Below are 55,544 nucleotides of genomic sequence, written 5' to 3' on the forward strand. Positions count from 1 at the left end.
GGCTTCTTGACCTCGGCCGCCACGACCGCAAAGCCCTTGCCCGCCTCGCCCGCCCGCGCCGCCTCGATACTGGCGTTGAGCGCCAGCATATGGGTCTGGTTCGCGATCAGCCCGATGCTGTTCACGATATCGGACAGGCCATCAACGGTATTGCGCAATTCCGTCCGAAGTTGATGCGCGGCCGAATTGTCGGTCGCGATCTTGAGGATGCGGTCGACCGATCCGTCGGCATGAAATACCGGATTGTAGGTCGCCTGCAACCAGACGGGTCGGCCGCCCTTGCCCACGCGCCGATATTCACCCGCGTCATATTCGCCCCGCCCCAGCTTGCGCCAGAACGCGGCATAGTCCGGCGTATCGCCATGGCCGGGCTCGCAGAAGATGCGATGATGCTGCCCCTGTATCTCCCCCAGCGCATAGCCCATGGTCGCCAGGAACCGGTCATTGGCCCACAGCACGATGCCGGACGGGTCGAACTCGATCACCGCCTGGGACCGGCAAATGGCATCCCATGCGGCTTCGGGACTATGCGTTGCCTGACCCATCAAACGGAAACTCCTTCACCGCCGCGCTACACCGCATAAGGTGACCAAGCCGTTAAGATTGCTGTCCCCGCGCCCCGGACATGGAAAAGGCCGGCCTCCTGCTGGAGCCCGGCCTTTCCACCCCCGTATTTAGTCCTTGGGCGTCAGGCGACCTTTGCCTGCGTTTCCTCGACCTCGTCCGGATCGCGCAGCACATAACCGCGGCCCCAGACCGTCTCGATATAATTGTCGCCGCCGCACGCCAGCGCCAGCTTCTTGCGCAGCTTGCAGATGAAGACGTCGATGATCTTGAGCTCCGGCTCGTCCATCCCGCCATAGAGATGATTGAGGAACATTTCCTTGGTCAGCGTCGTGCCCTTGCGCAGCGACAGCAGTTCCAGCATCGCATATTCCTTGCCGGTCAGGTGGACGCGATTGCCGTCCACTTCCACCGTCTTGGCGTCCAGATTGACCGACAGCTTGCCGGTGCGGATGACCGACTGGCTATGCCCCTTGGACCGGCGCACGACCGCGTGGATACGCGCGATCAGTTCCTCGCGGTGGAAGGGCTTGGTCACATAATCGTCCGCGCCAAAGCCGAAGGATCGCACCTTGCTGTCCATCTCGCTGATGCCCGACAGGATCAGCACCGGGGTCTGCACTTTCGCCGCGCGCAATTTCTTGAGCACGTCATACCCATGCATGTCCGGCAGGTTCAGGTCCAGGCAAATGATGTCGTAATCATAGAGCTTGCCGAGGTCCAAACCCTCTTCGCCCAGATCCGTGGTATAGACGTTGAAGCCTTCGGTCGTGAGCATCAGCTCGATCGCCTTGGCGGTGGTCGGTTCGTCCTCAATCAGCAGCACGCGCATATGAATGCCCCTTTGCGTCGCAGTCCCGTTCACCCCACCAGAACGGCTTCCGCTTCAAATCATTAACCAAAAAACTTCTGAAGGACAAAGGTTAATTTTTAGCTAACCGGCAGAAATGCGCGAGTCGTGGCAGAACGAATCTGTTTACAAAGGGTTGAGCGCGGCGCGACCCACGCAAAGTCAAGATAGATTCACCTTCGAAACGACAATGCGGAGGCCTCTTGCGCCTAAAGATATGCCATCCCTGCGAAAAAAATTTACGAAGGTTGACGGTGATCCTTAACAGCCATGGTGGCTAGCAATGAAGTCGATGAGCGCGTCCACCCTGGCCGGGCGAAGCCTTGAAGGCGGCGTCACCAGATGCAGCCCGACCGGCGGCGCGCGCCAGTCGACCAATATCTCCTCAAGGTCCCCCTTGGCCAATGCCTCACCCACGATGAAGTCAGGCAAGCGCGCGATGCCGATGCCCTCCTTCAACGCCGGCAACATCGCCTCCCCGCTATTGACCGTCAGCCGCCCGCGCACCTGCACCGCGACGACCTGCTGCCCCGGCCCCGAAAAACGCCAGACGTCGGACAGCGTGACATTGGAATAGCAGATACAGTCATGCGTCCCCAAGTCGCTCGGATGCGCCGGCCGCCCCCGCGCGTCCAGATAGGCGGGCGAAGCGATGACATGCAGGTTGACGTCCGCCAGCCGCCGCGCGCGCAGCGAACTGTCGGGCATGTCAGCGATGCGGATCGTGGCATCCAGCCCCATCTCCACAATGTCGATCTTCGCGTCCGACAGATGCAGGTCGATATCGACCAGCGGATGCATTTTCGTGAACTGCGCCACCAAAGGCGCGATGCGCAGCAGGCCGAAGGTCATCGGCGCGCCCAGCCGCACCACGCCCGACAATTCCGCCGTCTCGTCCCGCGCCGCCTCTTCGGCCGCCTGCCCCTCCGCCAAGATGCGTTGCGCATGGTCGGCCAGCCGTTTCCCGCTCTCGGTCAGCGCCAGCCGGCGGCTGGTGCGGTTGAACAGGCTGGTGTCCAGATGCTCCTCCAGCCGCGTCACCGCCTTGGACACCGTCGCCTTGGACACGCTCAGTGCCTTGGCCGCATCGGTGAAGCTGCGATGCTCGACCACGGCGGCGAACATGGCCCAGGCCTCAAAATCGGGAAGGCGCATTGGAAACAATCCGTTTCAAAGCTGTTCGTTCAGGAAACGATCCTGATGGCTATATTGGCGGAAAGCAAGCCGGAAGCTCCGGCTCCCGAAACGAAAGGCATCTGCCATGACCACGACCACTGCGAGCCGTATCGAACGCCGCCCCTTCGCGTCGCTGGGCCATGCCGACCATGGCTGGCTCAATGCGCGCCATCATTTTTCCTTCGCCGACTATTATGACGATGAACGGATGCACTGGGGTGCGATCCGCGTGTGGAATGATGATGAGATCGGCGCGCGCTCGGGCTTTCCGCCCCACCCGCACAGCGACATGGAAATCATCACCTATGTCCGCACCGGCGCGATCACGCATCAGGACAGCCTGGGCAACAAGGGCCGCACCGCGGCGGGCGATGTTCAGGTGATGTCCGCCGGCACCGGCATTCGTCACGCCGAATATAATCTGGAGGATGAAACCACCACCCTGTTCCAGATCTGGATCATGCCGCGCAGCCGCGGCGGCCAGCCTAGCTGGGGCGCCAAGCCCTTCCCCAAGGGCGACCGCGCGGGCAAGCTGGTCGTGCTGGCGAGCGGCGATGATGCCGATGCAGAAGCATTGCGCATCCGCGCCGACGCCCGCCTGCTGGGCGGCACGATACAGGCCGGCACCAGCGTCACCTATGACAGCGCGCCCGGCCGCCACCTCTATCTCGTCCCCGCCACCGGACGGATCGAGATTGACGGGCAGGCGTTCGAAGCGCGCGACGGCGCTGCCATCATCAGTGGCGGCGCCATCACCATCACCGCGCTGGAGGACGCTGAAATCGTGCTGGTCGACAGCATCTAGAAAGTCTTTGGCCCGTTCTTTCCCCTCCCCCTCATGAACGGGCCGGGCCGCCTGCGCCTTCCTCCCTCCCGCGCAGGCGGCCATCCTTCACGCAAAGCATTTCAGGCAAGGAGACATGACGATGGCAAAGGTTCTGGTTCTCTATTATTCATCCTATGGCCATATCGAAACCATGGCGAAGGCCGTGGCCGAGGGCGCTGCGTCCGCCGGCGCACAGGTCGACATCAAGCGCGTGCCCGAAACCGCGCCGCTCGAAGTCGCGAAAAACGCGCATTTCAAGCTGGATCAGGACGCGCCGATCGCCACGGTCAACGAACTGGCCGATTATGACGCGATCATCGTGGGCACCGGCACCCGCTTTGGCCGTATATCCAGCCAGATGGCGGCCTTCCTCGACCAGGCCGGCGGCCTGTGGGCGCGCGGCGCGCTCAATGGCAAGGTTGGCGGTGCGTTCACTTCGACAGCCAGCCAGCATGGCGGCCAGGAAGTCACGCTCTTCTCGATCATCACCAACCTCATGCATTTCGGCATGACCATCGTCGGCCTCGACTATGGCTTCCAGGGCCAGATGGGCGTCGACAAGGTGCGCGGCGGGTCGCCCTATGGCGCGACCACGCTGGCCGACAGCGACGGCAGCCGCCAACCCAGCGAAGAGGAACTGGACGGCGCGCGCTATCAGGGCCGTCGGATCGCCGAAACCGCGATCAAATTGCACGGCTGACCGCCCGCCGCGGTTTTTCGCGACCGCATTGCCTTGGCATGACGCGAAAAAAGGGGCTGGCGCATTTTGGATGCGCCAGCCCCTTTTCCGTGCGCAGGGCCGGCCCACATGCCCCCTCATACATATCTCTTTCAAAATAGGATTTCGTCTGATCTACACTGGTTGATGAGACCGTTTTTCACCGCCCGCACATGCTTGCCGGTGCCACGGGGGCCGTGCTTTGCAGGGCAAAGCTGTCGCGCTCAGCTGTCGCCTGGTGGTCGCCTATGGGTCGCTTCGTGGTCGCCTTCCGGTCGCTTCCGGCCCGATAACAGTGTGAACTTCGCCTTGCCGTCCGATGCGCCTATTGGACGAAAAATATCGCCGCCGCATGTCACATCGCGCGCCGCCATCTCGTCATGATTGCACACCCCAAGCGAAAGGACTGCATCATGACTGCCAAGCTCGATCCCTTCATCGCCGCGCCCCAGCAGATGAAGGCCTGGTATGCCGCCAGCACCGCGATCGCCGATGCGTTGGACCCCGCGCTGGTCGAACTGGTCAAGATCCGCGCGTCGCAGATCAACCAGTGCGCCAACTGCCTCAACATGCACAGCGCCGACGCCCGCGCGCAGGGCGAAAGCGAACAGCGGCTCTTTCTCCTTTCGGCCTGGCGCGATGCGCCCTGCTATACCGATCGGGAACGCGCCGCTCTGGGCTGGACCGAAGCGATGACTCGTCTGTCCGAAGGGCCGGAGCTTGCGGCGGCCTATGATGCCCTCAAATGGGAGTTCAGCGAAGAGGAACAGGTGCAATTGACGCTGATGATCAACGTCATCACCGGATGGAACCGGCTGGCCGTCGGCTTTGGCATGTGGATTGAAACCGCCGCGACAAAGGCGCGCGACGCCGCGCAATTGAAGGCGGCGGCCTGATGGCGTCGGGGACGCAGACGGACGCGGCGGCGCGCTTTGCTCCGCTGCGTCCCCGCCTTGCCCGCATCGCCTATCGCATGCTTGGCTCCGTGGCGGACGCCGAGGATGTGGTGCAGGACGCCTTCCTGCGATGGATGGGCGCGGATCATGACGCCGTGCGCGAACCCGAAGCCTTTCTTCGCCGCATCGTCACGCGCCTGTGCCTCGACCATCTCAAATCCGCGCGGGTGCGGCGCGAAACCTATATCGGCCCTTGGCTTCCTGAACCGCTGGTGGAGGACGGGGACGAAGGAAGCGATGATATCACCTTGCCGCTGATGCTGGCGCTGGAGCGGCTGTCTCCGCTGGAGCGCGCCGCCTTCCTGCTGCACGATGTGTTTGGCCTGGGTTTTGACGAAATCGCCACCACCATCGGCCGCGACGCCGCCGCCTGCCGGCAACTCGCAGCCCGGGCGCGCGCCCATGTCCGCGACGCGCGGCCCCGCTACCGCATGGAGCAGGCACGCGGGCTGGAGATCGCCAGCGCCTTCTTCGCCGCCTCGCGCAGCGGCGACACGCGCGCGCTCGGCGCAATGCTGGCGCAGGATGTCAGCCTGCACAGCGACGGCGGCGGCAAGCGCCCCGCCACCGTCCGTCCCGCGCTTGGCTTTTCGCAGGTCATGCAGGTGCACAAGGCGCTGGGCGTACTGTTCGGCAAATATGGGTCGACATTGCTGCGCACCTGCCGGATCAACGGCCTGCCCGGCTTCGTCACGCGAGAGGCCGATGGCGAGATCCAGACCACCGCGCTGGCGATCGAGAATGGGCGGATCAGCGCCATCTATGTGATGCGCAACCCCGACAAGCTGCGCCATCTGCACTGACCGCTAGAGGAAGACGCGCCGCAGCGACGTCAGCCGCAGCAGCTGCCACACGAGATAGGGAGCGACCAGCGCCAGGACGAACAGCCAGACTTTGGGAAAGGACAGGCCGGCATAATGAATGATCGCGCCATGGAGGTACATGATGACCAGCGACGCGCGACCGATATGCTGGAGCGGCCAGGCAAAGCGCGCGACCCGCGCCGACAGGCGGAACAGCAGCAGCGATGTCGCCACCCCCGCGCCGATCGACAGCAGCGGCCAGCCATAATCGGCGACCTTCATGTTGAGCGTGGGCACCAGGCCCGAAAGCCCCGCCCCCGCCAGCAGGCCCAATGGCAGGATCAGCCCATTGCGCCAGCGGACATGCGGCCACGCCGCGCCGATCCAGAGCAACAGGACGGCCATCGGCACGGTCAGCAGGCCGAGCGGCGAAGCATCGAACAGCCAGCCGAGCCCATAGGCCAGCAGCGCCAGCGGCGCGATCAGCAGCGCCCAGCGCCGGTCCAGCGGATCGGGCCAGCGGTTGAGCGCCATATTGAACGCGATCCGCGCGACCATCAGGCACGGCACGAACCAGAAGATGATGAACGGCCCGCCAAGCCATGTTCCGCCCAGCAATATGGGGCCGACATCCTGCGGCCAGTGGCGATAGATTGGCGCATTGCCCTTCATCGGCTCGATGATCTGGTCGGCGATCAGCAACATTATCAGGAAGGCGGCATAGGGCCGCATCTGGCCGGTGATCTGCCGCCGGGTGAAGCTGCCGATCGGGCGCGGCCGCGACAACAGGCCCGACAGCAGGAAGAAAAGCGGCATGTGGAAACTGTAGAGCGCGTCACGCACCGGCCCGCGCGTCCAGACATGCCCCGCCACCACCGCGATGATGCCGATGCCGCGCGCCACATCGACCCAGTCCAGCCGAAATTGCGCGGTCGCCGCGTCATGCCCCCTGTTTTCCATCGCCCGCCCGCCCTATAGGATGGCGCGCGCGCGTCAATCCGCCGCCCCTTGTTCCCGTTAGGATGATACCCCTTGCCTTTGTTGACCGACCATGTCCTGTTCCTTGATGGCGAGGCGCTGATCCTCGACAAGCCCGCCGGCCTGCCGGTCGATGCGCCGCGCGACGGGTCGATAAGCCTGGAAAATCATCTCGCCTCCCTCACCTTTGGATTTCAGCGCTGGCCGCTGCCCGTCCACCGGCTGGACCGCGACACCAGCGGCTGCCTGCTGCTCGCCCGCAATCCCAAGGCGCACAAGCGGTTTGCCGCCGCCTTTGAAGCGGGCACGGTGACGAAACGCTATATCGCCGTGCTGGATGGCATCCCGGCGGAGGCCGAGGGGACGATCGCCCTGTCGCTCAAGAAGGTCAGCACCCCGGCGCAGGGCTGGCGGATGATCGCGGCCAAGGCGGGCAAGCCCGCCGTCACCCACTGGCGCAAGCTGGCTGAGCGCGACGGACGCGCTTTGGTGGCCTTCACGCCCGAAACCGGCCGCACCCACCAGATCCGCGTCCATGCCCAGCACGGCCTTGGCTTTGGCATCATGGGCGATCCTGTCTATGGCAAGGGCGACGGGCCGATGCTGCTCCACAGTCGGTTCCTAAGCGTCCCGCGCGGCGACAAGCCTGCGGCCGAGGCGACCGCGCCGCTGCCCCAGACCTTCGCCGTCGCTGGCTTTGGCCCGGAATATCTGGACGATGCCGGACTTTGACATACCCGAAGAGGCGCTGGAGGAGCGTTTCATCACCGGCGGGGGACCGGGCGGGCAGAATGTGAACAAGGTCGCGACGGCGGTGCAATTGCGCGTCAATCTGTTCCGCCTCGGCCTTCCCCCCCATGCCTATCGCAAGATCAAGGAACTGGCGGGATCGCGCCTGACCGCCGCCAACGAAATCCTGATCCAGGCCAACCGCTTCCGCACCCAGGAAGCCAACCGCCAGGACGCCCGCGACCGGCTCGCCGACCTGATCGCCCGCGCCCATGAACGCGACGCCCGGCGCATCGCCACCAAACCCGGCAAAGCCGCCAAGGCCCGCCGCGTCGACGCCAAAAAGGCGCGCAGTTCCGTCAAACAGGGGCGCGGCAAGATACGCATGGACTGACGGGCCGTTAACCATTGTGGGTCATGATCGGCTACAAAGGGGGATCGCCATGACCGCGTGGGCCGGCATCGTTAAAGGCCATCAATCGAGCAAGCAGCATGCTGCGCAAGCGACGCTGCGATGGTTTGTTCTCGGCGCGTCGGCCTGGCTTATTGCCGGCATGGGTACGGCGCTTGTCGGCGACGGCCTGCGGTTCGAACATTATGTCTTCCTGACCCAGGATGCGCCCGTCGCGGCGGTCTTGATTGCCTTTCTGGCGTTACTGCGATGGCAGACTGGCAAGCCCGGACTGCCTCCGGCGATGAGGCACTGGCAAATCTGCCTGATCATCGCCGCAATCATGGCCATCGCCTGGACGGGCCATTACTCGATCATGTCCGGCTATGCCCTGTCGCGCGACGAGGCGCTGGGCCGCATGACCGCCGCGGCCCTTGCCAAGGGGCAACTTGCGATGCCCGTCCCGCCGGAATGGCGCGCTTATGCCGGCGCCATGTCGCCCGACTTCCTGAATCCCATGGGTGGCGATCGCTACTGGCTGTCCCTCTACCTGCCCGGATCGGCCGCGATCGAGGCGCTAATTTCAAAATGTGCAGATCCCGCCCTCACCCAGCCGCTGCTGCTGGGGCTTGGCCTGCTCATGTTGTGGGACGTCTCGCGCATCCTCTTTCCCGACCGGCCTGACGCCCGCGCAGTCGTCATGCTGCTCGCTTTTTCGTCCAGCCAGCTTCTGTTCACGGCGATGACCGCCTACGCCATGACCGCGCATTTCGCGCTGAATATGGTTTGGCTCGCGCTTTTTCTTCGCGACAGGCCCACGACACACGCCGCTGCGCTACTGGTCGGCTTCGTTGCCCTGTCGCTTCACAAGGTGCAATTTCACATTCTTTTCGCCGGTCCGATATTGGCGACCCTGCTTTGGCGTCGGCGATGGGTGTTGGGCGCTGTCTATGCTGGCGGCTACGCCTTTTTCCTGCTCGTCTGGATGAAACTCTATCCGTTGCTGCTTATCGATCGTCTTGATCTCGACATCGCGACCAGCGCGGCCAGAGGCGTCTCTCTGTCGCCGCGATTGGCCAGCCTTCAACCCCTACTCTACGTCACACGATTCTTCGCCTGGAATAATGCGCTTCTGCTTCCGCTCGCGCTGATCGGGGCCAGGTACATTGTTCACGCATTCCGCCAGGACGCACAGGACCGGCGGATACTTCTGTTCATGGGCTTGGCAGGCGGATGCGCGGTCGGTTTGCTGCTGACGGTGCATCAAGGGCTGGGTTGGGGCTATCGCTATCTGCATGGCTATATCGGCGCATTTTGCCTGCTTGCGGGACTGGGCTGGACCAGGCTGTACCCATCGCCGGCCAGTTTGCGGCCGATCTGGCTGGCCGTCCTGGTGTCGGTGATCATCATCGCAGTGCAGGGCGTCATGATCGCGCGCTTTGTTGCCCCCTATGCGCGGATTGAAGCCCATGCCGCGGCTCTGCCCGTCGATATCCTGCTGGTCGACATAAGAGGCGGCGCCTTCGCGCAGGATATTGTTCGCGTTAGTCCCGGCATGGTGCGCCGCCCGATACTGCTCGATCTATTCAGGCTCGACAAAAGGCAGCTGAACTCGCTTTGCCGTAATTATCGCATAGGCCTTATCGACCGGGCTGATTTCCGCCGTGCTGGCATGATGGCGGATGAGAGCCGGCCAGATGCGCGCCATATCGCCAGGATGCGCGCGCATCTGGATGATATCCGATGCGTGAAACAGACCGCCGCCTCTAGAAGCCGCGACGGAGCGTCCCTATAGAAGCTACATGTACGACTTCGCACCGACTGCCGCCGCCGACAAAACCACCTTGTATGCCGACCTCGTCTCTGCCGCAGACGCGCTGACACGGGACGAGCCGGACAGCGTGGCCAACATGGCCAATATATCTGCTCTGCTCTGGCAATTTCTGCCTGACCTCAATTGGGCCGGCTTTTATCGCCTTGTAGGGCATAAACTGGTCCTCGGCCCGTTTCAGGGCAAGCCGGCCTGCATCCGCATTCCACTGGGACGCGGCGTGTGTGGGACGGCGGCTGCGACGCGCGAAACCCAACTGGTGGAGGATGTGCATGCCTTTCCCGGCCATATCGCCTGCGACGCGGCCAGCGCGTCGGAAATCGTCGTGCCGGTCATCCACGACGGCAGACTGGTGGGCGTCATCGACCTCGACAGCCCGGTCGCCGCGCGCTTCGATGCGGATGATGCGGCGGGGCTGGAAGGTCTGGCTGCCCTGATCGCTGCCCGCATCGCCTAACCTCCCCTACCTGCCCCGTTTCAGGACAGCGGCCACGGCGGTCTCACGTGGATTGCCGCGGATCATCATGCTAAATGACGCGTTAGGATTTTCGCGGCGCTCGCCTGTGCCCGCTCAAGACTATCGGGAGACCTGTCCATGCGGATGTTGAAACTCGCCTTGATCGGCACGGCTCTGGCAACGGCCGGAGCGGTAGCGCCCGCATGGGCGAATGGTCGTGGCGGAGCGCAGGTCGTGCGCCCAAGCGTCGTTCACAGCAACATGCATCGCTGGGGTCCGCGCCAACAGGGGCGCTGGTATGCGGGATGGCGCGCGCCGGGTGGGTGGAATGGCTATCAGCGCCCGGTGCGCGGCTTCATCCTGCCGCGCTACTGGATCAGCCCGAATTACTATATCGCCAATTACCCGACCTATGGGCTGCCGGCCCCCGCGCCCGGCTATGGCTGGTCGCGCTATTATGACGATGCAGTCATGACCGATCGCTACGGTCGCGTCTATGATTACCGCTCTGACATCGACTGGGACCGCTATGAGGGCGGCTATGGCGACTATGCCGATGATCGCCGCGACAATGGCGTGGGCGGCGCAGCGATCGGCGCAGTCGTTGGCGGTGTTGCGGGCAACCGCATCGCCGGACGCGGCAATCGGACTGCCGGCACGCTGATCGGCGCGGGCGTCGGCGCGGTCGCCGGCATGGCGATCGACAAGGCGGAGGATGACGGGCGGGACGGCCCACCGCCGCCACGCCCTGGCGTCAGCTATGACGATGGCTATGGCTATGCCGACGATGCCGTGACCAGTTCCAACGAATATGAAGGGCGCTGGACCGGCACCTGGACGACCGATGACGGACGGACGGTTTCGGGCACCTATGACGGCCGGTTCGAAGGGGATGTACGCGGCGCGGGCGTCGATTATCCGCCGCCGCCTTATGACGGCGCGCCGCATTGGGGCGGCGCACCCATGGCTGGCGGCTATGTATCGGGCGGCTATTATTATCCCGCTCCGATCGTGACGACGGTAACGGTTCAGCCGGCGACGACGACCACCACGACGACGACCTATGTGACGGAAACCGTCGCGCCGCGAAAAGCAGTCCGGCGCAGTCGGCGGGCCTGCCGCTGCAAATAGCCGCAGCATCTTGCGCGCGCCGAAGAGTTCGTGGCAAGGGGTCGCATCAAATAGCAATCAGGATGACCATGCTCCGGCCGCCATCATGCGGACGAGGCGCGACCTGGTTTTCGGGAGAGGATGACAAGGGCGTTTTCCATTGAACGGACCCTGGACATGCCGCCCGCCCTGCCCGCTCTTCATCCGCCGGCCCGCCCGCATAATCTCGCTGAGGATGGCTATGCCATTTCGATCGGCTGCGCCTTCATCGCCATGGGGCTTATGCTGCTGAAACAGGCCGGTCTGGTGACGGGCGGCATGGCGGGCATTGCCCTTTTGATTTCCTACCTGATCCCCTGGTCGCCCGCGACCCTTTTCATCCTGGTCAACATCCCGTTCTTTCTGTTTGGCGGCAGGGCGATGGGCCTGGCCTTCGGGCTCAAGACATTGTTCGCCAACGTCGCCATCATGGTGCTGGGCCTAACGATGCCCGCCGCGCTGCAAGTCGCCAGGGTCAGTCCGGTCTTTGCCGCCCTGTTCGGCGGATCGATCATCGGCTTTGGCATATTGGCGATCGCCCGACATGGGGCGGGCGTGGGCGGCATTGGGGTGGTCGCCTTGATCCTGCAAAAATCACGCGGGTGGAACGCCGGTCGCACGCAGATGGGCTGCGATGTGCTGATCCTGCTCGCGTCGCTGCCGATCCTGAGCGTCGACAGCTTTGGCCTGTCCGTTCTATCGGCCGCCGCGATCAATGCCGTGCTGATCGTCAACCATCGTCCAGGGCGCTATATCGGCCATTAACCAGCGCAAAGCGGATCACCGGACCGATCGCGCGCGCGCAGGGCGCTGGCCGCGTCATTGGCGATGCGGGGGAAGCTTACGCCCTCCAAAGACCCTCGGCCTTCGCACAGGTCAGCGCATGCCAGGTCGACCACGCCGGGCAATGACGCCTGGTCGCCATCATATTGCGCGACAATGATGCAGCGGTCCCCGCCCTTGAAACTGAGGATCAGCTTGTCGCCTGCCCGTCGCGCCGTTCCACGTCCCCGACAGGCAGGTTCCTCGCCAAAGATCGCCTCCAGACCGAAATGCAGATCGCCATTGCGCGCAGGGATGACGCACAGCGCGTCGCGGCCAGCCTCGTGGCTCCGTTGAAACAGGCCGACAGGCGATATTTTGGCGGGGTCTGCAATGGCGCCACTGGCGATCGCTGCTTGCTCCAGCCGCGATGCAGCGCCGCCTGGCGCGACGGGTGATGACGCCTGCTCGGCCGGCGGGCGCTGACAAGCGAACAGCAATAGGAAAAGCGTCAGGCTACTCCGCCGCATCGACCGAACTGAGACCTTCGGACCCGACACGGCGGAAGAAGCAGGATCGTGCGCCTGTATGGCATGTCGGCCCGGCCGGAATGGCCTTCACCCAGACGGCATCCTGATCGCAATCGATGCGGATATCGCGCACCTCCAGCATGTTTCCCGACGTCTCGCCCTTTTTCCAGAGCGCCTGTCGGCTGCGCGACCAGAAATGCGCAAGCCCCGTCTCCACCGTCATCGCCAAAGCCTGCGCGTTCATATGCGCGACCATCAGGACCTCGCCTGTGGCGGCATCCGTCACGACGGCGGTGATCAGACCATCACGGTCATATTTGGGATTGAGGGTCAGGCCCGTATCACGCGCATCGGTCATCGCCGCCCTATAGGCGGGAACAGACCGAAAGCGAAGCCAAAAGGCTGAATATCGGAAGCCAAATGGGGCGATCGACGGGATCCGAACCCGCGACCTCCGGTACCACAAACCGGCGCTCTAACCAACTGAGCTACGATCGCCACAGGGGCCTGCGGCCCCGAGAGACAGGGCACATATGCGGCCCGCCCCTGCCCGTCAAGCCGACATTTCGTTGAGCGAGGAATTCATCGCTCCGTTGCCGCGGCCAGCTGCGCCCGTAAATTTGCGAGCGCCGTTTCAGACAACCTTGGTCGCTCCCTTGCCGGTTTCCCCTTGCGCAATCTTGCCCGGTCTTTCTCCGGCGGATCGACCAGCCGCACCCGCACGGCGGCATGACCCAAGGTGCGAATACCCAGTTCCTCAGCCGCACCGCGCGACAGGTCGATGATCCGCCCCCGGCCGGCGAACGGGCCGCGATCATTGACCCGCACCAAAATGGCGCGCCCCGTGTCAAGCGACGTCACTTCCACATAGCTGGGCAGCGGCAAGGTCACATGGGCCCCGGTGATCCACTTCGCGCGGAAGCGTTCGCCATTGGCGGTGCGGTTCCCCGATTCCGATCCATACCAGCTGGCGTATCCGAGCATGTCATAATGCGGGTCCGCAGCGGGAACATAGGTAACGCCCCGCACCGTGTAGGGGCGGCCAATGCGCACCGGATGATCGCTGACCGGGCGGAAATTGCCACCGCCACATGCTGCCAGCGCCAAGGCAGGAGCGGTCCACGCCATCCTTGTCCAAACCGTCATGGCGGCCTCCGTACAGCGTACGATCCATCGCGTCGAGGTGTCGGACAAGGAAAAGGGGCAAAGGCAGATGCCTTCACCCCTTCGCTTTCGGCTTTCTGGGCAGGATGGCAGGCATGTCCCGCCGATCCGCCACTCTCTCCTAATGCGTTTCCGACCGCGACGCCGGCAAAGTCAGCCAGAGCGGGCGTCCGTGCGAAGCGGACGCCCTAGCCCTTAGTTGACCGAATCCTTCAGGCCCTTGCCGGCCTTGAACTTCGGCTGAGCCGAAGCCTTGATGGTCATGGTTTCGCCGGTGCGGGGATTGCGGCCGGTCGACGCCTTGCGCTGCGAAACGGAGAAGGTGCCGAAACCGACGAGGCGAACTTCGTCGCCCTTCTTCAGCGCACCGGTGATCGCGTCGAACACGCCTTCGACCGCCTTGGTCGCGTCATTCTTGCTGAGGCCGCTGCTTTCGGCAACCGTGCTGATCAGATCCTGCTTGTTCATGCCTTGGGAACCCCCTTGTGCTGTTGGTTAGTTAGGAATCGCGGCGTAGGCGGGGCAATAAGGCGCGGATTCCGGCCCCTGTCAAAGGGAAAGCGACGAAGGCCCCGGCTTTGCTCCAAAATTACGGCCTGTCCCGCAATATGGAGCAAAATCTAGGAGTTCCGCCCTTTGTTTCACTTGAGTGACTTTCAGTGCCTCAGGCTGGGATCGCTATCACGCCCTGCCAGATTCGACGGCTGGGCAGCCAGGTCGTCCTCTTCTGTCCAGGTGATCGCATCGGGCATGGAAACCAATGCCCGCGCCAGAACCTCATCGACGTGAGAGACGGGAATGATCTCCAGTCCCTCCCGGATATTGGCAGGAATTTCCGCTAGGTCCTTCTCATTTTCCTGGGGGATCAGCACCGTCTTTATCCCGCCGCGCAGCGCCGCGAGCAGCTTTTCCTTGAGGCCCCCGATCGGCAATACCCGGCCGCGCAACGTCACTTCGCCCGTCATCGCCACATCCTTTTGAACCGGGATGCCGGTCAGCGTCGACACGATTGTCGTCACCATACCGATGCCGGCCGAAGGTCCATCCTTGGGCACGGCGCCTTCGGGCAAGTGGATGTGAATATCCTTGCGATTGAACACGCTCGGCTTGATGCCATAGCCCGGTGAGCGCGCCTTCACATAGGAAAAGGCCGCCTGAACCGATTCGTTCATCACCTCGCCCAGCTTCCCCGTCGTCTTGATCTGGCCCTTGCCAGGGACCGTCACCGCTTCGATCGTCAGCAGTTCGCCACCGACTTCGGTCCAGGCAAGGCCCGTGACCGCACCAATCTGGTTTTCCTCTTCACCAACGCCATGGCGGAATTTCCGCACCCCGGCGAAGTTAGCCAGATTGTCGGGCGTGATGACGATCTTGTCATATTCGCCCTCCAATATCTTGCGCAGCGCCTTGCGCGCCAGACGCGCCATTTCGCGCTCCAGCGTGCGGACACCGGCCTCGCGGGTATAATAGCGGATAAGATCGCGAACCGCCGGTTCGGTCACGACGACCTCGCCGTCCTTCAGCCCGTGGGCGTCGATCTGCTTTGGCAGCAGGTGGCGCTCGGCGATCTCGACCTTCTCATCCTCGGTATAGCCTTCCAGCCGGATGATCTCCATGCGATCGAGCAGCGGCTGGGGCAGGTTCAGCGAGTTTGCGGTCGTGACGAACATGACGTCGGACAGGTCGACGTCGATTTCCAGATAATGGTCCTGGAACTTGCTATTCTGTTCCGGGTCCAGCACTTCCAGCAGCGCCGAGGCCGGATCGCCTCGGAAATCCTGACCCAGCTTGTCGATCTCATCAAGCAGGAACAGCGGGTTCATCGTGCCCGCCTTCTTGAGGTTCGACACGATCTTGCCGGGTAGCGAGCCGATATAGGTGCGGCGGTGGCCACGAATTTCCGCTTCGTCGCGCACGCCACCCAGCGACTGGCGCACAAATTCGCGCCCCGTCGCCTTGGCGATCGAGCGACCAAGCGACGTCTTGCCGACGCCGGGCGGGCCGACAAGGCACAGGATCGGCCCCTTAAGCTTATTGGTGCGCGCTTGGACCGCGAGATATTCGATGATCCGGTCCTTGACCTTTTCCAGCGCGAAATGATCCTCGTCGAGAATATCCTGCGCTTTTTTGAGGTCGGTCTTTACCTTGCCCTTCTTGCCCCAGGGCAGGCCCAGCAGCACGTCGAGATAATTGCGCACCACCGTGGCTTCGGCCGACATGGGCTGCATCGCCTTGAGCTTCTTGAGCTCTGCCGTCGCCTTGGAGCGCGCTTCCTTGCTCAGCTTGGTCTTGGCGATCTTTTCGGTAAGTTCGGCGAGTTCGTCGCCCTCCTCGCCCTCGCCATTGCCCAGCTCGCGCTGGATCGCCTTCAACTGCTCATTGAGATAATATTCGCGCTGGGTCTTCTCCATCTGGCGCTTCACGCGGCCGCGAATCTTCTTTTCGACCTGCAACACGCCCAGTTCGCCCTCCATGAAGGCGAAGACCATTTCCAGACGCTTGACCGGGTCGGCTTCCACCAGCAGCGATTGCTTGTCCGACACCTTGACATTGATATTGGCGGCAACGGCATCGGCCAGCCGGCCTGCATCGTCAATCTCACGCAATTGCACTGGCGTTTCGGCCGGCAGCTTCTTGTTGAGCTTGGCGTAATTCTCGAACTGCTCGGCCACGGACCGCATCAAGGCGGCGGCTTCAGGGCCTTCGGCGGCCAGTTCCTCGACGGGCGCGATCTCCGCGGCCAGATAATTATCCTTGGTTTCCATCGCGGACAGTTGCGCGCGGCGCTTACCCTCCACCAGAACGCGCACGGTGCCATCGGGCAGTTTCAGCAATTGCAAAACGACTGCGACGACGCCGGTGTCATAGAGTGACTCGCGGCCGGGGTCATCCTCCGCAGGGTCCAGCTGCGAAACCAGGAAAATCTCCTTGTCGCCTTCCATCGCGGCCTCGAGCGCCGCGACGCTCTTGTCACGGCCAACGAAGAGCGGGACGATCATCTGCGGAAATACGACGATGTCGCGCAGCGGCAGAAGAGGATAATGCGTAGTCATTCAATCTCCGGGGCCGAAACACGACCCATCAAAACGGTCCATCGCCTTTATGGGGATGCCCGGCACGTCAATCAATCGACACTGTCATAACAATGCAGCCATGAACCAGAGGTGATCACCCTTCCAAACGCCCGGTCAGAATGGCAGCTTGAAGCCGGGGGGCAGCGGCAGGCCAGCCGTCATCTTGCCCATTTCGGTATTGCTGACTTCATCCGCCTTCTTGCGTGCGTCGTTGAAGGCCGCCGTGATCAGGTCTTCCAACATCTGCTTTTCCGACGGCGCGAGCAGGCTGTCGTCGATCGAAACGCCTAAGATGCGCCCCTTAGCCGACGCGCGCACCTTGACCAGGCCGCCGCCAGCGGCGCCTTCCACTTCCAGCTTGTCCAGATTGTCCTGCGCGCGCTGCAATTCTTCCTGGACGCGGCTTGCCATGCCCAGAATTTCGTTCAGATCCTTCATGCTTCAGCACTCCATCGTTCGAGCCGTTCGTCCAGCTCGGCATCGGGGAAGGCGGCCATCGCCGCCTTGACCACCGGGGTTTCCAAAATCCGGGCGCGCGAATCCGCCGCCTGTCGCTGCTCCTGTTCCAGCAGGGTCGGCTCGGCCGGCCCGTCGCCCGCCGCCACCTGCCACACTGTTCCCGTTACCTCCCGCAAAGCCGGCAGCAGGCGCGGAAGGAAGTCTGCCGGCAGCTGCGGCGTCGGGCGATAGTCGAACTGCGGCGGCGCATAGCGGATGACGCCCACGCAATCATGCAGTTCCTGCGCCAACTGCCCCTTCCCGCGCTGCCAGAAAGCTTCGATCAGTTCGACGAAAGTGGCGGGCAGACGCGCGGATGTCGGCGCCGGTGAGGGACCGCCGGCGCCCTTAGCATCAACACCCGCTGCTGACGGTGCCCCGCCTTCGCGCAACAGCCGCGCAAGTTCGCCGGGATCGGGCATTGTAGCGGCATGCATGACCCGCAGCAGCGCCATCTCGCAGCTTTCGATCGGTAGGACTGCATTGGCGACCTCGTCATGCCCCTTGAGCAGCAGCTGCCACAGGCGATGGAGCGGGGCGAAGCCCAATTGCGCGGCCCAGTCCGCCAGCATTTCCCGCTCCTCGGCGGACTGGCCGGGGCTGGCAATGTCACGACCGGCCTTCATCAGCGTCACTGCATGCACCAGTTCCATCAGCCCGCGCATCAGCGCCAGCGGCTCGACGCCCAGGGCATATTGCTCCCGCACGGCGGCGAGCAAATTGGCCGTTTCCCCTTCCAGCAGCAGCGCCAGCAGACGACGTACTGACCCGCGATCGGACAATCCCAGCATTTCGCGAACCTGCGCTGCGGTCACGAGCGAAGGCCCGTCGTCCATTTCCGCATGCGCGATCGCCTGATCAAGGATGGACAATCCGTCACGCGCCGAGCCTTCGGCCGCCTGGGCGATCAGCGCCAAAGCCTCGGGTTCGGCAGCGACGCTTTCAGCCTCCACGACATGCGCGAAATGACCGGCCAGCAATTCGGCGGGAATGCGGCGCAGGTCGAAGCGCTGGCACCGGGAAAGGACCGTGACCGGCACCTTGTTCACTTCCGTGGTCGCGAACAGGAATTTCACATGCGCCGGCGGCTCCTCCAACGTCTTCAACAGCGCGTTGAAGGCGTTTTTGGACAGCATGTGCACTTCGTCGATGATGTAGATTTTGTAACGCGCCGACACGGCGGCGTAACGCACCGCTTCGATGATCTCGCGCACATCGTCGACGCCGGTATGGCTGGCCGCGTCCATTTCGACGACGTCGATATGGCGGCCTTCCGCGATCGCCTTGCACGGTTCACACTGGCCGCAGGGGTCGATCGTGGGACCGCCCTGTCCGTCCGGTCCGACGCAGTTGAGCGCCTTGGCAATCAGGCGCGCAGTCGACGTCTTGCCAACCCCGCGAACACCGGTCATCAGGAACGCGTGCGCAAGCCGTCCGCGCCGGATCGCATTGCCCAGCGTCTGGACCATCGCGTCCTGGCCGATCAGTTCGCTAAAGCTGCGCGGTCGATATTTGCGCGCCAGAACGCGGTAGGGCTGGAGTGAATCGGACATGCCATGGTCCTACCCGTTCAGGCAGGGATTGTCGAAGCGAGATGCTGGAGGGTGGGAGCCGGGACGACCCGCGGCGGAATCACTGTGGCTGCTTCCGTCAGGACCTGACCAGGTTCGCGACGGCCTCGTCCGCCCGACTCCCGATCGCGCATATGACCGTTCGCCGATCGGATGGCAAGGCCTTAGCGGGGTCGAGCACCGCCTTTTCGATCGCTCAGCGCTTCTCGCCGCCTTCATCGAAGAAATGCTGGATCACGTCGCGCGCGAGCCGCACCGGCCGCAAGGTCGACGCATCGACGCAGCACCAGCTGGACCGAACCTCCGCCAGCACCTCTTCCCCGCGCCGGATGACCGTTTCGTAGAAAGCCCTCGCGCCCTGGACTTTCTCCAGAAGCACGGTGGCGATCACTTCATCATCAAGGAAGGTCGGCTTGCGGTACGTAATTTCGTGCTTAAGGGCGACCCACAGATGTTCTGCGACAGCCTCGGCAGGGGCAAGCGCGCGCCAATGATCCAGCACGGCATTCTGCACCCATTTCAGATAGCTGGCATTATTGACATGACCCATGAAATCAATGTCGTCCGGGTCGATGCCGACGGGATAGCTGTGGGGAATCGCGTTACTCACAAGAATGTCAATACCATCTCCGCAGGGCGGCAGATAGGGGGCACTTCAGAAAAGAAATTCCGGAGCGTGTGGCATGCAAGCGACTCCTAGCCATGTGGATTACCTGGTTGCATTGTCCATGTCGCAACGCAGCAAAAATCGCGGAAATTGATTGACACGCCCACCACAATAATCATGCTGTGCCGCATCCGTAACAATGACGGTGATCAGCATGGCTATGAGCAAGGAAGTGGCAGCCCAAGTGGCGGCTCAGTTGACACAGGCATGGGCTATCCGATCCGGCGTAAAGAAGCCGGACCCGACAAAACCGATCGAAGATCAGGTAATTACCATCTACAACCGATTGTTTGTTGCAGTGCAGCAATTGGACCGGTGATCAGCCCGTTCTGAAGGCGACATCTGATCGCGGCGTGCGTGCGACTCGTGATGGGAGATTAACGAGAAAAGGCCGGCGTACCCCCGGCCTTTCCCCGAGTGATCAGAACCGCCAGCCGACGCTTGCAACGACCTGATGACGATCCGTGTCGACATCGAAATCAGCGCTGGTCGCGCCATTCATATAGTCGATGTTCGCATCGGTGTAGTTGGAATAGCGATATTCCAGCTTGGCAAAGGTATTGGTGTTGATCGCGCGTTCGACGCCCGCGCCGATGCGCCAGCCGTCCAGCTTGAAGGAGCGATCGGTGGTTTCATTGGTGTTGCCCGCCAGCACATTCAGCTTGCTGTTGGTATAGCCACCTTTCACGTAAACCAGCGTCGCTGGGTTGGCGAGGATACCGGCACGCGCGCCGATATACAGGTCGCGGCCCTGGCTTACACGGCCGAAGCCGAACTGATCGGTCAGGTCATAACGGTCGCTCTTCGCGGTCGAATCCGTCCATTCGCCTTCCACGCCAACGACGGCGCTACCCAGGTTGACGTCATAGCCCGCGCCGATGCCGTAGAGCAGTCCGTCGATCGACTGGTCATCGCGGCCATTATTATTGTCGACATCGCTGCCGGCGCCGACATGGTCATAACCCAGGATCGCTTCCACACGCGGACCCGTGAAGGTCGGTCCGACATCCTGCGCCAATGCCGGGGTGGTGACGCCAACGCCTGCCAGAAGAGTTGCGACCATCAACTTGCGCATAACAGATACTCCATTCGTCTTTCTTCTCCCCTGCTGGGGATGAGACGCAGAAGCCATGCGACCGGCAAGAGTTTCATGAACGGGAGATAAACGCCTGAATCTGTGGCATTATTGCCACGAAAATGCTTCAGCTTGACGCGGACATGTGCGTTTGCGACGGTAAGCTGTCGATCTGTTCAGCATTCGACGACGTTGACCGCCAGTCCGCCCAGCGACGTTTCCTTATAGCGGCTCGCCATATCCTCCCCGGTCTGGCGCATGGTTTCGATCACGGCGTCCAGGCTGACGATATGCCGCCCATCGCCCTGCAACGCCAGATAGGCCGCGTTGATCGCCTTGACCGCGCCCATCGTATTGCGTTCGATGCAGGGGATCTGGACCAGGCCGCCAATAGGGTCGCAGGTCAGGCCTAGATTATGTTCCATGCCGATTTCAGCGGCATTTTCGATCTGGCTGTTGGTGCCGCCCAATACTGCAGCCAAGCCGGCAGCCGCCATCGAACAGGCGACCCCTACCTCCCCCTGGCATCCCATTTCAGCCGCAGAGATGGACGCGCGCTTTTTGTAGAGGAACCCGATCGCCGCGGCGGTGAGAAGGAAGCGCCGCTCCCCGTCGCGATCTGCGCCGGGGACAAAGCGGCGATAATAATGCAGCACCGCCGGAATGACGCCGGCCGCACCGTTGGTAGGCGCGGTGACGACCCGGCCCCCTGCCGCATTTTCCTCGTTCACCGCCAGAGCGAACAGGCTGACCCATTCGAAAATCTGCGCGGGACCAAGCGCGTCTTGCTGAAGGCGCAGCCGCTGGTGAATAGCGCGCGCCCGGCGACGCACCTTGAGGCCGCCTGGAAGCAATCCCTCCTGCGAAAGACCACGCTCGATCGACTGCGACATGGCGTCAATGACCCGGTCCAGAAACGCCTCGGTTTCTTCCTGCGATCGCCAGGCGCCTTCGTTGCGCAGCACCAATGTGGCAATGGAAAACCCATGCGCCTCCCCCTGCTCCAGCAACTCCGCACCGGAGGAAAAGGGATAAGGCTGAACGACATTATGGCCCAGCGCCACATCATCGCTGACCGGCACCGTTCCGGGTAGCACGGCCCCGCCCCCGATCGAATAATATTCCCTCACGAACGGAGCGTCTTCGTCCGCAAACCATGCGGAAAAGCGCATTCCGTTGCTGTGCGCTTCCAGGAATTCGCCCATGTGAAAGAGGAGGTCGCGCTCTGTGTCGAAGGGCACCCACTGATCCATCGCACTGCCCGCCTGGATGCGCCCATCGGCGCGAATAGCGGCCAATATGTCGGGTATCGCATCAGGATCGACGCTTTCCGGACTATGGCCCGACAAGCCCAGAAGCACGGCCGTATCCGTCGCATGCCCTCGCCCCGTCAGCGCGAGCGATCCGAACAATTCGCATTGGACGCGCTGCGGCATGGCGGGCAGTCCATCCATGAACTGCAAGGCCGCACGCATCGGCCCCACCGTATGCGAACTCGACGGTCCAATGCCGATGGTGAAAAGATCAGTGACGCTGATGGCGGTGCCAGCATCGATACGACTGTTGGTCACGATCAATAATCCTTGGAAACACGGACGTTAGCGCTCTGCCGACCAAGCGTGGAGATGGCGCCGAGCAGCGAAAGCCAGCGCGTCACCTGATATTCGATGCGAGTGGCGGAATAGCCCTGCCCATCGGTGATGAGTTCGACATAGGTTTTACGGGTCAGATATTTGCCAGCGGCAATCGATGTCCCCTGCCCCTGCGTCGGATCGGCCGCAATGATCCGCAACCGGTCCAGCCCCGCCGCCTTGCGCACGGCGTTGATGGGATCAAGCCCCCCTTCGCCCTGCAAGGACCCGACGGCCGACGCCAGTTGCAAGGCTTCAGGCGCGGACAAATTGGTGATCGACGTGCCGAACAGGACGCGGGAAAGCAGTTCGTCCTGCGGCAGCGCCGGCACGCTGTTGAAACTGATGTCGGGTTTCAATCCGGTGCCGCCGACATGGATTGTCGCGCTGAGATCGCTGACGTCCGCTTCCGCATCGATGTCGAGCGTCGGATTGACCGGCGTCTTGCCGTCAAACTGAATACGGCCCTCGCGCAGATCGAAGCGGCGGCCGGCAAATTCATATCCCCCGCGCACCAGTTCCGCCCGTCCCGCGATGGTCGGGTTGGTCACGGTTCCGCCGATCGTGAGGTCCGCGCGCCATTCGCTGTCCAGCCCCAGGCCCGTCACCATCAGGCGATTGCGCGCCCGCGCCCGCAGCGCCAAGGCCCAAGGAACGCTGGTGCGTGGCCGCTCAATCTCATCGCCGCGCCGGTTGATTTCCACGACGCGCAATTCGGGAATCTGCGCCACCGCCGCCGCACGCCCCATGGTGAAGCGGCTGCGGTTGAGGATCAGGTCGCCGCCGATCGCCCCGCCAGCGCCATTCGACTTGAGCGTCAGCGGCCCCGTGACCGTGGCGGCGATATCATCCCGGTCCAGCAAGGCGGCATTGTCCGCCTGAAGCGCTAGGTCCATGCCAACACCGGCGATACCGTTGAACGTGAATCGTCCACTGCCCGTCACAGAGCCGCCATTTTGCGCGCTGGCGGCAAAGCTGTTGATGACCAGCTGCGCCCCGGAAAAGCGGCCCTGCGCCTTCACATTGCGCAGGCGCATGCCGGTTACGGCGCTATTGATGGTCGCGTTTTCCGTTGCGAGCTGGCCGCTGATCTGCGGATTGGCGAGCGTCCCGCGCATATCCGCCGACACGCTGACCGGCCCCCCAATATCGACAATTTCCACGCCCGTCAGCCGCCACAGCGTATCGGCCGTCCCCGCATAGCGCAGTTGCGCAAAGAGCGGGGCGGCATTGAGGCGCGACACCAGGCCGCCTTCGCGTCCCAGCGGAGTGAGCAAGGCCTGACCGCGCCCGATGGTGCGCCCGTCTGCTACGAAGAGCATCCGGGTCGCCAGCCGGTCGGGCGTCAGCGCCGCATTGACACCGACATCGACAGGTTGCGAACTTAACGACAGGCCCGACCGCGAAAGGCCCCGGATGCGCAATTCCGCCTTGCCAGTCGGCGGTCCGCCGCGCGGCTGCGCATAGCTGAGCGACCCCGTCGCCATGCCGCCAAGCCCCAGATTGTCATAAGCGATGTCGAGCAGTGACAGCGGCAGCGTCTGCATCCGCGCTTCGATCCCGATCGCCCCGGCGCCATATTCCCCCGCCAATTGCAACGATCCGCCGGCATAGCTGATCGTCGCGGGCGACAGCCGCCAGCCTTCGGCCGTCCGCCTGAAAAGCGCCGCGCGGGTCAGGCCAATGGGGCGCTTGTCGATCGTCCCCTTGGCGGACAGGCGGATGCTGTCCGGTTCGACCTGCGCTTCGCCTTGCAGATCGAACAAACGCCCCCGCTGGCCGGACAGGCTGCCGCTGACCTTGCCCCGGCCGTCCACCAGATTGGCGGTAAGCGCCAAGCGGCCTAGCAGCGCGCCGCCCACCCGCAGTCCCCGCGCCTGCGCCGTTGCCGTGACATTTGTTCCGGCAGGGTCAAGCAGGACAGTGGCGTCCAGCGTTCCGCGTCGCACTTCGATCGCGGTCGGTCCCGCAAAGCTCGCGCCATTGGCGGTCAGTTTGACCTCCACCTGCTGGATGGCGTTGACGGGCCGGAAGCCGACATAGCCGGTAACCGGGCCGGTCACGCCCAATTGCCCCTCCAGCCCGCCAGGAAGGGGCCGGATGTCACCGCTGGCATTGACGCCCGACACCGAAAGCTGCGCCACGCGAACGACCGCCTGGCCGCCCGGCGGCAGCAGGATGACGCCCCGCCCGTCAAACGGACCCAGCGTCGATCCGCCTTGCGCGGTGTAGCTGTAGCCTTCGCTGTCGGGAACCAGATGCGCCTTCACGTCCCGCAGGCCCAAGGCATCGAGCGGCCGCTCCAGAACAAGGTCGATCGTGGGGCGCTCGATCCGGCCGTCGAGGACGAGTTGCAGCGGGCCATAGCGATCATGCTCGCCGCTGCCTTCGAAATGGAAACTGCCGTCGCGGCGCCTCATGCCGTTCGCCCGTAGAGTCAGCAGCGGCGATTGGAGGGTGAGGTCCTTGAACGCCAATTGGCCATCGGGCTGCAATTCCAGGCCGCTGCGCGCGACCGGCAATCCGCCGCCAAGGCTGCTGAGAAACCCGTTATCCAGCCGTCGCATCTGCGCCATCGCGCTGCCGCTGAGACCAAAGCCGCCATCCCGGCGCGGCGTCGCGCGCAGCTTGGACGTCAGGTCGACGATGCCCAGGCCGCGGATGAACAGGCTGCGAATCTGGCCATCCAGCCCAAAATCATAGCGACCGCTCTTCAGGTCGAGCAGCATCACCAGCCTGCCCTGCAGCTTGTCCGACCGGACTTGCATGGGATTGCTGACAAGTTGCTGGCCCTTCAACTGAAGAACGCCGTCCAGCGCGAAATTGCGAGCGATGGTGCCGACCAGGTCGCCATGACCATCAAGCCTGCTCGCCCGCAGTTTGACAGGGATCAACAAGGGTCCACTGCCCGCCCCCCGTCCGCTGCCTTCGGCGCGAACATCGGCAATCACGGTCTTGTCGAATGTCAGCTGTTGCGCCGTCAGCAGATAGTCAAAGCCCAGCCTATCGAGCGGCCCGTCAAGCCGTATCTTGGCCTGAATGTCCCGCCCGCCCATCGTGCGGAGCAGCGCCTGCGGACGCGCCAGCGCCACTTCCACCAGCATATTGTCGAGCGCGTTGTTGCGCAGGTCGATCGCGCCATCTGCGCTGAGGTCAAGGGCTGCCGAGCGCAGCATCAGCTTGCCGTCGATGATGCGGTTTTCAAAGCGGCCGTCAGCGCGCACGGACAGGCGCGGATCGGCCAGGCGCTTGACAAGACTGCCGCCTGCGATTGCCCGTCCCTCGATCGTGCCGCGCGCCGAATAGGCGCCGCTGCGCGCCGCCAGAACCAGATCGGCCGCCGGCGCGCCGTCCAGCGTCGCGTCCAGCCGGCCATCCCATTGGCTCCAGCTGCCTTTGCCGCCGATGCGCAGATTGGCATCCTGCCGCAGCCCGGCCATCGTCGCCAGAAGCCCCTTGCTGGGGGCGTTGACCGTCACGTCGAGCTTGAACCGATCATCGTCGGGTCGGCTGTCCAGTGCTATGGTGAGGACGTCGCTGCCATCTATCGTGCGGGCGGACAGATCGATAATGGCGCGGCCACCGCGAATATCCGCATCGCCCGCCATTGTCGCTGTCTGCGCTCGCCCCGTGATGGCGGGCGCGATGGACAGGCGACCGACCGAAAATTGCATCAGTCGAATGTCGAAGCCCGGCAGGATCGGCCCGCGCCGCTGCGTGGGATTAAGCTTGGGCAGTTTGCTGAGGGACGCCTGCGGAATGGACAAGCGGTCAATGTCCAAACGATTGGACAGCCAGGCGAAGGGCCACCAGTCCAGCTCGACGCGGGGCGCCCTGAAGAAAGGGCCGGTGGAATCAGACAAGATCAGGTCGCGCAACACCGCCTTGCGATAGATGCTGCCTTCGATCGCACCGACCTGGATGCGCAGCCCCGACGACGTTTGTATTGCGGCAATTCGGCTGGCCAGAAAGCGATGCCCGCCATCAGTATCAAGCCATGTCAGTGCGCCCGCCATGATCAGGAAGACGGCGGCGAGGACACCGGCCACCCAACGTTGCCAGCGACCATCCCAGGCGCGGCGCGGCGCGGCCTTGGCAGGCGGCGGGATGACGGGCCGCGGGGGCGTGTCCTCCACCATCAGAAGGCCTGACCCAGCGAGACATAGACCGCGATCTTGGGATCACCCGCTTGCGGGTTGAGCGGGGTGCCGACATCCACGCGGATTGGCCCGAAATTGCTGTAATAGCGCACGCCCATGCCCGCGCCGACGCGCAGGTCGCGGAAACGGGGCAGGAAGCTGGTGGAGATATTACCAGCGTCGACAAAAGGCACGACGCCGAAATTGCCGAAACGTATGCGCCCTTCCAGCGAAAATTCCGCCAGGCTTTTGCCCCCGACCGGATCGTCATCCTCGCCATAGCGCGGACCGATCGCCTGATAGCCATAGCCGCGCACCGACGCGCCGCCACCGGCATAGAAGCGGCGGGACGGCGCGATCTGATCGACGGTCGAGCCAAGGATGGTGCCGAAGCGCGCGCGCGCGGCGACGACGACGCGCTCCCCCACCGGCTGATAGGCACTGCCGTCCAGCTGCACCTTCGTATATCCGAATGTCTTGTTCTGGAATGACAGTTCCGGGCTGATCCGCCCGCCCAGGCGAAAGCCCTTGGTCGGATTGAGCAGATCATCGCTCCCGTCATAGGTCAGGCTGAGCGGAACGGCGCCGATCAGGAAGGTGCGCCGCGCGCCCCCGGAAAAGGCGTCCGCCTCGTCCGACGCGATCAATTCCGCGCCAACGCGCCAAACCCAGTTTTTCTGGAACAGGATGTTGGTCTGCCGCTCCAGCGCACCGGCCAGGGTGATGGTGCGGGCGTCATAGGCATCGCGGCGAATATTGCTGACGGACACCAGACCGGTCAGCACATTGTCACGCCGGTGGAAATTGTTGCGGCGATAGGTGAAGGACGCGGTCTGTTCCTGTGTACCGACCACACCGCGCACGGTGACGGCGCCTTCGGGCGGAAAAAGATTGCGGTGCTGCCAGCTGACTTCCGCGCGATAGCCTTCGCCGGTGCCATAACCCAGTTCCCCGGCGATCGTCCGCAGCGGCGCAGGGCGCACATCGACGTCCAGGTCGACATGGTCGCCATCGCCCGCATCGCGCGGCGTCAGCGACACGGACGACACCAGACCGGTTGCGACGATCGCTCGCCGCAGATCCTCGACATCCGACGCCATGTACGTGTCGTCGGGGTCGAAGCGCGCGATTTCCTGGACATGATGGGCGTCGAACAGGCGTTCGTCATTCATGCGGATCGCCCCGAAGCGTCGATATCCGCCCGGCGCGACGATGACGTCCAGGTCGCCCTTACGCTCCTCATGGTCGATCCGCACTTCCGGCTCATCGACCTTGGCGAACGGAAATCCGTTTTCGGCCAGTGCCGTTTCCAACTGCCCCTGGCCTGCGATAATGGCGTCCGCATCGACCGGATCGCCTACTTTGGGCGGAAAGGCGGCGCGCAGCTTTGCTTCACGCTCGCCGGTTTCGGCAAGACCGGTCACGTCGACCGAAGACAGGAGGTAGCGGGTGCCCGGCGTGATGATAAACGTCACCGCCAGCCGGTCGCTCCCCGGCGCGGGGGCGGCGACATTGCCGCGCACCCTCGCGGCATAATAGCCCTTTGCCCGCAGCAGCCGGTCGAGCAATTCGCGATCCTCGGCGATGCGACGATTTATCTGCGCGAGGTTGGCCGCCTTGTCCTCGCCCTGATGCAACACGGACAATTCGTCGAAGCGCTGGCGGAAGGTCGTATCGGCGATGCCGTCCAACCCCGTCAGGTTCACCGTATAGCGACGCTCTTCACCCGCATCGGCGAAAGCCGCGACGGCCTCGGCCGGATCGGTCGGCGCGACATCGAAGGCTTCGGCCGGAGCGCCAGCCTGATCGGCAGGATCGGGGACGAGCGGCGCGACATTATCGGGCTGATCCATGTCGGGCCAGTCGAGGCCGATGTCGGGCATGGCGTCCAATGGCGCATCGCTATCGGGCAGCGCCGGCGCGGTTCCACCCTGCGCCAGCGCCGGACAAGGGGCAAGCAGCAGCAACGGCGCGAAAAGCAGCCGGGTATGCGGTCGGCCGGAAGCGCGGCATCGGGTCCGCAAACCATGGGTCATAGCGCCGGTCTAGACCAACTATGGCGCAAAGCGCCAGTGCCGAAGATCATGGCAATCAGGGGCTGTTCGGCAAAATGTCAGAAAGCCGTGTTGAGGCGATCCAGCAGGGCGCGCGCCGGGCCGGCGTCATGGCGCTTCGCATCATTGCCCATATGGCCCAGCCGGTCCTCCAGCCGCGCGACCCGATCATAAAGATCCTGACTGCCCTCGATCAGGGCGCGGGCCTCGAAGGGAAATCCCTCCGTCAGCGTGGCGTCGGTCAGGCTGGCGCGACCCAGCCGATATTTCTCGTCGCCCAGATCGGCATCGCTGATTTCCCCGCGCTGCCAGGCGCGCTGGCTGAGGAGCCAGGCGATGACATGCATCAGACGGGTCGTCACTTTAAGCGATTCGCAGGCGAAGGATACGCGGCGCAGAGGGTCGACCGCTTCGCCGCGTCCCAGAACGTCATCATCAAAATAAGCCCGTGCTTCATCGGCCATCATCATGGCTTCGAGGTAAAGGCCATCGACCAGTCGGCGATGAAGGCCGGGATCCAGAGACGCTGCATAACGCATGGCCACTGACTGACACAGATTGACGGCTTTGTCAGCGGGGCAAGACTGCAAGAATGGACGCCCGATGTCCCATTACGGAGCCGTTCTGTGGCAGGAACGCTGGCTGACACTCAGGCGATGATGTCGGGGACCAGTTCATCTTCCAGTGCGCTGATCTCATCCTTCAGCCGCAGCTTGCGCTTTTTCAGCCGCGCGATCTGCATCTGATCGCTGGTCCCCGCATCGACCAGAGCCGCGATCGCACTATCGAGATCGCGATGTTCGACCCGAAGCAACTCCAGACGGCGCATGATATCTTCCCGGCTCACCGTCGCTGCTCGCATCCCCTGTGCATCGTGCGACCCGTGGTAGCGCCCGATGCTCGCGCGGGCCACCGCAAATTTGCAAACGGCCCATCGCAAAGGCGGAATCACCGCGAGACACGGACCATATTTCATGATCTAATCGGAAATCCATCGCCCTCGTAAGGAGAATGTCATGGAAAACAGCCACATCTCAGCTCTTTCGGCCAAGCACGCAGGACTCGACGCGCGGATCAAGGCGGAGACGAGTCGTCCCATGCCGGACACGACCCTGGTTGCCTCGCTCAAAAAGCAGAAATTGCGGCTGAAGGAAGAGATGGCTGCGCAGCATTAAGCACAAGCGCGTCCATACAGGGTGCGGACCGGCGCAATGGCGTCGGTCCGACCCGTCCTGTCATCATCGGCGTATCAGGATGTCCGCATACCGGCACCGATGTCGTGACGGTCAGCGCAAGCGACCAGCGCGCGGCGCCCTCAGATAATCCGGCATCGACTGTGCGGAGCCAGAAGACACAGGCTTACGGGCCAATTGCGGGTCAATAACTTCATCAAAAGCCAAGCCGATTTTGCTGTCGCGCGACCAAGCAATCGTGCCGGAGATGCGGCCGACGCCGCGCAAGTCCAGCGCGACCTTCTGCCCGGCCGCGAGTGGCATTTCGCAATCCGCCATCAAGCCGGTAGCCGACAAGTTGCGGATCCGCGCGCGGCCAAGTGATCGTCCATCCGCGGCGAACAGGCTGGCCATCAGGAACAGGCTATCGCGCGGTGACGATCGCGCCGGTCCCCGATCCGAAATGCCCTGCTCGTCGTCCATTCCATACCCGCAAAATCTAGTGTGTTCCGTCGCGGACACTATCGTCAGGCGATGGAAAAACCGTTAATCGTCGCGCGAGATTTTTTCCTGCCGTTCATGCCGCTCCTGCGCCTCGACGGTCATGGTGGCGATGGGGCGCGCTTCCAGGCGGCCGAGCGAAATCGGTTCACCTGTCACTTCGCAATATCCATATTCGCCATCGTCGATACGGCGCAAGGCCGCATCGATCTTGGAAATGAGCTTGCGTTGACGATCACGGGTGCGCAACTCGATCGACCAGTCGGTTTCGCTCGACGCGCGATCGTTGAGGTCGGGTTCGCGCAGGGGCTCATTCTGAAGAACCGCCAGCGTCCCTTCCGCCTCGGCAAGGATCTGCTTTTTCCAGTCCCACAGCCGCTGCCGGAAATATTCCTGTTGCAGCGGATTCATGAACTCCTCGTCGGCCGAGGGGCGATAATCGACAGGCAGGGTTATGGACGATTTGGGCGGCTTTACGCCGTCTTTATCGGAATTCAGCACCGACGCCATCTGGCTCTCCGACTCGTTGGCCCGGTGCTTCAAGTTCCCGGGCACCAATGACTTTTCATTGAGGGCGCCTCATAGCCATCGGCGCGGAACGACACAAGCGGACATTGGCGTCGGCAAGGTGGGTTTTCCACCGCACGACCTAGTCCCCGCCGAAGCCGCTTCCGCGAATCGCAAGGGGACGCGCTGCCGCAATGGATCGAGTTGCGCTTTACCCTATGGCGCCGGGTCGTATCATAGTGGGACGTTAACCATGATCGCTGACGCTACGGCCTGAATTTGGTGGACTTGTCGGCAGGATTCAGAGTTAACGACCTTGCGGTTAACCTTTTCTTCTGCGCTTTTGTGAAAAGGCAGCCTGACCCGTTCCAACCCGGATCGGATGGCGACAAGACAAGAGTGGATTCCTATGTCGGTTCGGATGGCCCTGGCTAAACTATGCGCTTGCACCTGCGGTGGCGCGATCATCGGTGGCGGCGCGGTGCATGTGGCCGAAAGCGCGCGCCCTGCTGTCGTTCATAGCAGCAAGAGCACGAAGGCCGCGCCCAAAAAGCGCTATGCCGTCCGCACCGTGAAGAGGAAGGTCGTCAAGACCGCCGTGGCCTGCGCACCACAAACGGTGACTGTCACCAGCCAACCCGCGCCCGTTCCGCTGCCTGCGCCTTTGCCGCCGGCTGAAATGCCGATGATGTCGGGCGGCGGCGGCGCGGTGCCGATCGTCATGGGCGGCGGCGGCGGATTTGGCGGCGGCGGTTTCATCGGCGGGTTCTTCGGCGGTGGCGGCAGCAGCGGCGGGTCCGTGGTGATCTCATCCACCAGCAGCTCGACCGGCGGCATCAGCACGTCGACGTCATCCGGCGCGACCAGCAGCTCATCGTCATCCAGCTCCAGCTCGTCCTCCTCCTCTTCGTCGTCCAGCTCGTCTTCGAGCAGTTCTAGCGGCGGGAAACCGGGCAAACCCGACAAGCCCGATCATCCCGGTTCGACCGGTGGTTCGTCCGGCAGCAGTTCGTCGTCTTCGTCCAGCTCGTCCAGTTCATCGTCGAGCAGTTCGTCGTCCAGCTTCGGCAGCACGGGCAGCAGTGGCAGCTCGTCGACGTCGTCTTCGACCAGCAGTTCGTCGTCCACCAGTTCCTCGACCAGCAGCTCGACGGGGGGATCGAGCACCAGCACTGGCGGCACGGACGTGCCCGCGCCGCCTATGGTTCTGCTCTTCGGTGCGGCCGCCGTGGCACTGGTCGCTCGCCGACGCTTTGCCGAACGCAAGGCGCAGGCAGCAGCCTGACCCTTTTCCCCTCAAAGGGGGCATGCGAGGGGTGGCTCCGGGGGGCCACCCCTTTTTTGTCGCCTCAACTGGCGGCGATGACTTTTTCGATTTCCGGCACCGGGTGATTGGTCAGGTCCTTGGCAATCTCTCCGACCAGGCGGTCCTGCACTTCCTTGTGCAGATGCTTGCGCATTTCGCCAAGCGCTGTCGGCGGCGCGACGATGATCAGCTTTTCAAATTCCTGCGCCAGGGCACGACGTTTCAGCATATCGGCGGCATCGGCCGCGAAGCGCGCCTCCTCCAGATCATGAAAGTTCACTTCGTCCATGGCGCTGCGGTGGCTGCCGACAGAATTGTGCGATCGGCCCGGCGCATCGGTCGCCTGATCGCGATCGGCGGGATTGTCCTGCTCCTTTACCGTTTCCGCTTCCAGATTGGGATAGGCCGCATCGCCCTTGTTCCGGAAGAACAACATCTTGCGACCGTCGGCCACCAGCACCATCGTATCATGTTCGATCTGCATCGCCTGTCTCCTTTGTTTTTGGCTGACGTAACGCTAACGGATGACGGGGCCTGGGGTTGCGCGAGCGGCAGGCTGGAGGCATAGGCTTGCGCCATGCACGACATACGCTTCATCCGCGAAAACCCTGCCGCTTTCGACGCCGCCCTCAAGCGCCGGGGACTGGACGCGCTGTCGTCCGATATCATTGCGCTGGACGAGCAAAGCCGCGCGCTCAAGACGGAGTGGCAACAGGCCCAGGCGCGCCGCAATGAGGCGAGCAAGGCCATCGGTCAGGCCATGGCCGCAAAGGACAGCGATACCGCCGAGGCGCTCAAAGCCGAAGTCGCGGGCCTGAAAAATCGCATGCCCGCGCTGGAGAGCGAAGAGCGCGCGATCGGGGAGCAATTGACCGCGCTGCTTGCCGCCATTCCCAACCTGCCCGCGGACGATGTGCCCGATGGCGCGGACGAAGCGGACAATGTCGAGCTGAGCCGTTGGGGCACGCCGCGCGACTTTGCGTTTCAGCCGCAGGATCATGCCGATTTCGGCCCGGCGTTCGGCCTCGATTTCGAAGGCGGGGCCGCCCTGTCGGGTGCGCGCTTCACGGCGTTGCGTGGTCAGATGGCCCGGCTGCACCGCGCGCTCGCCCAGTTCATGCTCGATCAGCAGACGACGGCGAATGGCTATGAAGAAACGATCGTCCCGCTGCTCGTCAAGGACGCGGCGCTGTTCGGGACGGGGCAATTGCCTAAATTTGCCGAAGACCTTTTCCAGACGACGGATGGCCGCTGGCTCATTCCCACTGCCGAGGTGTCGCTGACCAATCTGGTCGCCGATCAGATCGTGCCGGAAGACCGCCTGCCGCTGCGCCTGACCGCGCTCACGCCCTGTTTCCGCTCCGAAGCCGGATCGGCGGGCCGCGATACGCGCGGCTTCATCCGCCAGCACCAGTTCGAAAAGGTCGAACTGGTGGCGATTTGCCGGCCGGAAGAATCGGAGGCCGAGCATGAACGCATGGTCGCGGCGGCGGAGGGCATTCTCCAGGCGCTTGCCCTGCCCTATCGCAAGATGCTGCTCTGCACGGGCGACATGGGCTTTGGCGCGCGCAAGACCTATGATCTGGAAGTCTGGTTGCCCAGCCAAGAAACCTATCGGGAAATCAGTTCGGTTTCCAATTGCGGTGACTTTCAGGCGCGGCGGATGAATGCCCGCATGCGGCCCGACGGCGGTAAGCAGACGATGTTTCTGCACACGCTGAATGGATCGGGCCTGGCGGTCGGGCGGACATTGGTCGCCGTGCTGGAAAATTACCAGCAAGCCGACGGCAGCGTCATCATTCCCGATGCCCTTGCGCCCTATATGGGCGGGATCACGACGCTGGAGCCGCGATAAGGGGACTTTTCCCGTCCTGGCTTCTGCGTTTGACGATGGACGTGGCATGAGGGCTGGAAAGCTGGCCCTGATGCGATACACAGAAAGGGATGCCTGTTTCCCCCCGCCTGCTTGTTTGCGCCCTCGGCCTGCTGCTACCGCTCACCGCCTGCATCCCGCAGCAAGCTGAGCGGGATACCGCCGCGATATCGACGCCGACGCCCCCGCCTAACCTTGGTGCGGACGCGACCACGGCGCGGCTGGCTGAACCAGAGCCGGTCTGGACCGCGCAGCAGGTCGTCCCCAACGCCCGCATTGTCGCGGAGTCGAGCTATGTCGTGCGTCCGGCCGACACGCTGCGCGGGGTCGGCAATCGCACCGGGGCCGGATCCGAAGTGATCGCGAAGGCTAATGGCCTATCGCCACCCTACGCCCTGAGCGTCGGGCAAACGCTCAGGATACCCGGTGGCCGATATCACCTCGTCGCTGAAGGGGAGACGGGGATTGCCATCGCCGCAGCCTATGCCGTCCCGTGGAGGCGCATCGTCGAGGCGAACGGCCTGGAGGAACCCTATGTCCTTCGGCGCGGGCAGCGCCTGTTGCTGCCCGATGCTCCGGCTGGCGATGCACGATCGCTGGAGCAGCGAGCGGCTGCATTCCGCATCGACATTGACGATGTGCTGACCGGCGGCCAGCCTGCCGCGCGGGACAATGCGCCCGTGATGGCCGCTTCCAGCAAGCCCAGGCCCCTCCCCTCCAATGCGCCGATCGCCCAGCCGACGGCGTTCGCGGGCAGCTTTGCCTGGCCGCTGCGCGGCACCATCCTCTCCCGCTTCGGGCCGGGTCAAAGCGGGTCCAGGAATAATGGCATCGACATCGCCGCCCCGGTCGGCACGCCGATCCGCGCGTCGGCCGATGGCGTCGTCGCCTATGCCGGCGACAAGGTGGCCGTGTTCGGCGGACTGGTTCTGATCAACCATGGCAGCGGCTGGGTCAGCGCCTATGGCCATGCCAGCCGCGTCGACGTGGTGCGCGGACAGAAAGTGACCAAGGGGCAGGTGATCGGCCTGTCGGGCGATACCGGCTATGCCAGCAAGCCCAAATTGCATTTCGAATTGCGCAAGGACCGCGCGCCGGTCGACCCGCTTGGCAAGCTGCCCCCGGCATGAGGATCGACAAGGCAAACGCCCCGTCGACCATGGCGGGCTTCCTGCGACGCAGATCGTCCATGCCGATGTGGATGGACCTGACATGGCGCGTCCTGCTCCTCTTCGGCCTCATTTCGCTGGTCCTGCTCCTACACTGGATAGGGCGGGACGGGCTGAAGGATAATCTCGACAACCAGATCAGCTTCATCGACGTGCTGTATTTCACGACCGTCACCGTCACGACCGTGGGCTATGGCGACATCGTCCCGATCACGCCGGAAGCTCGCTTGTTCGAAGCCCTGTTCGTGACGCCGATCCGGCTCTTTGTCTGGCTGATCTTCCTCGGCACGGCCTATAATCTCTTTCTCCGCAACATTTTTTACAGGTGGCGCATGGCACGCATCCAGGCCGATCTGCACAATCACATCATCGTCACCGGTTTCGGCACCAGCGGGCAGGAGGCCGTGCATGAACTGCTGGCGCGCGGCACCGATCCGCGGGAAATCGTCGTCATCGATGGCAGCGAAAAGGCGCTGGAACTGGCCGAAGCCCATGGCTGCAATATATTGTGCGGCGATTCGACGCGCGACAAGACGTTGAAGGATGTGGCGATTCACCGGGCGCGCAGCATGATCGTTTCGGCCGGGCGTGACGACACGTCGATCCTGATCACCCTGACGGCCCGCCATCTGGCCCCTCGCCTGCCAATCAGCATCGTCGTGCGGAACGAGGATAATGAAGTGCCCGCGCGGCAGGCCGGCGCGACGACGGTCATCAATCCCGTAAGCTTCGCCGGGCTGCTGCTGGCCGGCAGCACGACCGGCGAACATATTGCCGATTATATGGCGGATCTCGCCGCGTCCGGGGGCCGGGTGAAACTGATCGAACGGGCGGTGCTGCCGCAGGAAATCGGCCAGCCGCTGTCCGCCATCCGCACCGGCCTTGGCGTGAGGGTCTATCGAGGCAACCGCCCCATCGGTTTCTGGGAGGAGGATTCCAAGCAGTTGCAGACAGGCGATGTCATCATCGAAATCGCCGAAGGCGACGGCCATGGGAACACCCTGCCCCCGGTCTGATTCGTTTCCCGTGACATTCGCGCCAAAAATCCCTATGTGCGCGCCGATCATGGCAACCAAAATTCCAGACGCGCCGAAAATCGGCATGGTGTCGCTCGGCTGTCCCAAAAATCTGGTCGATTCCGAGCGTATCCTGACCAAGCTGCGATCCGACGGCTATCAGATGTCCGCAGATTATGCGGGCGCTGACGTCGTGCTCGTCAACACCTGTGGCTTTCTGGATTCGGCCAAGGAAGAATCGCTTGAAGCGATCGGCGAGGCGATCGCGGAAAATGGCCGCGTCATCGTGACCGGCTGCATGGGTGACGAGGCCGACGTCATCCGCGCGAAATTCCCCCAGGTGCTCGCCGTCACGGGCGCACATCAATATGAGCAGGTGGTCAATGCCGTGCATGACGCCTCCCCGCCCATTCCCAATGCCTTTGTCGACCTGGTGCCCGAAGGCGGCCTGAAGCTGACGCCGCGCCATTACAGCTATCTGAAGATCAGCGAAGGCTGCAATCACCGCTGTTCCTTCTGCATCATCCCCTCGATCCGCGGCGATCTGGTCAGCCGCCGCATTGATGCCGTGCTCCGGGAAGCGGAAAAGCTGGTTGCGGCGGGTACGAAGGAATTGCTAGTCATCAGCCAGGATACGTCCGCCTATGGCGTCGATACCCGGCATGACGTGCGACAGTGGAAGGGCCGCGATGTCCGCGCGCACATGACGGACCTCGTACGCGAACTGGGGCAACTGCGCACGGCGGAAGGCCGCGCGCCCTGGGTCCGGCTCCACTATGTCTATCCCTATCCGCATGTCGATCAGGTCATTCCGCTAATGGCGGACGGCCTGCTGACGCCCTATCTCGACATCCCCTTCCAGCATGCCGCCCCGAATGTGCTCAAGGCGATGAAGCGGCCGGCCAATGAGGCCAAGGTGCTCGATCGCATCCGCAAATGGCGCGCCATCTGTCCCGATATCGCGATCCGGTCATCCTTCGTGGTGGGCTTTCCGGGTGAAACGGAAGCCGATTTCCAATATCTGCTCGACTGGCTGGACGAAGCGCAACTCGACCGCGTCGGCGCGTTCCGCTTCGAACCCGTGGAGGGCGCGGCGGCCAATGCCCTGCCCGATGCCGTGCCCGAAGAGGTAAAGGAAGAACGTTACCATCGGATCATGGAAAAGACCGCCGCGATCAGCGCCGCGAAATTACAGGCGAAGATCGGGCGCGTACTGCCCGTCATCATCGACGAGGTGGGCGAGCCCGACGAGGAGAACGGCTCCATCGGCGCGACCGCGCGCTCGCAGGCCGACGCGCCGGAGATCGACGGCAACGTCTTTTTGCGCGACGTGGGTGAGGGACGCCGGGCCGGCGACATTGTCGACATTCTGGTCGAGGATGCCGACGATCACGATCTCTATGGCGTTCCGGCCTGAACCACGGGCCGTCCCGCCAAAATCTTGCGCATGACGATCAGGGCTTTGCGAACGCGTCCTGATATTCGGTCTTGATGGCTTTGCGCATGGCGGCGTCCACCGGCAGCGTGACCTCATAGGTGCCTTCGGCATAAGGGCCGGCGCTATAGGGACCGATGATGACGGTCATGCTGTCGATCAGCTCGCCGTCTTTCGAGGTGGGGACAAGCACTTGTTCCATCGGATCGATGCATTTGGTGAATTCATCATCCCCGGCTACGACCGGTTCGCCGCGCTTTTCCGCACGCTGCTTGTCGAGTTCCGCGCAGAAACGGTCCCGGATGGCGGCGGCAAAGGCCGTGGGCGATGTCATCAACGCCTTGACGCTGGTTTCACGCTGGCGGGCCTTGTCCCACAGAACCACGTCATAGCCGGTCATGCCGTGGGCGCCGCCCGAATAGACATAGGTCTGCGATCGCAAGGACAGGAAGCGCGGCGTATTGGCCGCGACCGTCCATTCGGTTTCCAGACTATGGGGCCGGAACGGATATCCGGACGCCTTGGCCGACGCGCTATCTTCCTGCGCCATTTTGAGCGCGTCGGCCTTGCTGCTCTCCATTGCTTTGCGAAACTTGTCGACCAGCGCCGGAATGGCTGCGGCCTGCGCAGGGTAGGAATAGGCAAATTCGAGCAGGTCGCTCTTGTCGCTCTGTGAAAAGGGCGCTGCGGGATATGACGGCGGTGGCGTCGCGCCCGCCATGTGATTGGCAAATTGCGTGGCTGCTGCATTGGACATCGCATTGCCGGCAGCCTCGTCGCCCGTGGGCGAGCAGGCCACCGCAAGCAGCGCCGCAGCCGCGATCATCCCGCCGCCGCGCATCAGTGAGCCTGCGCCTGTGCGGCGCGGCAGCGCTCGCCGATGGCCTTGCGCGCATAGTCGCTTTCCAAGGCGCGTCCGGCATTGGACCAGCCTTCGGCGATCAACGCCTGCTGAACGGCATTGCCATTGTCGAAGCGACCGGTTTCAGCGAGCGCATAGGCCCTGGCGCGAGCCGCCTGCAGGCTGCGGTCATCTGCATAAGTCATCGTCCATCTCCTTGTTTCTTCTGGCGTTCCTTCTAGGCCCATCGGCCTTGCGAGGCAAAGTCACATTGGGTCGGCCGTGCCGCGCGCGCGACGGGAAATTGCCTCTTTCCCTCCTCGGGGCGTTTCCCTTACACCGGCAGCATGATCGACTTTTCCGACCTGCTCAAGCCAGACAACCAACAGCCAGCGCACATGATCCAATTACTGGATCCGGGCAGCTACGAAGGCTGGAGCAGCGAGCAATCTGCCTCAATTCGCAGCATGCTTTCCGCACAGAAGTTTCGCGGCAAGATTGGCGACCATGCGCTGTTGTGGGGTGAAGGCCAGCAGGACTGGTCAGTCGTCGCCGTCGTGCCTGACCGGGAGAAAATGGGGCCATGGTGCCTCGCCAAGCTCGTCGACGCCTTGCCGGAAGGCCAATATCGCCTCGCCGATGGACGGGCGGGTGACGCAGCGCTCGGCTGGCTGCTGGCGCATTATCGCTTCGACCGCTATCGCCAGGATGACAATGGCACGAGCGCCAGGGTGCTTTTGACCCAGGACGTCGCTCGCATCGAACCGACGCTGCATCTGGCCCACGCCACCGCCCTGGTGCGCGATCTGGTCAATGTCCCGGCCGCCGACATGGGGCCGCCCGATCTGGAGCAGGCGGTGGAACGCGTCGCGCAACCGTTCGGAGCGCACGTTACCACTACGCGCGGCGACGCGCTGGAACAGGGCTTTCCGATGATCCACGCCGTTGGCAAGGCGGCCGATCGCAGTTTCGCCCCGCGCCTGATAGAATTGGAATGGGGCGACCCGTCCCACCCCCGCCTCGCGCTGGTGGGCAAGGGTATCTGCTTTGACAGCGGCGGGCTGGACATCAAACCGTCATCGGGCATGCGCCTGATGAAGAAGGACATGGGCGGGGCCGCCCATGCGCTGGGCCTGGCGCAGTTGATTATGGCGAGCCGCCTGCCGGTCCGGCTGCACCTGCTGATCGCTGCGGCCGAAAACGCCATCGGCGCCAACGCCTTTCGTCCTGGCGACATATTGCGCAGCCGCAAGGGCCTGACCGTCGAAATCGGCAACACCGATGCGGAAGGCCGCCTAGTCCTGGGCGATGCGCTTACGCGCGCTGGCGAAGAAAAGCCGGAACTGGTGATAGATTTCGCGACGTTGACAGGCGCGGCGCGCGTCGCGGTCGGCCCCGATCTGCCGGCCTTATTCTCCAACGATGATACGCTGGCCGCGCAAGCTTTGGCGCATGGCGCCGCCGTTGAAGACCCGCTCTGGCGACTGCCTTTGTGGGACCCCTATGCCGAGATGCTGAAATCCGACGTGGCCGATATCAATAATGCCGGCGACGGCGGCTTTGCCGGCGCGATCACCGCAGCCTTGTTCCTGAAACGCTTTGTCCCGGACAATATACCCTGGCTGCACCTCGATACATTTGCCTGGCGTCCGACGGCAAAACCAAGCCGGCCCAAGGGCGGAGAGGCGCTGGGCATGCGCGCCATATTCCAGTTACTTCAGGAGCGCTATCGCCCCCAACGATGACGCATTTACAAAGGCCTATCCGTTACGCAACCGGATTGGCCATCGCGCGTTAAGCGGGCATGAACGCCCTTTCAGCCAGTCACTCCGCCGCCGAGATCAACCGCCCGGGCATCCCGTCGCTGCGTCAATGGATGTCGACGCTGGTCGATTATGTGCGTTCGGGCAAACCGGACCTGACCAATCGCCAGATGGCGTTGATGATGACCGTGTATATCAGTTCCGGGCCGCATACCGTGCGTGGCCTTGCGGAAACGCTGCATGTGTCGAAGCCGGTCATTACCCGTGCGCTCAATAAATTATCGGCGCTCGGCTATCTGCGGCGCGAGCGCGATGTCGCGGACCGCCGCAATATTTTCATCACACGAACCCCCAAGGGCGCGGAATTTCTTGACGCCTTTAACCTTTTCATCGCAGGAACCGCGCGCGATGAACGGACTGACACCCCCGCCGCGGAACGCTCCGCCTGAAAGAACCCGGTTCAAGCTGCAAGGCCGTTCGGTTGCGCTGGACCGGCGCGTTCATGCCGCGCGCGGCGACCTTGCCGATCTGTCGCTGGCCGGCACGCTTTTTTCGGCTCATTATGCGCGCGCCGTCGCGCTGACATGTGTCGCGCCCGGCACGCCCTTGCTGGCGGCAGCGTCCCCCACGGCAGAAGCGGTGAGCGAGTTGTTGCGTGGTGAAATATTCCACGCTCTGGACGTGACCACTGACTGGGCCTGGGGATTTTGCGGGCATGATGGCTATGTCGGCTACATCCGGCGCGACGGGCTCGATGTCGAAGCAGAGCCGACCCACCGGATAACCGCCCTGACCGCGCCGTTGTTCAGTGCGCCCGACATCAAGTCGACGATCGCGGATTATTGGCCGCTCGGCGCCAAATTCGCTGGCGACATGGACGGCGCCTTTGCGGCCTGTGCCGAAGGCTTCGTGCATATGCGCCATATCGAGCCAATCGACACGCCTGTTTCAGACTGGGTTGCGGTGGCAGAGGGGCATCTTGGCAAACCCTATGTCTGGGGCGGGCGCGGACATCGCGGCATCGATTGCTCTGGGCTGGTCCAGGTCGCACTGGGCCGCGCTGGACTGAGCGTGCCCCGGGACACAGATTTGCAGTGCGAAGGGATCGGGACGCCCATAGACAACGATGCAAAGCTGGAGCGCGGCGATCTTATTTTCTTCCCCGGCCATGTCGGCATCATGACTGACGGCAGCACCCTCTTGCATGCCAACGCCCATTGGATGGCCGTGGTCAAGGAACCGCTGGCCGACGTCGTCGCGCGCCTGGCGGCTGACCACCCCACACCTATCATCGCGCGGCGCAGGGTAAGCTTATGACGACCAAGGTTTTCATCGACGGCGGTCATGGAACGACCGGGATCGAGATCGCCGAGCGGCTGGCCGGGCGCCCGGAACTTTCGCTGATCGCGCTCGACATTGAGGATCGCAGAAACGCCGCCGCCCGGCGCGACGCGTTGAATGCCGCGAATGTCGTCATCCTGTGCCTGCCCGACGACGCCGCGCGCGAATCCGTGGCGCTCATCGACAATGACCATACGCGCGTCATCGACGCCTCCACCGCCCATCGCGTCGCCGATGGATGGACCTATGGATTTCCCGAACTGGAACCGGGCCACCGGGAACGCCTGGCCGCCAGCCGCTATGTCGCCAATCCGGGCTGCTGGCCCACGGGCTTTCTGGCATTGGTGCGCCCGCTGGTGCTAGCGGGCCTGATTCCTGCCGACTGGCCTGTCACCGTGTCGGGGGCATCAGGCTATTCGGGCGGTGGCAAAACGATGATCGCTGACTATGAAGCGTCAGCAGCGCAGCCCAGCGCGTTCCGGCCCTATGGGCTGAACCTCACGCATAAGCATGTGCCGGAAATGACCCGTTATTCCGGGCTGACGCATCCGCCCCTCTTCGCACCCGCCGTCGCCAACGCCTATCGCGGGATGATCGTGGAGGTGCCGTTGCAGCTTCGCGCCATGCCCAGTGCGCCATCATTGACCGATATTCACGGTGTGCTGGCGTCGGCCTATGCCGGGTCCCCGATCGTAACGGTAGCTGCGCTGGAGGACAGCGCGGCCATGTCTGGCGTGCCACTGGAATATGTCGGCGCGAGCGACCGCCTGGCCTTGTTCCTGTTCGGCAATCCGGACACCGGCCAGGCTCGGCTGGTCGCCGCGCTCGACAATCTGGGCAAGGGCGCGGCCGGCGCGGCGGTGCAAAATCTCAACATCCTCGCCGGATTGCCCGAAACCGCCGGACTGCGCCTTTAAGCTACCATCAGTGGACGGTGCCTGTTGGTTGGTCGACGGCCAGCAATATGATGAGCCGTTCGATCTGCCGCCAGTGGCAGAAATGGATATGATTGCCTTGGTCGAGGCTGCGGCCGGCGCGAGCGGCCGCTTCGTAGCCGGCATTGGCGCCAAATTGGCTGATCAGCTCAGCCGCGTCGTCGATACTTTTCCGGTCCGCCAGATATGGCAATTGCATGGCGCGCCCCCGCTCCCCTTATTGTTGAGACCATATCGTCCCAAGAACCGTGCCAAGGAAACAGAATGGCCGGGAGGCTGGAACAGCATGATGAAGACACCCTTAGGCATGTCCCGCATCGGGACGAATATCCCGTTTCAGGACGCTTCGATCCATTTCGGACAATGGTGCGAAGGCGCTGGCGTCGCCGGGCTTAGCATGGCAAGGACCACCCCATGAGAGATCGTCGCTCCACCCCGACCGGATCGGGCGCCATCATCGCGCTGCTGATTCTCGTCGGCACGATCGGCGGCGGACTGCTGGGCCAGCCGACGATCGGACTGCTGAGCGGTCTTGCCCTGGGCATCATCATCGCGTTGCTGATTTATCTGGGCGAACGCGGCAAATAAGCGGCGGCGCAGACGGGCAATCACCTTGCCCGAAACCCGATCGCCGCATAGATGTTGGCGCATGAACAAGCATTTCATCATCCTGCCCCTTGTCGCCATCGCGCTCGTTGGCGGTGGTTTTCTCTATCTGGCGCAGGGCGACACTGCCCGATTGCCCGCAGGCGCGGATACGGGCCGGGAACCGGTCTTCACCAGCCCCCGCAGCGAGATGATCCCGACCGTCAACATCGCCGAGGTGAAGCCGTGGAAGGCGGGTGAAAAACCTGTCGCCGCCCAAGGGCTGACGGTGGAACGCTTCGCCGAAGGCCTGTCGCATCCGCGATCCATGTTGCGGCTGCCCAATGGCGACATATTGGTCGCGGAAACCAACAGCCCGCCGCGTCCCAAGGACGGCATCGTCCAGCGAGTCATGAATTACCTGATGGACAAGGCGGGCGCCGGCGTTCCTTCCGCCAACCGCATCACCCTGCTGCGCGACACCGACAAGGACGGCCGGGCGGACACGAAGACAGCCTTTCTGACCGGGCTCAATTCCCCCTATGGCATGGCCCTGATCGGCGACACGCTTTACGTCGCCAATACCGATGCGCTGATGGCTTTCCCGTATAAGGAAGGCGACACGAAGATCAGCGCCGCCGGGCGCAAGATCATCGACCTGCCCGCCCAATCGCCCAACCAGCATTGGACCAAGAGCATGGTCGCATCGCCCGACGGGCTGCTGTACATCGGCGTCGGGTCGAACAGCAATATCGGCGAAAATGGACTGGAACGCGAGCGCAACCGCGCGGTCGTTTTCGAAGTGAACCCCAGGAACGGGTATAAGCGCGTCTTCGCCTCGGGCCTGCGCAACCCTGTGGGCCTTGCCTTCGAACCCAAGAGCGGGGCGCTCTGGGGCGTCATCAACGAACGCGACATGCTGGGCGCGGACCTGGTTCCCGATTATCTGACGCGGATCGAATTTGGCGCCTTCTATGGCTGGCCGTGGAATTATTGGGGCGGGTATGAGGACCGTCGCGTCCAGCCGCAGCGCCCAGAAATTCGCGAATACACCAAGCGGCCCGATTATGCGCTGGGCAACCATGTCGCGCCACTCGGCCTGACCTTTGCCGACAAGGTGCAACTCGGCGCGCCCTTCACCGATGGCGCCTTCGTCGGCCTGCATGGCAGTTGGAACCGCAAACCCGCCGCCGGTTACAAGGTGGTGTTCGTCGGCTTCAATGACGGGGAGGCCGGCAAGGCGAAGCCGGTCGATGTGCTGACCGGATTCCTGGACAAGGATGGCGACGCCCATGGCCGCCCTGTCGACGTGACGGCCGATGCGCAGGGCGCGTTGCTGGTAAGCGACGATGTCGGCGGAATCGTCTGGCGCGTCACCAAGGCGCAATGAGCGACAGGGCTGGCGATCAGATCGTCAACCCGTTCCTGCCGGCCAGTTCCACGACATATTGCCAGGCAACGCGGCCCGACCGGCTGCCGCGCTGCGTCGCCCATTGAATCGCTTCCAGCCGATCGACGGCGAGCCCCAGCGTTTGCGCATAGCCCTCGACAATCGCGACATAAGCATTCTGGTCGATCGCATGAAAGCCAAGGCTGAGGCCGAAGCGATCCGATAGCGCCATCTTGTCGTCTATCACGTCGCGCGGATTGATCGGATCATCCTGCTCGGCCAGGTGGCGGGGCACGATATGACGGCGATTGGACGTGACGTATAGCCGTACATTGGCCGGCCGAGCGGCCGTGCCGCCTTGCAACAGCGATCGCAGCGCGCGGGCATCGCCAGCCCCCTGCTCGTCAAAGCCCAGATCGTCGAGGAACAGTATGAAGGGACGCTCGCTGCTCCGCAACAGCGCGAACAGCGATGGCAGGCTGGCCAACTGGTCGATGGCGCATTGCATAAGGGCGATGTCACGCCCTTCCCGCTGCAATTTGCCGACGACGGCGGCCACAGCCGCGGATTTGCCAGTCCCGCGTGCCCCCCATAACAGCACGTCATGCGCGGCATAGCCATCAGCCAGACGACGGCTATTGGCGAGCAGCGCCTCCTTCTGCGCGTCGATCCCGGTCAGCAAGTCATAATCGACCGGCGCAAAATCCTCGACCGGGTGGACGACATGACCGTCCCAGACATAAGCCGACGCAATCGACAGGTCAGCGGGAGACGCCGGAGGCGGCGCCATCCGCTCCAGCGCTTCGGCAATGCGGGTCAAAAGGGCATCGTTCATCACCTGCCCTTAGATCATTTCCACAGTGGAGGGAAAGCGCGGCAAAAGTCCTGTCATTGTGCTGACGCAATGGCCTTTTACTCGCTCAGCTTGGGGACTATAGCTTGGGGGCCGTGACAATCGCAAATCCAGTCTATTCCACCCGAACCTGCCGCTATGGCGCCGAAGCGCTGAGAGAAGCGGCATTGCTGATCCGCGCGGGCGAGCCGGTCGCGGTGCCAACCGAGACAGTCTATGGCCTGGCAGCGGACGCCACCGACACCCATGCCGTCGCCGCGATCTACAGTGCGAAAGGACGCCCCAGCTTCAACCCGCTGATCGTGCATGTCGCGCATATGGACATGGCGCGCACGCTCGCGCATTTCTCCGCGACGGCAGACAGGCTTGCCGAGCGTTTCTGGCCTGGGCCTTTGACCATGGTGCTGCCGGTGCGCGCCGATAGCGGTTTGTCGCATCTGGTGACGGCCGGCTTGCCGACCGTCGCGCTGCGGGTGCCGGCTCATCCCGCGATGCGCGCGCTGATCCGCGAAAGCGGCCGCCCACTGGCAGCGCCTTCGGCCAATCGCAGCGGCTCGATAAGCCCGACGCGGGCGGAGCATGTGCTCGCGAGCCTGAATGGCAAGGTGCGCATGGTGCTGGACGAAGGGCCAACGAGCGAGGGACTGGAATCGACCATCGCCGCGCCGGAAACGGACCGGATCCGGCTATTGCGGCCGGGTCCGATTACCGCCGACATGCTGGGCGAGGCGACTGGGCTGCCCGTGGTCGCCGCCAAGGCGGATGCCGCGATCGAAGCGCCGGGCCAGCTTGAAAGCCATTATGCGCCAGCCAAGCCGGTACGCCTCGACGCGCTGCGCGCCGAAACGAACGAATATCTGATCGGGTTTGGCCTGATGCCCTGCCACATCAACCTCAGCCCCGAGGCCGATCTGCGCGAAGCAGGCGCCAATCTCTTCGCAGCGTTGCACATGGCCGATGCAAGCGCCGCAGAACGGATCGCCGTGGCGCCGATCCCGATGGAAGGCATAGGGGCCGCGATCAACGACCGCTTGAGGCGTGCGGCCGCCTGATCGTTCAAGGGCCAACCTAGCGCAGGCCGGAAACCACGCCAGCGTCAAACCTCAGCCGCAATTATCATAGCCCGCCTCGCGACATTGTTTGCGGCGCGCCTTTTCGGCCTTTTTCGCTTCCCGGCCTTCGCGCGCTTCCTTTTCGCGCATCTTGCGGCCGTAATTGCGATCCGCCTCATCCTGGCTGGTGGTCGCCCAGTCGGCAACCTGCGAGCCTGCCCGAACCGGCGCAGTGACGACGCTGGCGACGGTGCGAACGCATCCCGTCAGCCCCAGCATCAGCAACGGCCCAGCCAAGATCATCGCCTTCTTCATCGTCCCGTCCTCGCCAATTGCCGTTGCGTGCCTGTCGCCCATAAAGGATATGCCCGACAGACGCCACCCGAGGGGCGGCGCCGTCTTCGAGTGAGGGCGCGGGACACGCGGACGAGATTCAGGCGTCCAGCCGTTCGCCAAAGCCCTTGCGCAACTTGGCCAGCTTGGGCGGAATGACCGCCATGCAATAGGGATTCCTATCGCCGACCCTGTCCCAATATTTCTGATGATAATCCTCCGCCGGATACCAGGGGGCTTCCGGCTCGATCGCCGTCACGATCGGTGCGGACTGATCGGCCTGCGCGCGCTCAATGCCCGCGCGCGCTTCCTCCTCCTGCTCGGGCGAATGGGGAAAGATCGCGGACCGATATTGGGTGCCGATGTCATTGCCCTGACGGTTGAGCGTCGTCGGATCATGCGTGGCGAAAAAGATGTCGAGCAGATCGCCATAGGAAATGACGTCGGGATCGAAGGTGATGCGGATGGCTTCGGCATGACCCGTGTTGCCCGAACAGACCTGTTCATAGGTCGGATCGGGCACCGTGCCGCCGATATAGCCGCTTTCGACCGACTTCACGCCTTTCAGATTCTGATACACCGCTTCGGTGCACCAGAAGCATCCGCCGGCCAGCGTTGCGACTTCTTCCGTCATTCCTGTCATTCCTCGACTATGTGAGGCGTTGAGATAGGAAGGATCAGGCCGGGGTTCCAGCCTCCAGCGCGGCGGCCTGCGCCTTCGCCCGTTCCTCGGCCACCAGTTCCTTGCGCGACAGCTTGCCGACCAACGTCTTGGGCAGGTTCAGCCGAACCTCCACATCGCAGACACGCTCATGCTTGCCGAGCTGCGGATTGACCCAATCCCGGAGCGCCGGGCCATCAATCTCATGCCCCTCATTCAGGGTCACGAACGCCTTTGGTTGCTCACCGCGATAGTGGTCGGGCACACCGATCACCAGCGCCTCCTTGACGGCCGGGTGATGGTAAAGGACGGATTCAACCTGGCTGGGAAACACCTTGAACCCGCCGACCGCGATCATGTCCTTCAACCGGTCGACGATCTTCACATAGCCATCTTCGTCGATGATGCCGACGTCGCCCGTGCGGATATAATCGCCGACAAAAACCTGCGCGTCGGCGTCCGGGCGGTTCCAATAGCCCTTCATGATCTGCGGTCCCGCGAACAGAAGCTCGCCCGGCTCGCCTTGCGGCGGCGGTCGCGTCGGGTCTTCGCGATCGACCAGCTTGACGCGGGTCGCGGGAACTGGCTGGCCCACGGTGCCGCTCTTGTTCAGGCCCTCATAGGGATTGGTGCAGACGATCGGGCTGGTTTCGGTCAGGCCATAGCCTTCGATCAGATGCGCGCCCGTCGCCGCCTCGAACTTCTGCTTGAGTTCCAGCGGCAAGGGCGCACCACCGGAAATGCAGGCGCGCAGCGACGAGAAATCGATATTGCGGATCGCGGGATGATCCAGCAGCGCCTGGAACATGGTCGGCACGCCCGGCAGGGATGTCGCCTTTACCCGTTGCACGGCGGCCAGCACCTGCGCCGCGTCGAAGCGGGGCAGCATCACCATCTCGCCGCCATTTACCACCGTGCGATTGAGCGTGCAGGTATTGGCGAAGACGTGGAAAAAGGGCAGGACCGCGATGATGCGATCCGGCTCATGCTGGCGCGGATCGATCGCCTGCGCCTGGCGCGCATTGGCGGTCAGATTCTGGTGCGTCAACATTGCACCCTTGGGCGTGCCGGTCGTACCGCCGGTGTATTGCAGCAGCGCGACGTCGTTGACCGGGTCGATCTGCGCCACCGCGCAATCGCCCTTGTTGGTCATGAACCGGTCATAGCGGATGATCCGCGGATCATCGGGGATGGCCACGCTCTCGCTTGCCTTGAACCAGCGGAACAGCAACGATTTGACCGGCGGCAGCACTTCGGCGACCGATCCGACGATCAGGGTTTCGAGTGTGCTGTGCTCCAGCACCTCCATGGCGGTAGGCAGCAAAGCCTTTGCCGACAGGGTGAAGAGAATCTTCGTCCCACTGTCCTCAACCTGATGCTCCAACTCGGCCGCGGTATAGAGGGGGGAGAAATTGACGACGATGGCGCCGGCCATCAGTGCGCCATAATAGGCCGCGACATAATGGGGGGTGTTGGGCAGATAGAGGCCAACCCGGTCCCCTTTCTGCACGCCCATGGCCTGCAGCCCGCACGCCACCCGGCGGATCTGGTCATACATGTCGCCATAGGTGAATTTGCGACCCATGAAGTCGACCATATGGGCGTCGGGATGCGCCAGCGCGCTGTCCGTCACCATCTGCCCCATCGACATCGGCGGGAAGGTCTGATCCCACTGGGTGGGATGGCGATACTTGTCCTTCAGGATCTTTTCGATGCTCTCCATGCCAGGGAGTGTATGGCGCAGCCGCACTTTACGCAAGCGTCAACCAATGAAAAAGGGCCGCGCCCCTTGCAGACGCAGCCCTTGATAAACCTTGGGTTTGCGACGTCAGCAACAGGAACGTTGCTGACGCTACGGCATCACACCTCGCCCTTGTTGCTGCTGAAAGGATCGATGATCGTGGCGGCGCTGGAAATGAAGTCGGACTCGCTCTTGAGCGCCTCTTCAGCACGGCGCACGGCGTCTTCCCGCTCGCGCCGCAACTCCTCGATCAGCGCCTCGCGGTCGCCATCCAGACGCGAATCGGTGGGCGCTTCGATGCCGGCCTTTTTCGCCGCCCGTGCGACCAGCGCATCCAGTTCGCGCTGTGAACACAGGCCCAGCGTCACCGGGTCCTTGGGCGTGATGTTGCTGATGTTCCAGTGGGTGCGGTCGCGGATGGCGGCAATGGTGGTGCGGGTGGTGCCGATCAACTTGCCGATCGCGCCGTCCGAGATTTCAGGATGGTTGCGCAAGATCCACGCGATGCCATCGGGCTTGTCCTGCCGCTTGCTGACCGGCGTGTAGCGCGGCCCCTTGGTGCGGCGCACAGGCTCCGGCCCTTTCAGCATCTTGAGCTTATAGTCGGGGTTCGCCTCACCCTTATGGATTTCCTCCATGGTGATTTCATGCGCGCGCACAGGATCGCGCCCGGTATATTTGATGCTGGCGGTGTCATCGGCGATCGCCTGCACTTCAAGGATATGCAGCCCGCAGAATTCCGCGATCTGGTCAAAGCTCAGCGCGGTATTGTCGACCAGCCAGCTGGCGGTCGCATGGGGCATGAGAGGCTGGGACACGGGACTTCTCCGGCACGTAAAAACGATAAGGGCCGCCCAAGCAGGGCGGCCACGACAGAGCAGAGATAGTCTATCCCGCCGGTTCCGGCAAGACAATCCGGCGGTCGTTGCGTCAGGCGGCGCTTTCGATCACCTCCGGGTCGATCGCATGGAGGCCGGCGAGAAATTCCCTGGCGCTGCGGTCCCACGAAAAACTGCGCCCATAGGCCGCGCACGCCGCCCGGTCGCGCTGCAAGGCTGCCGCGATGGCCTGACCAAGATCGTCCGACAGGGCGCCTGTTTCCGGCGTCACGATATCGACCGGGCCGGTCACGGGGAAAGCCGCAATGGGCGTCCCGCACGCCAGCGCCTCTATCATGACAAGGCCGAACGTGTCGGTGCGGCTGGGAAAGACGAACACGTCGGCATTGGCGTAGGCGCCCGCCAGATCCTTGCCGAACAATGGCCCGACAAAGCGCGCCTGCGGCCAGGCTCGTTCCAGCGCCGCGCGCGCGGGACCATCACCGACGACGACCTTGGTGCCGGGATGGTCGGCGGCCAGAAACGCCTCCAGATTCTTTTCCACCGCGACGCGGCCGACATAAAGCATGATCGGACCCGGCAGATCGGCAAATTGCGTCGGCAGGGGAGCGTCGGGTGTGAAGGCGGCAAGATCCACCCCCCTGCCCCATGGCCGCACATTGGCGATGCCATGGGCGCGCAACTGCTCGCGAACCGATCGCGTCGACACCAGCACCGCCTGCGCAGGGCCATGGAACCAGCGGATATAGCGCCAGAACCAGGCGGCCGGCAGGCCCGTGCGCTGCGACACATAGTCGGGGAAATGCGTATGATAGGCGGTCGTGAAGGGCACACCGCTGCGCAGGCACCAGCGGCGCGCGGCCACGCACAAGGGGCCTTCGGTCGCCAGATGCACCGCATCGGGGCGGAAGGCGGCAATATCCTGCCCCACGACGCTTGACCGCACCAGGGCAAGCCGGATTTCGGGATAGGTCGGGCACGGGATCGACCCGTAAAGGTCGGGCGAGATCACCTTGACCGGATGGCCCATCCGCGTCAGTTCGCCCTCGATTGTCTGAAGCGTCCGCACGACGCCGTTGACTTGCGGCGACCAGGCATCGGTGACGATCGCGATCCGCACGCTTTCCTCCGTCAAGCGGCAAGCCGGGAGGAGTCGCGCGCCGCCTCCTTGGCAGCTCGGGCGGCGATTTCGTCCGCCCAGTGCAGCACTTCCATCCGACCATCGAAATGCTCGACCAAGGCCGTGCAGCCTTCGACCCAGTCACCGTCATTATAATAGTCTATACCGGCGATCTGCCGCATCTCGGCGTTGTGAATATGCCCGCAGACCACGCCATCGACGCCGCGCGTGGCGGCTTCATGCGCGACGACATCCTCGAACTTGGAAATGAACTCGACGGCATTCTTGACCTTGTGCTTGGCCATCTTGCTGAGCGACCAATAAGGAAGCCCCATACGCTGCCGCACCGCATTCACGGCGACGTTCAGGCGCATCATCAACGTATAGGCCGCGTCCCCGACGAAGGCGAGCCAGCGGTGCGCGAGCATGATCGTGTCGAACTCGTCGCCATGCAGCACCAGCAGCTTGCGCCCATCGGCGGTGACGTGGATCGCCTTGCGCCGGATTTCGACACCGCCAAAATTCATGCCGGTGAACTGGCGGAACATTTCATCGTGATTGCCGGGAATATAGACGACGCGCGTGCCGCGCTTGGCGCGCTTCATGATGCGCCACACCACGTCATTATGCGCCTGCGGCCAATAGAAACGTTTCTTGAGCCGCCAGCCATCAATAATGTCGCCGACCAGATAGATGGTTTCGCTGTCGACGCTGTCGAGGAAATCGATCAGCATCGTCGCGTTGCAGCCGCGCGTGCCTAAGTGGATGTCGGAAATCCAAATGGTGCGATAGCGGCGGCGCTCCCCTTCCCGTTCAGGGATGTGGAATGGGTCGTCCGCCCCCTGCTCCAGATCGCCAAGGAAGGGCAAGCGCGTGATGGCGTTCATGATACGGTCCCCGGAAACTCTGTCCTTGGGGCCGAATCCTTAGCGCCGCATTGTTACAAGTCCGCACCGAATATGACGGAAATACTACCGTTCAGGCAGCATCACCCCGCGATCAACCGTTGAAGCCCACGAACAGAAATTCCGGAACAGGGCCGTTCCATCCCTCGTCGGGGCCATCGTCGTGCGTGGCCGACTGGCGAGAAGGCCGCGATGCCGGCTTGCGGTCGTCACTGCGGCGGTCAGTCCGCTTCTCGTTCGATCGATCTGGCCGACGCGCCTTGGTCGGCGCCGGCTTATCCTCAACCTTTGGTTCGGCATCCTTCGCCGCGCCTGGCAAATCAGCATAGTCGATCTTCGTGCCAATCAGCTTCTGGATATTGTCGATCGCTTCGGCATCATCCTTGGTAACGAAGGTGTAGGCCACCCCCTTCGCGCCCGCGCGACCAGTGCGGCCGATGCGATGGACATAATCGTCAGGATGCCAGGGCGCGTCGAAATTGAAGACGTGGCTGACGCCCTTGATATCAAGGCCGCGCGCAGCCACGTCCGATGCGACCAGGATATTGACCGTACCGTCGCGGAATCGCTCCAGTTCCGCGATACGCGACGCCTGGTCAATGTCCCCGTGAATCTCGCCGGACTTGTATCCGTGGCGTTGCAGGCTCTTGTTGAGTTCGCGCACGGTCGTCTTGCGATTGCAGAAGATGACGGCGCTCTGCACCTTTTGCCCGTCGAGCAGGGCGCGCAGCGCTTCGCGCTTCTTGCGCGCATCCACCTTCACCAGATGCTGCGCGATATTGGTCGACGCAGTCGCCGGGCGCGCGACCTCGATCGACTTGGGATTGCTGAGAAAGCGATCCGCCAGTTTCTTGATGACGGGCGGCATGGTGGCCGAGAAGAGCAGCGTCTGCCGCTGCGCGGGCAATTTGGTGCAGATATGCTCAATGTCGGGAATGAACCCCATGTCGAGCATGCGGTCCGCTTCGTCGATCACCAGCATGTTGCAGCCGTTGAGCAGAATCTTGCCCCGCTCGAACAAGTCCATCAGGCGTCCGGGCGTGGCGATCAGCACGTCGACGCCCTTTTCCAGCGCCTTGACCTGATCGCCCATCTGGACGCCGCCGATCAGCAGAGCCATCGAAAGCTTGTGATATTTGCCGTATTTCTCGAAATTTTCGGCCACCTGCGCCGCCAGCTCGCGCGTCGGCTCCAGGATCAGGCTGCGCGGCATGAGCGCGCGGGCGCGGCCATGGGCCAATATGTCGATCATCGGCAGCACGAAACTGGCGGTCTTGCCCGTGCCGGTCTGCGCGATGCCGATAATGTCCTTCATCATCAGCACCGACGGGATCGCCTGCGCCTGGATGGGTGTCGGCGTGTCGTAACCGGATTCGGTCACGGCCTTCAATAATTCGTCGGAGAGGCCGAGATCGGCAAAAGTCATTCAAAAGCCCGGGACAGGAGGAAAGTGCGCGCTGCGCGTCCGCAGCACGGAAATCGGCCGCGCATTGCGGAAATATCGCACCAATGTCAAGAAATTCAGCCGCGTCGCGCCCGGACGACAGGTCAATCGTCGTCATCTGCGGCCACGAGCCGCCGGAAATCGTTGATCTCACAACTCATGCCGTTGCGCGCCTGCAATTCGTCGCGTCCCGAACACAGGGACCCGTCATCATGCGGCTCGACATAGAAGCCGGAATAAAATCCAGCCGAATCGCACCCCCGCTCCAACCGGGCGCGATAGCGGTGGTCGTCCGCCAGCAGGAGGTCGACCCCTTCGCGCACGACGATGCTTGCACCGCGAATGGAGCGCAGCGCGATGCAGCGCGGCCCTTTCTTTTCCTCCCAATCGTCGCGCGCGTTCGGATTGGCGCGGGGCGGCGCCTTGCCCTTGCGCGCCATCGGCACCCGGATAATGACACGGCGCTCGATCGTCATTTGCGCCCATTGCACGGGCTGAGCGGCAGGCGCAGCAAGAAGCAGCAACACGGAATGAAGCAAGTCGAACCCCTTTATGGGATGGGGACGCTAGCGCGCGATGGTTGAACAGTCGATGAATTCCGGGGCATAGCCTATCCCATGATTGGACAAGACATCATAGATCGCTTCACGGCGCTGCTCGGACCCAAGGGCGTCACCACCAACGCAGACGACATTGCGCCGTGGGTCAGCGACTGGCGCGGGCGCTACCATGGCGCGGCCGCCGCGATCCTGTCGCCTGATTCGACGCGCCTTGTATCCGAAACCGTAAAACTCGCGGCCGAACTGGGCGTGCCGCTGGTGCCGCAGGGCGGCAATACGTCCATGGTCGGCGGCGCGACCCCGCCGGCCGATGGTTCCGCCCTCATCCTGTCGCTGCGCCGGATGAACCGGATTCGCAGCCTCTCCGCCAACGACAATATCGCGGTCTGCGAAGCCGGGGTCATATTGAGCGTGCTGCATGATGCCGCCCATGCGGAAGGACGGCGTTTCCCCCTGAGCCTAGGCGCAAAAGGCTCCGCCACGATCGGTGGCCTCGTATCCACCAACGCCGGCGGGACGCAGGTGCTGCGCTATGGCACGATGCGCGCGCTGGTTGACGGGCTGGAGGCCGTGCTGCCCGACGGCAGCATTTTCGACGGGCTGGACGCGCTCAAAAAGGACAATCGCGGCTACGACATCAAGCAATTGCTGATCGGCGCGGAAGGAACGCTGGGCATCGTCACCGCCGCGTCGCTGCGCCTCGTCCCCGCCATCGCAACGCGCGCGGTGGGCTGGGCGGGGGTCGACAGCCCGGAACAGGCGCTGCGCCTGCTTCGACTGACCGAAAAGACGCTGGGCGACAGCGTCGAAGGCTTCGAAGTCATCGGCGACGACACCTTGGGGTTTGTGCTGGGTCATATTCCCGGCACCCGATCCCCGATCGAAACGCGCACGCCATGGCATGTCCTGATAGAAGTCGATCATGCCGATCTTGCCGATCCCGGCCCGGGCGAACGGCTGGAAGGGGCTCTGGCGCAGGCGATGGAACAGGGCATCGTCATCGACGCCGCGATCGCCGCCAATGAAGCCCAGGCCGAAGCCTTCTGGCGGATCAGGGAATCGCTCTCGGAATCCGAGCGCGCACAGGGACCCGCACTGCAATATGACATCAGCGTACCCGTCGCGAAGATGCCCGCCTTCATGGTCGAGGCGGCAGAAGCTGCCGAGGCCGCTTTCCCCGGCACCACCGCCTCCTCCTTCGGGCATCTTGGCGATGGCAATGTGCATTTTCATGTCCGCGCGCCAAAGGGAACGAGCGACGGGCCGGCATGGATCGCGGCCCAGGGCCAGGCCATCAACGCCTTCGTTCACGACGCGGTGGTCGCCGCAGACGGCTCCATTTCGGCCGAACATGGCATCGGCCAGATGAAGCGGGCGGAACTGGCAAGGCTGTCCAGCCCCGCGCGGATCGCCGCCCTGCGCGCCATCAAGACCGCGTTCGATCCGCAAGGCCTGTTCAACCCCGGCAAGCTCATTCCCCTGCCGGAAGAAGGCTGACCGCCCATCCCACCCGGCGCAGCGCCGACAAAGCGATTGCACCGGGACGGCAAGCCCTTTATCGCCCTGCCCCAATATTTCGGACCGCGGCGCGCGACGCCGCACATTGAGA

59 protein-coding genes, 1 tRNA gene and 1 other RNA gene are annotated in these 55,544 nt (G+C 63.4%); 24 read left to right on the forward strand and 37 right to left on the reverse strand.

Annotated features, from left to right (window positions below):
• The 3 genes from SAB01S_RS19000 to SAB01S_RS16115 all read right to left on the reverse strand — a co-directional run.
• A partial coding sequence (locus SAB01S_RS19000; RefSeq protein ID WP_062734321.1) for a methyl-accepting chemotaxis protein occupies positions 1–545 on the reverse strand: 545 nt, incomplete at its 3' end.
• A 143-nt stretch (positions 546–688) separates the two neighbouring features.
• Positions 689–1,396, reverse strand: coding sequence for a response regulator transcription factor CtrA (ctrA, locus tag SAB01S_RS16110; RefSeq protein WP_009821390.1), 708 nt, complete (start codon positions 1,394–1,396; stop codon positions 689–691).
• 279 nt (positions 1,397–1,675) lie between these two features.
• Positions 1,676–2,569 carry a LysR family transcriptional regulator gene (locus tag SAB01S_RS16115; RefSeq protein WP_062734323.1) on the reverse strand — a complete coding sequence of 298 codons (894 nt, stop codon included), beginning with the start codon at positions 2,567–2,569 and terminating at the stop codon, positions 1,676–1,678.
• A 106-nt stretch (positions 2,570–2,675) separates the two neighbouring features.
• Between SAB01S_RS16115 and SAB01S_RS16120 the strand changes: the two genes are divergently transcribed.
• From SAB01S_RS16120 to SAB01S_RS16135, 4 genes are all read left to right on the forward strand, one after another.
• Complete coding sequence (locus SAB01S_RS16120) at positions 2,676–3,395, forward strand: pirin family protein (protein ID WP_062734325.1); 720 nt, start codon at positions 2,676–2,678, stop codon at positions 3,393–3,395.
• Between the two features lie 121 nt (positions 3,396–3,516).
• Positions 3,517–4,116, forward strand: coding sequence for an NAD(P)H:quinone oxidoreductase (gene wrbA, locus SAB01S_RS16125; RefSeq protein WP_062734386.1), 600 nt, complete (start codon positions 3,517–3,519; stop codon positions 4,114–4,116).
• A 431-nt stretch (positions 4,117–4,547) separates the two neighbouring features.
• Positions 4,548–5,030: a carboxymuconolactone decarboxylase family protein gene (locus tag SAB01S_RS16130; protein ID WP_062734388.1), complete on the forward strand. Its 483-nt coding sequence runs from the start codon at positions 4,548–4,550 to the stop codon at positions 5,028–5,030.
• Positions 5,030–5,893, forward strand: a complete 864-nt coding sequence (locus tag SAB01S_RS16135; RefSeq protein ID WP_062734327.1) for a sigma-70 family RNA polymerase sigma factor — start codon at positions 5,030–5,032, stop codon at positions 5,891–5,893. The genes SAB01S_RS16130 and SAB01S_RS16135 overlap by 1 nt, the downstream gene beginning before the upstream one ends.
• A gap of 3 nt (positions 5,894–5,896) precedes the next feature.
• Here SAB01S_RS16135 and SAB01S_RS16140 read toward each other — a convergent pair whose 3' ends face one another.
• Positions 5,897–6,853, reverse strand: a complete 957-nt coding sequence (locus SAB01S_RS16140) for an acyltransferase family protein (RefSeq protein ID WP_062734328.1) — start codon at positions 6,851–6,853, stop codon at positions 5,897–5,899.
• A 72-nt stretch (positions 6,854–6,925) separates the two neighbouring features.
• Here SAB01S_RS16140 and SAB01S_RS16145 point away from each other — a divergent pair, with 72 nt between their 5' ends.
• The 6 genes from SAB01S_RS16145 (at position 6,926) to SAB01S_RS16170 (ending at position 12,193) form a co-directional block, all read left to right on the forward strand.
• The gene (locus tag SAB01S_RS16145; RefSeq protein WP_062734330.1) at positions 6,926–7,603 is read left to right on the forward strand and encodes an RluA family pseudouridine synthase; all 678 of its coding nucleotides are present in this window, start codon (positions 6,926–6,928) and stop codon (positions 7,601–7,603) included.
• The gene (gene arfB / locus SAB01S_RS16150; protein ID WP_062734331.1) at positions 7,590–7,994 is read left to right on the forward strand and encodes an alternative ribosome rescue aminoacyl-tRNA hydrolase ArfB; all 405 of its coding nucleotides are present in this window, start codon (positions 7,590–7,592) and stop codon (positions 7,992–7,994) included. The genes SAB01S_RS16145 and arfB overlap by 14 nt, the downstream gene beginning before the upstream one ends.
• 49 nt (positions 7,995–8,043) lie before the next feature.
• Complete coding sequence (locus SAB01S_RS16155; RefSeq protein ID WP_062734333.1) at positions 8,044–9,786, forward strand: hypothetical protein; 1,743 nt, start codon at positions 8,044–8,046, stop codon at positions 9,784–9,786.
• A 7-nt stretch (positions 9,787–9,793) separates the two neighbouring features.
• Positions 9,794–10,279 carry a free L-methionine (R)-S-oxide reductase MsrC gene (locus SAB01S_RS16160; protein ID WP_062734334.1) on the forward strand — a complete coding sequence of 162 codons (486 nt, stop codon included), beginning with the start codon at positions 9,794–9,796 and terminating at the stop codon, positions 10,277–10,279.
• 138 nt (positions 10,280–10,417) lie between these two features.
• On the forward strand, positions 10,418–11,410 hold the full coding sequence (locus SAB01S_RS16165) for an RcnB family protein (protein WP_062734335.1): 993 nt from the start codon (positions 10,418–10,420) through the stop codon (positions 11,408–11,410).
• Between the two features lie 156 nt (positions 11,411–11,566).
• Positions 11,567–12,193, forward strand: a complete 627-nt coding sequence (locus SAB01S_RS16170) for a YitT family protein (RefSeq protein ID WP_062734337.1) — start codon at positions 11,567–11,569, stop codon at positions 12,191–12,193.
• Here the strand turns inward: SAB01S_RS16170 and SAB01S_RS16175 are convergent.
• The 10 genes from SAB01S_RS16175 to SAB01S_RS16220 all read right to left on the reverse strand — a co-directional run bounded on the left by SAB01S_RS16175 (position 12,190) and on the right by SAB01S_RS16220 (position 19,637).
• The gene (locus SAB01S_RS16175; protein ID WP_062734338.1) at positions 12,190–12,720 is read right to left on the reverse strand and encodes a hypothetical protein; all 531 of its coding nucleotides are present in this window, start codon (positions 12,718–12,720) and stop codon (positions 12,190–12,192) included. The two genes, SAB01S_RS16170 and SAB01S_RS16175, sit on opposite strands and share 4 nt — an antisense overlap.
• The gene (gene hisI, locus SAB01S_RS16180) at positions 12,707–13,078 is read right to left on the reverse strand and encodes a phosphoribosyl-AMP cyclohydrolase (RefSeq protein ID WP_031297545.1); all 372 of its coding nucleotides are present in this window, start codon (positions 13,076–13,078) and stop codon (positions 12,707–12,709) included. Before hisI ends, SAB01S_RS16175 begins: the two co-directional genes overlap by 14 nt.
• 63 nt (positions 13,079–13,141) lie before the next feature.
• Positions 13,142–13,218, reverse strand: a tRNA-His gene (locus SAB01S_RS16185).
• An 84-nt stretch (positions 13,219–13,302) separates the two neighbouring features.
• Positions 13,303–13,866 (reverse strand): septal ring lytic transglycosylase RlpA family protein, encoded by a 564-nt coding sequence (locus SAB01S_RS16190; protein WP_062734340.1) that lies wholly within the window; start codon positions 13,864–13,866, stop codon positions 13,303–13,305.
• 213 nt (positions 13,867–14,079) lie between these two features.
• Entirely contained in the window at positions 14,080–14,352 is a 273-nt protein-coding gene (locus tag SAB01S_RS16195; protein WP_009821372.1) for an HU family DNA-binding protein, read from the reverse strand.
• 188 nt (positions 14,353–14,540) lie between these two features.
• Entirely contained in the window at positions 14,541–16,937 is a 2,397-nt protein-coding gene (gene lon, locus SAB01S_RS16200; protein WP_062734341.1) for an endopeptidase La, read from the reverse strand.
• A 135-nt stretch (positions 16,938–17,072) separates the two neighbouring features.
• Positions 17,073–17,396, reverse strand: coding sequence for a YbaB/EbfC family nucleoid-associated protein (locus SAB01S_RS16205; RefSeq protein ID WP_021224908.1), 324 nt, complete (start codon positions 17,394–17,396; stop codon positions 17,073–17,075).
• A complete protein-coding gene (locus SAB01S_RS16210) occupies positions 17,393–19,009 on the reverse strand; it encodes a DNA polymerase III subunit gamma/tau (protein ID WP_062734343.1) in 1,617 nt (538 codons plus the stop codon). Before SAB01S_RS16210 ends, SAB01S_RS16205 begins: the two co-directional genes overlap by 4 nt.
• A gap of 47 nt (positions 19,010–19,056) precedes the next feature.
• Positions 19,057–19,154, reverse strand: an RNA gene (gene ffs, locus SAB01S_RS16215) — signal recognition particle sRNA small type.
• A gap of 69 nt (positions 19,155–19,223) precedes the next feature.
• On the reverse strand, positions 19,224–19,637 hold the full coding sequence (locus tag SAB01S_RS16220) for an acyl-CoA thioesterase (protein WP_062734345.1): 414 nt from the start codon (positions 19,635–19,637) through the stop codon (positions 19,224–19,226).
• A 196-nt stretch (positions 19,638–19,833) separates the two neighbouring features.
• Between SAB01S_RS16220 and SAB01S_RS18535 the strand changes: the two genes are divergently transcribed.
• Positions 19,834–20,013, forward strand: a complete 180-nt coding sequence (locus SAB01S_RS18535) for a hypothetical protein (protein ID WP_157078378.1) — start codon at positions 19,834–19,836, stop codon at positions 20,011–20,013.
• Between the two features lie 102 nt (positions 20,014–20,115).
• On the opposite strand, the gene SAB01S_RS16225 is transcribed toward SAB01S_RS18535, so the two are convergent.
• From SAB01S_RS16225 to SAB01S_RS16250, 6 genes are all read right to left on the reverse strand, one after another.
• Complete coding sequence (locus SAB01S_RS16225; RefSeq protein ID WP_062734346.1) at positions 20,116–20,769, reverse strand: outer membrane protein; 654 nt, start codon at positions 20,767–20,769, stop codon at positions 20,116–20,118.
• Positions 20,770–20,945: 176 nt separating this feature from the next.
• Entirely contained in the window at positions 20,946–22,340 is a 1,395-nt protein-coding gene (locus SAB01S_RS16230; RefSeq protein ID WP_062734390.1) for an L-serine ammonia-lyase, read from the reverse strand.
• A 2-nt stretch (positions 22,341–22,342) separates the two neighbouring features.
• Positions 22,343–26,539 carry a translocation/assembly module TamB domain-containing protein gene (locus tag SAB01S_RS16235; RefSeq protein WP_062734348.1) on the reverse strand — a complete coding sequence of 1,399 codons (4,197 nt, stop codon included), beginning with the start codon at positions 26,537–26,539 and terminating at the stop codon, positions 22,343–22,345.
• A complete protein-coding gene (locus SAB01S_RS16240) occupies positions 26,539–28,575 on the reverse strand; it encodes an autotransporter assembly complex protein TamA (protein ID WP_174525674.1) in 2,037 nt (678 codons plus the stop codon). The genes SAB01S_RS16235 and SAB01S_RS16240 overlap by 1 nt, the downstream gene beginning before the upstream one ends.
• Positions 28,576–28,652: 77 nt before the next feature.
• Positions 28,653–29,132 carry a DUF1465 family protein gene (locus SAB01S_RS16245; RefSeq protein ID WP_062734393.1) on the reverse strand — a complete coding sequence of 160 codons (480 nt, stop codon included), beginning with the start codon at positions 29,130–29,132 and terminating at the stop codon, positions 28,653–28,655.
• Positions 29,133–29,242: 110 nt separating this feature from the next.
• Positions 29,243–29,422, reverse strand: a complete 180-nt coding sequence (locus SAB01S_RS16250) for a YdcH family protein (RefSeq protein WP_062734395.1) — start codon at positions 29,420–29,422, stop codon at positions 29,243–29,245.
• 187 nt (positions 29,423–29,609) lie between these two features.
• Here SAB01S_RS16250 and SAB01S_RS18230 point away from each other — a divergent pair, with 187 nt between their 5' ends.
• Entirely contained in the window at positions 29,610–29,768 is a 159-nt protein-coding gene (locus SAB01S_RS18230; protein WP_021224918.1) for a YdcH family protein, read from the forward strand.
• A 111-nt stretch (positions 29,769–29,879) separates the two neighbouring features.
• Here the strand turns inward: SAB01S_RS18230 and SAB01S_RS16255 are convergent, their stop codons facing one another.
• The 5 genes from SAB01S_RS16255 to SAB01S_RS16275 form a co-directional block, all read right to left on the reverse strand.
• Positions 29,880–30,248, reverse strand: coding sequence for a PilZ domain-containing protein (locus tag SAB01S_RS16255; RefSeq protein ID WP_062734349.1), 369 nt, complete (start codon positions 30,246–30,248; stop codon positions 29,880–29,882).
• A 63-nt stretch (positions 30,249–30,311) separates the two neighbouring features.
• On the reverse strand, positions 30,312–30,776 hold the full coding sequence (gene dksA, locus SAB01S_RS16260; RefSeq protein WP_031297551.1) for an RNA polymerase-binding protein DksA: 465 nt from the start codon (positions 30,774–30,776) through the stop codon (positions 30,312–30,314).
• Positions 30,777–31,328: 552 nt separating this feature from the next.
• Positions 31,329–31,739, reverse strand: coding sequence for a hypothetical protein (locus SAB01S_RS16265; protein ID WP_245646510.1), 411 nt, complete (start codon positions 31,737–31,739; stop codon positions 31,329–31,331).
• Between the two features lie 6 nt (positions 31,740–31,745).
• Positions 31,746–32,039, reverse strand: a complete 294-nt coding sequence (locus tag SAB01S_RS18910) for a hypothetical protein (protein WP_062734352.1) — start codon at positions 32,037–32,039, stop codon at positions 31,746–31,748.
• An 83-nt stretch (positions 32,040–32,122) separates the two neighbouring features.
• The gene (locus tag SAB01S_RS16275) at positions 32,123–32,563 is read right to left on the reverse strand and encodes a host attachment family protein (protein ID WP_062734354.1); all 441 of its coding nucleotides are present in this window, start codon (positions 32,561–32,563) and stop codon (positions 32,123–32,125) included.
• A 93-nt stretch (positions 32,564–32,656) separates the two neighbouring features.
• On the opposite strand from SAB01S_RS16275, the gene serS reads away from it, so the two are divergent.
• The 4 genes from serS to rimO all read left to right on the forward strand — a co-directional run bounded on the left by serS (position 32,657) and on the right by rimO (position 37,554).
• Positions 32,657–33,934, forward strand: a complete 1,278-nt coding sequence (gene serS / locus SAB01S_RS16280) for a serine--tRNA ligase (RefSeq protein WP_062734356.1) — start codon at positions 32,657–32,659, stop codon at positions 33,932–33,934.
• A gap of 89 nt (positions 33,935–34,023) precedes the next feature.
• The gene (locus SAB01S_RS16285) at positions 34,024–35,082 is read left to right on the forward strand and encodes a M23 family metallopeptidase (RefSeq protein ID WP_062734357.1); all 1,059 of its coding nucleotides are present in this window, start codon (positions 34,024–34,026) and stop codon (positions 35,080–35,082) included.
• A complete protein-coding gene (locus SAB01S_RS16290; protein WP_062734359.1) occupies positions 35,079–36,137 on the forward strand; it encodes a potassium channel family protein in 1,059 nt (352 codons plus the stop codon). The genes SAB01S_RS16285 and SAB01S_RS16290 overlap by 4 nt, the downstream gene beginning before the upstream one ends.
• Positions 36,138–36,171: 34 nt before the next feature.
• The gene (gene rimO / locus SAB01S_RS16295) at positions 36,172–37,554 is read left to right on the forward strand and encodes a 30S ribosomal protein S12 methylthiotransferase RimO (RefSeq protein WP_174525676.1); all 1,383 of its coding nucleotides are present in this window, start codon (positions 36,172–36,174) and stop codon (positions 37,552–37,554) included.
• A gap of 37 nt (positions 37,555–37,591) precedes the next feature.
• On the opposite strand, the gene SAB01S_RS16300 is transcribed toward rimO, so the two are convergent.
• Together SAB01S_RS16300 and SAB01S_RS16305 are read right to left on the reverse strand one after the other, a co-directional pair.
• Positions 37,592–38,413 carry a PdaC/SigV domain-containing protein gene (locus SAB01S_RS16300; protein WP_062734361.1) on the reverse strand — a complete coding sequence of 274 codons (822 nt, stop codon included), beginning with the start codon at positions 38,411–38,413 and terminating at the stop codon, positions 37,592–37,594.
• On the reverse strand, positions 38,413–38,619 hold the full coding sequence (locus SAB01S_RS16305; RefSeq protein ID WP_021224929.1) for a hypothetical protein: 207 nt from the start codon (positions 38,617–38,619) through the stop codon (positions 38,413–38,415). The genes SAB01S_RS16300 and SAB01S_RS16305 overlap by 1 nt, the downstream gene beginning before the upstream one ends.
• A 141-nt stretch (positions 38,620–38,760) precedes the next feature.
• On the opposite strand from SAB01S_RS16305, the gene SAB01S_RS16310 reads away from it, so the two are divergent.
• Genes SAB01S_RS16310 through argC form a run of 4 tightly spaced genes read left to right on the forward strand, consistent with a single transcriptional unit; the run spans position 38,761 to position 42,434 of the window.
• Positions 38,761–40,158 carry a leucyl aminopeptidase family protein gene (locus SAB01S_RS16310; RefSeq protein ID WP_062734362.1) on the forward strand — a complete coding sequence of 466 codons (1,398 nt, stop codon included), beginning with the start codon at positions 38,761–38,763 and terminating at the stop codon, positions 40,156–40,158.
• Positions 40,159–40,217: 59 nt separating this feature from the next.
• Positions 40,218–40,625 carry a MarR family winged helix-turn-helix transcriptional regulator gene (locus SAB01S_RS16315; RefSeq protein ID WP_021224931.1) on the forward strand — a complete coding sequence of 136 codons (408 nt, stop codon included), beginning with the start codon at positions 40,218–40,220 and terminating at the stop codon, positions 40,623–40,625.
• Complete coding sequence (locus SAB01S_RS16320) at positions 40,585–41,493, forward strand: C40 family peptidase (protein ID WP_062734364.1); 909 nt, start codon at positions 40,585–40,587, stop codon at positions 41,491–41,493. The genes SAB01S_RS16315 and SAB01S_RS16320 overlap by 41 nt, the downstream gene beginning before the upstream one ends.
• A complete protein-coding gene (argC, locus tag SAB01S_RS16325) occupies positions 41,490–42,434 on the forward strand; it encodes an N-acetyl-gamma-glutamyl-phosphate reductase (RefSeq protein WP_062734365.1) in 945 nt (314 codons plus the stop codon). Before SAB01S_RS16320 ends, argC begins: the two co-directional genes overlap by 4 nt.
• Before the next feature lie 7 nt (positions 42,435–42,441).
• On the opposite strand, the gene SAB01S_RS16330 is transcribed toward argC, so the two are convergent.
• Positions 42,442–42,651 (reverse strand): hypothetical protein, encoded by a 210-nt coding sequence (locus tag SAB01S_RS16330; protein WP_174525675.1) that lies wholly within the window; start codon positions 42,649–42,651, stop codon positions 42,442–42,444.
• Between the two features lie 215 nt (positions 42,652–42,866).
• Between SAB01S_RS16330 and SAB01S_RS18690 the strand changes: the two genes are divergently transcribed.
• A complete protein-coding gene (locus tag SAB01S_RS18690) occupies positions 42,867–43,040 on the forward strand; it encodes a hypothetical protein (RefSeq protein WP_169802581.1) in 174 nt (57 codons plus the stop codon).
• 61 nt (positions 43,041–43,101) lie between these two features.
• Positions 43,102–44,427, forward strand: a complete 1,326-nt coding sequence (locus SAB01S_RS16335; protein ID WP_062734367.1) for a PQQ-dependent sugar dehydrogenase — start codon at positions 43,102–43,104, stop codon at positions 44,425–44,427.
• A gap of 16 nt (positions 44,428–44,443) precedes the next feature.
• On the opposite strand, the gene SAB01S_RS16340 is transcribed toward SAB01S_RS16335, so the two are convergent.
• Positions 44,444–45,262, reverse strand: coding sequence for an ATP-binding protein (locus SAB01S_RS16340; RefSeq protein WP_062734369.1), 819 nt, complete (start codon positions 45,260–45,262; stop codon positions 44,444–44,446).
• A 113-nt stretch (positions 45,263–45,375) separates the two neighbouring features.
• On the opposite strand from SAB01S_RS16340, the gene SAB01S_RS16345 reads away from it, so the two are divergent.
• Positions 45,376–46,332: an L-threonylcarbamoyladenylate synthase gene (locus SAB01S_RS16345; RefSeq protein WP_062734371.1), complete on the forward strand. Its 957-nt coding sequence runs from the start codon at positions 45,376–45,378 to the stop codon at positions 46,330–46,332.
• Between the two features lie 51 nt (positions 46,333–46,383).
• On the opposite strand, the gene SAB01S_RS16350 is transcribed toward SAB01S_RS16345, so the two are convergent.
• The 8 genes from SAB01S_RS16350 to SAB01S_RS16385 all read right to left on the reverse strand — a co-directional run bounded on the left by SAB01S_RS16350 (position 46,384) and on the right by SAB01S_RS16385 (position 53,914).
• Positions 46,384–46,647: a hypothetical protein gene (locus tag SAB01S_RS16350; protein WP_062734373.1), complete on the reverse strand. Its 264-nt coding sequence runs from the start codon at positions 46,645–46,647 to the stop codon at positions 46,384–46,386.
• 118 nt (positions 46,648–46,765) lie between these two features.
• Positions 46,766–47,299: a peptide-methionine (S)-S-oxide reductase MsrA gene (gene msrA / locus SAB01S_RS16355; RefSeq protein WP_062734374.1), complete on the reverse strand. Its 534-nt coding sequence runs from the start codon at positions 47,297–47,299 to the stop codon at positions 46,766–46,768.
• A 43-nt stretch (positions 47,300–47,342) separates the two neighbouring features.
• On the reverse strand, positions 47,343–49,049 hold the full coding sequence (locus tag SAB01S_RS16360) for a long-chain-fatty-acid--CoA ligase (protein WP_062734376.1): 1,707 nt from the start codon (positions 49,047–49,049) through the stop codon (positions 47,343–47,345).
• Positions 49,050–49,186: 137 nt separating this feature from the next.
• Complete coding sequence (locus tag SAB01S_RS16365; protein ID WP_062734378.1) at positions 49,187–49,870, reverse strand: DUF1013 domain-containing protein; 684 nt, start codon at positions 49,868–49,870, stop codon at positions 49,187–49,189.
• A gap of 127 nt (positions 49,871–49,997) precedes the next feature.
• Positions 49,998–51,026: a glycosyltransferase family 4 protein gene (locus tag SAB01S_RS16370; RefSeq protein WP_062734400.1), complete on the reverse strand. Its 1,029-nt coding sequence runs from the start codon at positions 51,024–51,026 to the stop codon at positions 49,998–50,000.
• Between the two features lie 11 nt (positions 51,027–51,037).
• Positions 51,038–51,913, reverse strand: a complete 876-nt coding sequence (locus tag SAB01S_RS16375) for a UDP-2,3-diacylglucosamine diphosphatase (protein WP_062734380.1) — start codon at positions 51,911–51,913, stop codon at positions 51,038–51,040.
• 112 nt (positions 51,914–52,025) lie between these two features.
• Positions 52,026–53,357, reverse strand: a complete 1,332-nt coding sequence (locus SAB01S_RS16380; protein WP_062734382.1) for a DEAD/DEAH box helicase — start codon at positions 53,355–53,357, stop codon at positions 52,026–52,028.
• 122 nt (positions 53,358–53,479) lie between these two features.
• On the reverse strand, positions 53,480–53,914 hold the full coding sequence (locus SAB01S_RS16385) for a hypothetical protein (RefSeq protein ID WP_021224947.1): 435 nt from the start codon (positions 53,912–53,914) through the stop codon (positions 53,480–53,482).
• 78 nt (positions 53,915–53,992) lie between these two features.
• On the opposite strand from SAB01S_RS16385, the gene SAB01S_RS16390 reads away from it, so the two are divergent.
• The gene (locus SAB01S_RS16390) at positions 53,993–55,432 is read left to right on the forward strand and encodes an FAD-binding oxidoreductase (RefSeq protein WP_062734384.1); all 1,440 of its coding nucleotides are present in this window, start codon (positions 53,993–53,995) and stop codon (positions 55,430–55,432) included.
• The last annotated feature ends 112 nt before the right edge of the window (positions 55,433–55,544 follow it).

It is taken from the genome of Sphingobium abikonense NBRC 16140, assembly GCF_001598335.1.
Classification (GTDB): Bacteria; Pseudomonadota; Alphaproteobacteria; order Sphingomonadales; family Sphingomonadaceae; genus Sphingobium; species Sphingobium abikonense.

Coding starts and splice junctions, on each gene's coding strand:
- SAB01S_RS16160 (WP_062734334.1), top strand. CDS start 9,794: ATGTACGACTTCGCACCGACTGCCGCCGCCGACAAAACCACCTTGTAT.
- SAB01S_RS16135 (WP_062734327.1), top strand. CDS start 5,030: ATGGCGTCGGGGACGCAGACGGACGCGGCGGCGCGCTTTGCTCCGCTG.
- wrbA (WP_062734386.1), top strand. CDS start 3,517: ATGGCAAAGGTTCTGGTTCTCTATTATTCATCCTATGGCCATATCGAA.
- SAB01S_RS16130 (WP_062734388.1), top strand. CDS start 4,548: ATGACTGCCAAGCTCGATCCCTTCATCGCCGCGCCCCAGCAGATGAAG.
- SAB01S_RS16170 (WP_062734337.1), top strand. CDS start 11,567: ATGCCGCCCGCCCTGCCCGCTCTTCATCCGCCGGCCCGCCCGCATAAT.
- SAB01S_RS16165 (WP_062734335.1), top strand. CDS start 10,418: ATGCGGATGTTGAAACTCGCCTTGATCGGCACGGCTCTGGCAACGGCC.
- SAB01S_RS16390 (WP_062734384.1), top strand. CDS start 53,993: ATGATTGGACAAGACATCATAGATCGCTTCACGGCGCTGCTCGGACCC.
- SAB01S_RS16350 (WP_062734373.1), bottom strand. CDS start 46,647: ATGAAGAAGGCGATGATCTTGGCTGGGCCGTTGCTGATGCTGGGGCTG.
- SAB01S_RS16225 (WP_062734346.1), bottom strand. CDS start 20,769: ATGCGCAAGTTGATGGTCGCAACTCTTCTGGCAGGCGTTGGCGTCACC.
- SAB01S_RS16320 (WP_062734364.1), top strand. CDS start 40,585: ATGAACGGACTGACACCCCCGCCGCGGAACGCTCCGCCTGAAAGAACC.
- ctrA (WP_009821390.1), bottom strand. CDS start 1,396: ATGCGCGTGCTGCTGATTGAGGACGAACCGACCACCGCCAAGGCGATC.
- SAB01S_RS16235 (WP_062734348.1), bottom strand. CDS start 26,539: ATGGTGGAGGACACGCCCCCGCGGCCCGTCATCCCGCCGCCTGCCAAG.
- SAB01S_RS16290 (WP_062734359.1), top strand. CDS start 35,079: ATGAGGATCGACAAGGCAAACGCCCCGTCGACCATGGCGGGCTTCCTG.
- lon (WP_062734341.1), bottom strand. CDS start 16,937: ATGACTACGCATTATCCTCTTCTGCCGCTGCGCGACATCGTCGTATTT.
- SAB01S_RS16115 (WP_062734323.1), bottom strand. CDS start 2,569: ATGCGCCTTCCCGATTTTGAGGCCTGGGCCATGTTCGCCGCCGTGGTC.
- SAB01S_RS16315 (WP_021224931.1), top strand. CDS start 40,218: ATGAACGCCCTTTCAGCCAGTCACTCCGCCGCCGAGATCAACCGCCCG.
- SAB01S_RS18230 (WP_021224918.1), top strand. CDS start 29,610: ATGGAAAACAGCCACATCTCAGCTCTTTCGGCCAAGCACGCAGGACTC.
- serS (WP_062734356.1), top strand. CDS start 32,657: ATGCACGACATACGCTTCATCCGCGAAAACCCTGCCGCTTTCGACGCC.
- dksA (WP_031297551.1), bottom strand. CDS start 30,776: ATGGCGTCGGTGCTGAATTCCGATAAAGACGGCGTAAAGCCGCCCAAA.
- msrA (WP_062734374.1), bottom strand. CDS start 47,299: ATGACGGAAGAAGTCGCAACGCTGGCCGGCGGATGCTTCTGGTGCACC.
- SAB01S_RS16255 (WP_062734349.1), bottom strand. CDS start 30,248: ATGGACGACGAGCAGGGCATTTCGGATCGGGGACCGGCGCGATCGTCA.
- SAB01S_RS18690 (WP_169802581.1), top strand. CDS start 42,867: ATGAGAGATCGTCGCTCCACCCCGACCGGATCGGGCGCCATCATCGCG.
- SAB01S_RS16155 (WP_062734333.1), top strand. CDS start 8,044: ATGACCGCGTGGGCCGGCATCGTTAAAGGCCATCAATCGAGCAAGCAG.
- SAB01S_RS16305 (WP_021224929.1), bottom strand. CDS start 38,619: ATGACTTATGCAGATGACCGCAGCCTGCAGGCGGCTCGCGCCAGGGCC.
- SAB01S_RS16275 (WP_062734354.1), bottom strand. CDS start 32,563: ATGCAGATCGAACATGATACGATGGTGCTGGTGGCCGACGGTCGCAAG.
- SAB01S_RS16205 (WP_021224908.1), bottom strand. CDS start 17,396: ATGAAGGATCTGAACGAAATTCTGGGCATGGCAAGCCGCGTCCAGGAA.
- hisI (WP_031297545.1), bottom strand. CDS start 13,078: ATGACCGATGCGCGTGATACGGGCCTGACCCTCAATCCCAAATATGAC.
- SAB01S_RS16365 (WP_062734378.1), bottom strand. CDS start 49,870: ATGCCCCATGCGACCGCCAGCTGGCTGGTCGACAATACCGCGCTGAGC.
- SAB01S_RS16300 (WP_062734361.1), bottom strand. CDS start 38,413: ATGCGCGGCGGCGGGATGATCGCGGCTGCGGCGCTGCTTGCGGTGGCC.
- SAB01S_RS16250 (WP_062734395.1), bottom strand. CDS start 29,422: ATGCGCCGTCTGGAGTTGCTTCGGGTCGAACATCGCGATCTCGATAGT.
- SAB01S_RS16335 (WP_062734367.1), top strand. CDS start 43,102: ATGAACAAGCATTTCATCATCCTGCCCCTTGTCGCCATCGCGCTCGTT.
- SAB01S_RS16210 (WP_062734343.1), bottom strand. CDS start 19,009: ATGTCCGATTCACTCCAGCCCTACCGCGTTCTGGCGCGCAAATATCGA.
- SAB01S_RS16360 (WP_062734376.1), bottom strand. CDS start 49,049: ATGGAGAGCATCGAAAAGATCCTGAAGGACAAGTATCGCCATCCCACC.
- SAB01S_RS16245 (WP_062734393.1), bottom strand. CDS start 29,132: ATGCGTTATGCAGCGTCTCTGGATCCCGGCCTTCATCGCCGACTGGTC.
- argC (WP_062734365.1), top strand. CDS start 41,490: ATGACGACCAAGGTTTTCATCGACGGCGGTCATGGAACGACCGGGATC.
- SAB01S_RS16195 (WP_009821372.1), bottom strand. CDS start 14,352: ATGAACAAGCAGGATCTGATCAGCACGGTTGCCGAAAGCAGCGGCCTC.
- SAB01S_RS16175 (WP_062734338.1), bottom strand. CDS start 12,720: ATGCGGCGGAGTAGCCTGACGCTTTTCCTATTGCTGTTCGCTTGTCAG.
- SAB01S_RS16340 (WP_062734369.1), bottom strand. CDS start 45,262: ATGAACGATGCCCTTTTGACCCGCATTGCCGAAGCGCTGGAGCGGATG.
- SAB01S_RS16310 (WP_062734362.1), top strand. CDS start 38,761: ATGATCGACTTTTCCGACCTGCTCAAGCCAGACAACCAACAGCCAGCG.
- SAB01S_RS16140 (WP_062734328.1), bottom strand. CDS start 6,853: ATGGAAAACAGGGGGCATGACGCGGCGACCGCGCAATTTCGGCTGGAC.
- SAB01S_RS16285 (WP_062734357.1), top strand. CDS start 34,024: ATGCCTGTTTCCCCCCGCCTGCTTGTTTGCGCCCTCGGCCTGCTGCTA.
- SAB01S_RS16120 (WP_062734325.1), top strand. CDS start 2,676: ATGACCACGACCACTGCGAGCCGTATCGAACGCCGCCCCTTCGCGTCG.
- SAB01S_RS16240 (WP_174525674.1), bottom strand. CDS start 28,575: ATGACCCATGGTTTGCGGACCCGATGCCGCGCTTCCGGCCGACCGCAT.
- SAB01S_RS16375 (WP_062734380.1), bottom strand. CDS start 51,913: ATGAACGCCATCACGCGCTTGCCCTTCCTTGGCGATCTGGAGCAGGGG.
- SAB01S_RS18535 (WP_157078378.1), top strand. CDS start 19,834: ATGACGGTGATCAGCATGGCTATGAGCAAGGAAGTGGCAGCCCAAGTG.
- arfB (WP_062734331.1), top strand. CDS start 7,590: ATGCCGGACTTTGACATACCCGAAGAGGCGCTGGAGGAGCGTTTCATC.
- SAB01S_RS16330 (WP_174525675.1), bottom strand. CDS start 42,651: ATGCAATTGCCATATCTGGCGGACCGGAAAAGTATCGACGACGCGGCT.
- rimO (WP_174525676.1), top strand. CDS start 36,172: ATGTGCGCGCCGATCATGGCAACCAAAATTCCAGACGCGCCGAAAATC.
- SAB01S_RS16190 (WP_062734340.1), bottom strand. CDS start 13,866: ATGACGGTTTGGACAAGGATGGCGTGGACCGCTCCTGCCTTGGCGCTG.
- SAB01S_RS16380 (WP_062734382.1), bottom strand. CDS start 53,357: ATGACTTTTGCCGATCTCGGCCTCTCCGACGAATTATTGAAGGCCGTG.